Source organism: Bacillus sp. B1-WWTP-T-0.5-Post-4 (assembly GCF_009183795.1).
GTDB classification, from domain to species: Bacteria; Bacillota; Bacilli; order Bacillales; family Bacillaceae_G; genus Bacillus_A; species Bacillus_A cereus.
In genome coordinates this window covers 288358-344920 of sequence record NZ_WEIJ01000002.1, presented here as the reverse complement: position 1 = coordinate 344920, position 56563 = coordinate 288358, and the positions used below count along the sequence as shown (strand labels likewise).

Sequence of the window (56563 nt, the reverse complement as noted above, 5' to 3'; positions counted from 1 at the left end):
AAGAGAAGGAGAATACGAAAGAATATTGGTTACTACAATTAGTAGAATGGAAATATGATTTCTCCCTGCAGTTTGGTGAATTTGTTCTGGAAGAAGAGAAAGAGTTCTTTGAATTTAAATTTGCACCTATATTTGCGAAACTTCGTCAGAAATGGGAAGAAGAGAAGTTATTTGAGGAGCAAAATGTATGAGCCGCCTGTTAATGAATGAGAACGAAAAATGGAATAAGTTCATTGAAACACCGCTGTATACGAAAGTAGGCAAAGTTCATAGTGTACAAGAACAGTTTTTCGTAGCAAAAGGGCCGAAAGCGAAGATCGGAGATGTTTGCTTCGTTGGAGAACATAACGTCTTATGTGAAGTGATTGCCATTGAAAAAGAAAATAATATGCTACTTCCATTTGAACAGACAGAAAAAGTATGTTATGGAGATTCAGTGACACTAGTTTCAGAAGATGTTGTTGTACCACGTGGTAATCACTTGCTCGGAAAAGTGTTAAGTGCAAATGGTGAAGTGTTAAATGAGGAAGCTGAAAACATTCCATTACAGAAAATAAAACTAGATGCACCGCCTATACATGCATTTGAACGTGAAGAGATTACCGATGTATTTGAAACAGGAATAAAATCAATTGATTCTATGCTAACAATTGGTATCGGTCAAAAGATTGGTATTTTTGCTGGTTCAGGTGTTGGTAAATCAACTTTACTTGGAATGATAGCAAAAAATGCAAAAGCTGATATAAACGTTATTAGTTTAGTAGGAGAACGTGGCCGGGAAGTAAAAGACTTTATTCGAAAAGAGTTAGGCGAGGAAGGGATGCGAAAAAGCGTCGTTGTTGTAGCGACGTCAGATGAAAGTCACCTTATGCAACTTCGTGCAGCGAAACTCGCAACGTCTATTGCTGAATACTTCCGTGATCAAGGCAATAACGTATTACTTATGATGGACTCTGTTACTCGTTTTGCCGATGCACGAAGAAGTGTTGATATTGCTGTTAAAGAGTTACCGATTGGTGGTAAAACACTGTTAATGGAAAGTTATATGAAGAAGTTGTTAGAGCGGTCTGGAAAAACACAAAAGGGATCTATAACAGGTATTTATACGGTACTTGTTGATGGGGATGATTTAAATGGTCCTGTACCAGATTTAGCACGTGGTATTTTAGATGGACATATCGTATTAAAGCGTGAGCTTGCAACGCTTAGTCATTATCCTGCAATTTCAGTATTAGATTCAGTAAGTAGGATTATGGAAGAAATCGTTTCACCACATCATTGGCAACTTGCAAATGAAATGAGAAAGATTTTATCAATTTATAAAGAAAATGAATTGTATTTTAAGTTAGGAACGATTCAAGAAAATGAAGAAAATGCTTATATTTTTGAATGTAAAAATAAAGTAGAAGGCATAAATAGATTTTTAAAGCAAGGCCGATCGGATAGTTTCCCATTTGATGATATCGTTGAAGCGATACACCATATAGTATAAGGCCTCTGCCCAAGAGGTCTTATTTTTTGTTTTTTAATATTTCACAGATTTTTTTGGAAAAAAACTATATAATAGAAAAAGAGAACGTTATAATAGGAAGGGGCTATGAAAACAGGTGGATAAACAGCAGTACGACACAATAAAATTGCAAATAAATCAAGAAAAAGAGCATATTTTAAAAGAAGTGTATGAATTAACAGCTGAAAAAAGAAAAATAGAACAAAAAAAAGAATATGATTTATATGTTGTGAAATCGCGTAGTAAAGTCGTACAAACTGGGCAACGTATTATGGCTGGCATGCTTTCTTCACATACGTTTTCACCTGAAAGAATAGAAGAATGGAATCGAAAAATTAAAAAAACAGAAGGTTTTATTCAAAAAAATGAAAGCCTTTTAGAGCAAGTAAAAGAAAAAGAACGTGTCATTGATGAGATGTATCAAGAAGATTGCAGAAAGCTTGCGAAAGCACAAGAAAAGCTGGAAGAAAAAATGCTTCTGGATTTGAAAATGTGTATGAATGGATGAGGTGAATGTAGTGATACAGTCTGTATTACCGGTGCAACAAAGTTTACCTCCGCAAAAAGAAAAAGGGCTAGAAGTACAATCGAAAAATGAAGATTCTTCATTCGATCGTACGATGAGAATCGAAAATAAAAAGCAGCCGAAAACGGAGAAAACGAAACGAGAAGAAGCACCAAAAGAAGAGAAAAAAGAATATAACCTTTCTAAACCATCGGTAACGAAAGAAGAACCAATTGTAAAGAAAGAAGAAAAAAAAGAGACAGAACAGTTGTTATTAGCTGTATCTGAGCAAATGGTTGCAATTGAGCAATTACATGTGCAGCCGGAATTGTTATATCAATACATACAAAAAATACAAGAGCTATATAAAGAATATGGCAATATTAAACTTAATGAATTACCTGCAGCTGAATTACAACAATTACAAGAACTTCTTTCAAATATGAATATCAAAAATGCTATATGTTTAGAAGATACAATACAAATGGTATTAGACAAAATGAAGATGCCAGAGCAAACGATGCAAGCATTGAAGGTTGTAGAAACAGAAACTTGTAATATTGCAAAGGAACAAGAAGAGTCTAAAGAGGTAGATCTTCCGAAACTTGAGAGCGATGATGCAAAGGTAGAGTTGCCAGAAGTTGATGCATTAAACGATTCGAGCTCTGCAGGTGCAGAATTATTAAATAAAACGACGAGTACCGAACAAGTAGGGAAATCAAATAGTGGTGCTGAGAAAGTTTCATTACCTGACTTAGGAAAGAAAATGGAAGCGCAAGTAGAAGCGCTGCAAAAATTTGTAGTGAAACAAGAACGTGTTTTATTCCAGTTAAATCCAGAAAAACTTGGTACATTAACAGTGTTTATGAAAAAACACGGAGATCAAATTGACGTTCACGTAGAAATGGAAAAACACGATGCGAAAAAACGTGTTGAAATCATTTTTGATGAATTGAGATTAAAGTTAAAAGAAAAAGAAATCAATATTCAAATTAGCTATTCAGATAAAGATGAAAATCGTAAAGAACAGCGAGAACAAGAGCAAAGGCAAAAACAAAAATTAGCAAATACAAATCATGAAAAACAACAATCAACAGAATTTGCGGGATTATTGGAGGAATAAAGCGTGCCAACAGTTGGATTAAATACAACGAGTACAAATCATATTCCGTTACAAGCAGGAGCGCAAAAAAGTAATGTACCTGTTAATGGTGTACAATCGCCAGTGCAACAAAGTAATGGAGTTTCGGCAGGAGCGCAAAAGACTCCTGGGGTAATGGGGAAAGATGATTTCCTAAAATTATTTTTATCAAGTTTCCAACATCAAGATCCATTTAATGCGATGGATATGAATCAAATGATGAATCAGACAGCGCAGTTATCTCTTATGGAACAAGTACAGAATATGACGAAAGCAGTAGATAAGCTGCAATCAACGATGTATTCAACAGCACTTGATGGTGGAATGAAGTTTTTAGGGAAATACGTAAGAGGTGTTGACGGCGAAGGAAACAAAGTAACTGGTCAAGTAGAGACAGTTCGCCTTGCAGAAAATAACGATGTGCAGCTCGTTATTAACAATAAAGTTGTATCTCTTCGTTTCGTTGAGAGAGTGTCTGATAAACCGATTGGAGAAACGAATCCAGAAGACGCAAAGAAAGACGATCAAAAAGTAACTGAAGAAGTAAAAACTACAAATTCATAAGGAGTGTCCATACGTTATGATTAAAGCGTTATATACAAGTATTACAGGAATGAATGCAACACAAAATGCATTAAGTGTAACTTCAAATAATATTGCCAATGCACAAACAGTAGGTTATAAAAAACAAAAAGCAATGTTTGATGATTTACTATATAACAATTCGATTGGTGCAAAAGGTGACGGTAAATACGCCGGAACAAATCCGAAAAGTATTGGTAACGGTGTGAAAATGAGTGGTACGGTTACGGATTATAGTGATGGTACAATTACGTTAACAGGTGGTAAAACACAAGCGGCAATGGAAGGTAATGGTTTCTTCGTTGTGGGTGATTCAAAAGGCGGAAATATGGAATTTACTCGTAAAGGTACGTTTGGGATATCTTCAGATTACTATATTACGAATACTGAAGGTCAATACGTATTTGCATACCCTGCAAATGAGGCAACTGGTGAAGTTGATTTATCTGGAATTCCAGGACCGTTGCAAATTCCAATGGGAACAGCAATTGGTGGTATTCGAACATCGAAAGGGACAATTAAAGGGAATATTCCAACTGGTGAAAAACAAATTACACAAGATTTACCTGTATATGATAATGCGGGGAATACATGGACAATGCGTGTAGAGTTTAAACAAACGAGTGAACATAACTATACATATAAAGTACAAATGCGTAATGACTCGAAAAAAGAAACAGAGTTTAAGGATGTTCCAGGTGCAGGTGGTAATATGACATTTGATGCTGTCGGAAATCCAAATCCGAAAGAGCAAGGAGCCAATATTCCATTTGACGGTGGCTCTATAAGATTAGACTTAAGTCATTTAACAAATCATCCAACAGATAAAACATTATCAGTAACAGACGTAGATGGTAGAGCAGCAGCGACGGTTAAAGATTGCTTCATTGCTGACGGTGGATATGTAATGGTAAAATATTCTGATGGAAGTATGAAATCTGCAGGTCAATTAGCTGTTGCGATGTTCCCGAACGAAGGCGGACTAATGAAAACAGGTAATGGTAACTATACAGCGACGAATACAACAGGTATTTTAGCTCTTGGTGCATCTGGTCAAAATGGTGCAGGTAAAGTACGCGGTGGTGCACAAGAAGGTGCAAACGTAGATTTATCTGTAGAATTCGTTGACTTAATGTTATATCAACGCGGATTCCAAGGAAATGCGAAAGTTATTAAAGTTTCAGATGAAGTATTAAATGAAGTTGTAAACTTAATTCGATAATATATCGCATGGAAAAAATGTAATGGAGTAGAAAGGGTTTTTTATTCGTATGACAAGACAAGAGCGAATTTTACAATTGCCTTTTTTCGAAAATAAACGTGAGCTTGCTGAGCAAGTATTAAAAATAGAACGAGAAGAGCATGTATATTTACCAGATCAATTTGAAATTAAGCAAGTGCCTCCGTATTCATTTGGTGAAAAACAAGCAATCATTGGCCGTATCCATGAGTTTTATTTCATAAGTGTTGGTAGCGACACTGTTTGGAAGTATCAACTGTTTAAGGATGAGATGAAGTGTCGTGAGTTTTTTGTTATGTTGCCAAATATTACGGATCAGCAAATAGCGTTTTGGTTTAATAACATAGAGTTATTGAAAGGTTCTTAAAAGCACTTTTTAGGTTTTGAGAGAGGACCTGGCGATGTTTTGGAGCGGTTAGTGCCTAATAGAGTCCCGACCGATGTGTAAGACCAGAGATATGTAGAGTTACTAGAGTAGTATGGTAGTGTAAGAAGTGGTAATATAAAAGAGTTTTAAGTTAATTTAAGGTAGTTGTAGTATACAATTAGACTGAATTTCTATAAAAGGAGAGGTGAGGAGGATGGCGCAAAATAAGTATCGCGTTACATTCATTTCGCCGAGTGAGGTTGAGCAGCGGACTGTAATGGCGGCGAATAGTTTGCCAGATTTAATTCGTAAAGTAGAAAGTATTATCGCAGATCCAAACGGTTATTTTGTGAATGATAAAAAAAATAATTGTTATTTTAAAGTGATTAAAGAAAATGTTACGTTTATTCAATATGAGTTACTATTTTCGGATAAGGAAATTCATATTGAAAAATTAAAACATATAGCACCGGTAGTATTAAAACGATTATTCGAAGAAATAAATGACCCGGAATTATATGCACTTGCGCTACTTGATGTTGATATAGCAACGAAAGAATATGTGCTAGCAGAAATGAATTCTGAGCTGAGAATAAGAGTAGAGACGGAGCTTTCGAAAAAATGGGAAGCAATGCCGACCGAAATTGTAGGAGCACAAGAAGTGTTATTAGAGGCACTTGCTTCGTTTATACAAGATTAATTGTTTTTTAATAAAATGAATCGTTCGACTATCTATATTTTTTATATAGGTAGTTGACTTTTTCGCTTTTATAAAGCTTAATAATTAGATATACGGAATTAATGGAAGGGGAGCGACACCTTTATGTCACAAGCACAAAGTATTTTATTAGAAAGCGGAACAAATGAATTAGAGATTGTTACGTACACTGTTGGTGAAAACCTATTTAGTATTAATGTAATGAAAGTACGTGAAATCATTAATCCATTCCCTGTTACAACTGTGCCAGAATCTCATCATGCAGTTGAAGGTGTTGTTCAAGTACGTGGTGAAATTTTACCTGTTATTAACTTGGCAATGGCTCTTAATTTAAAGTCAACAAAGCCACTTGATCAAACGAAATTTATCATCTCAGAATTAAACCAAATGAAAGTTATTTTCCGTGTTGATGAAGTGCATCGTATTCAACGTATTTCGTGGGAACAAATTGATGAACCTGCTTCATTATCTATGGGACTAGAAGAAACGACATCTGGTATTGTAAAACTAGATGGAAAAATCATCTTACTATTAGATTATGAAAAAATTGTATGTGAAATTAGCGGCACTGGTTATGACAATAAATCAATTGCAGGATTAGAACAAAAAACAGATCGAGCTGAAAAAGTAATTTACATTGCAGAAGATTCAGCGATGCTTCGCCAAATATTAGAAGAAACATTATCATCAGCTGGATATACGAAAATGAACTTCTTCAGCAATGGTGCAGAAGCGTTAGCACAAATTGAAAAATTAGCGAAAGAGCAAGGCGAAAAAATGTTTGAACATATTCACTTGCTAATTACGGATATTGAAATGCCAAAAATGGATGGACATCATTTAACGAAAGTGGTTAAGGATAGTGAAGTAATGAATCGTTTACCAGTCATTATTTTCTCTTCATTAATTACAAATGAATTATTCCATAAAGGTGAAGCTGTAGGAGCAAATGCTCAAGTAAGTAAGCCAGATATTCAAGAGCTAATTGGTTTAGTTGATAAGTTAGTACTTTAAAAGTTTCTATTTAGCCGGAATAGAAGCTCTAGCCAAGTGTTGAGCGGTCAGTGCTTAATAGAGCCCTATGCGATGTTGAGATATAGGTAACTAGAAGAGCTGGTGTATAACATTTTTCTATTTAGTAGGAATAGAGGAACTACTTATGTAAGGAATTTTTCAGTGCTTAATAGAGTCTCATGCGATGTGAGTTCAGAGGTATGAAGTAGTTTTAGGTAAGAAGAAGTGAGACTTCGATTGAGGATTTGAAGACTGGGTTTATAACTCTATTCTGTTAGAGAGAGGAAGGAATTAGCCAATGCTACATATGGCTAATTCCTTTTTAGTATTCTATACTTTAAGCTGGTAGAAAAATGAAAGGTTTCTGGGATGTTTGGTGCTGTATGTATGAAAATTCTTCATTTGAAGATTTTTGATTTAAAAATATAAGCAAACGCATTTTCAATGGTTATTTTATTAATATTTCGTGGTAGCGCAAATTTTTTCGGTGAAAAAATATTCAAAATACCATATAATATAATTAAATGTAATTAATATGCAATTTTGCATATTAATAAAAAACATTTTCCAAATTTTTATACTTTCTATACATTTTTGTATGTTTATTATTTGACAGATAATTTCGAACTGTTATAATATGGATATGTAAAAATTGCTATTTTCTTAAAAGACATGGGAGTCAGATGAGAATTGTGAAAGGATGAGGGGGAGTGGCACAGATTATGTATCACCACACAGCAATTAATGTATTAGGTCTTTTACAAAACATGTCAAATAATAAAATGAACGATATGCAACTAGAGGTGGAATTTAAAAAAATAGAAAAAGAATTCCAAGTAAAGTATGAAGAATTAGTTGATTTACATAATAGAATGGTATTATTTCAAATAGATATAGAAAAAAATGGCGGGATGCGAGCATATGAAAAATCAGCAATTACATGGCTGAAATCTGAACTAGAGCTACTGTATGAAGTGTATCAATTTTGTCAGCGTCACGGTTTAAACATTTTAAATATTTCAAAATACGTAAGTAAAAATGAACTAAATCTTTTTCCAAAAACAGAAAGTCAATTGCAAAATACGTATTATAAATTGAAAAAACGTGAAATACCGTTTGAAAATATTGAAAAACAAAAACCAGGACGAAAGAGAAAATATATACCAGTAAAAGAAACAATCGTTGCAAGAAAACAAAAAAATGAGTACGAATTAAAAGAAGAAATCCAGCATAAAGAGGATGAAAAAAATCTTGTAACAGTTATATCTGGTATCGTTGATAACTTTGAAACAATTAATCAATGTAGTGAAAGGAAAGAAGACGAACTACATCAGTTTATGGAAGGTATTTATAAGCTTTCTAGCATGGCAGCAGGGCGTTCTAGAGAAGCAAAGAATACACGTAGCTTAGAAGGTGAATTGCAGTCGTTACAACTAGAAAATGAAAGGCTAAAACGAGAGAAAGAAGAGCTTGTACAAGACATTAAAGGCATGACGCAGCTTTTAATTCATTTCATTACAAGTTCTGATATCGATCAAATTCGTAAATTACCAACTTTCGTACAAGATTGTAAAATGGAATTACATAAACTAGGGCTATATAATGCACAAGACGGTAAAATGAAAATAATGGTTGATCGTAGTGGACAAGTTATGACCGTAACACAGTAATAAAATTTGGGTACAAAATAAAAGGGAAATACATAGTTTATATGTATTTCCCTTTTATTTTGTATGGAATCGTTCCAAAGATGGAAAATGAACTTTTACGATTGTAGTAGTTTAGAAACCATTTGCGGAATTTGATTTGCTTGTGAAACCATACTAAGCGCAACTTCAGTTAATAATTTGAACTTTAAAAAATCACTCATTTCCTGCGCCATATCCGCATCTTCAATTCGAGATGCAGCATCTGTTAGGGCCATACTTTGGCTATTTAAATTTTCAATATTAAACTGTAAACGATTCATCATAGCACCGAGATCAGCACGATGAAGTGATACATTTTGTAAAGCCTCTTCAATTTTACGAATTGCAGCTCTTGCTTCTTGTTCTGTTGAAATCTTGATGTCGTGTTGTGCAGGGGAAGGGGGAATATGTTTCGTCATATTTATTGTATGACCGATATCGTCTAATGTAACAGGGCGGTTTTGACCACCAAATACGGATAAATCATTAAACTCAGTCGTCTCGCCAATATAGCCAATTTGTTCTGTTAAAGACTGAAACTCTTTATTCAGCGAATCACGATTTGCATTTGAATTTGTACCGTTTGAGGATTGAACGGCTAAATCACGCATACGCTGTAAAATATTCGTCACAGTTTGAAGGGCAGCTTCCGCCGTGCGAAGCATCGATATCGCATCCTCATTATTACGAATCGCCACACGCATACCACTCGCTCTCGCATGCATACGAGTCACAATTGCAATATTAGAGGGATTATCAGAAGCAGTATTCAACTTCTTACCAGTCGCCAAATGCTCCATCGCAACATTCATACGCTTCTCATTCTCATACAACGACTGCCTAGCATTCATACTCAAAACATTTGTACCAATACGCATAATAGACACTCCTTATAGATTGATATAATCAATATTCAAAAGCTAATAAACGGCTATGAAGAGAAAAAGAGACTTATGCTCACTTTATCTTTTTGTTTTCATACACGGAACGAGAATAAAATAGGCCCTGACCGCTACTAAATATGGCTAGAACTTCTCTTTAAGCTAAAAAAATCTTTCAATCTATCTATATAGAAAAAATAAACCTCTCCGCAAGCAGAGAGGTTTATTCTGGAAACTAGCTCAAATGGCTTATTGTAATAATTTAGAAACCATTTGTGGAGTTTGGTTTGCTTGAGAAAGCATGCTGATACCAGCTTCGTTCAAGATTTTGAACTTAGTCATTTCAGACATTTCTTTCGCCATGTCAGCGTCTTCGATTTGAGAAGCAGCTGAAGCCATAGAAGAAGATTGGCTCTTTAGGTTGTTTACGTTAAAGTCAAGACGGTTTAATGTAGCACCTAGAGTTGCACGGTTTGAAGCGATTGTATCTAATGCAGAATCAATTGATTTGATTGCAGCAGAAGCGTTTGGCCCAGATTTTGTAATATCACCTTCTTTAATCATTGTATCAGGTGTAAAAGTAGTACCGATTGCTTTGGCCTTTGCAAGATCCGGCGCTTCTTCATATGCTTTAATTTTCTCTTCAACAGCTTTAACATTTGTGTCAGACATGAAACCTTTAACTTTTTCGAATTTTGTTTTAAAGTCATCAACTGCAGTTTTAATTTCTTCAGCAGTTGATCCTCCTGTGGCAGGAGATCCTGTAGGTGCTGTCAATGCACCTAATCCAGTTGTTCCGCCAGCAGCTTTAGCTGCATCAATGTCTGTTTTAGCTGCAGCAATTTGTTCAGCTGTAATTGTAATTGTTTGATTACCCTTACCTTCAATTGATAATTTGTCAATATTTAATGCTTTAGTAGATGAATCAGCTAGATTGATATTGATTTGTTTAGTTGTATCAGCGTTATCTAGAGTTTGAATAGCAATAGATTTGTTATCGCCATTTAATAATTTTTTGTCATTAAACTCTGTGTTTTTAGAAATGTAATCGATTTGTTCTTTTAATGCAGAAAATTCTTTATCTAATGCTTTTTGGTTATCGCCAGTGTTCGTACCGTTCGCAGATTGGTTAGCGATGTCACGCATACGAAGTAAGATGTTAGATACAGAGTTTAAAGCTGAGTCAGCTGTACGGATTAATGACATACCGTCTTGTGTGTTGTTAGCAGCTACTCCTAATCCGTTTTCACGTGCACGCATACGAGTTGCGATTGCAAGACCTGCTGCATCGTCAGAAGCGTTGTTGATACGTTTACCGCTTGATAAACGGTCCATAGCGTTGCTCATTTTAGCTTGGTTTTGGCGCATGTACTCTTGCGTACGCATGCTGTTAATGTTTGTATTAATTCTCATGTTAAGAAACCCCCATTTTTTTATATTGACTTTTCTGCAAATTGAAAAACGGTAATATGCGAAAAAATCAATTTCGAGATTTATTGTAATCCTTGCCACAACGGGTGTCAACTAAAAATTCGAATTAATAAATATAAAAAAATAACAGTTTAACAATATATTCATTTTTTTATTACATAATTATTAAAAGGATTATTGCAAACTTTAAAAAAAAACTCTAATATTAGATTATCTTTGTTTACCGAAAAGGTGATATTATGATAGTTGGAAATATAGTAAAAGAAGTGCTTGCATATAAGAAAGGACAAATTCAGCAAAGGCTAAGTAGTCCACAAGCATTCGTTAGTAGTCGTTTTCAAGAGAAGTTGCAGAGTGAACCTGCGAAGGAGACGAAGGCTACTACGCAACCGGCAAACATAGAAGATATGAGTCAGCCGGTACAATCTACGAAAATAGAAGCGGTTGTTAATAAACCGGTAGAAACTATTAATAAAGTAGAGGAAGCGAGTAAGTCTGAAGAAAAGGCTGAAACGAAGAAAGCAGATGAAGTGCAAGTTGCGCAAAAAGAGTTTGAACGACGTTTCCCAGAAACGAAAAATGAGGCTGCTGATACGTGGGAATTAACGAAGAAGTATAATATTCAAAAAATACGTTCTTCAAATGAAGGGAAGTATGAGGATATTATTGATCGTGTAAGTCGTACATATGGAATTCCAAAAACGTTAATTCAAAAAATGATTGAAGTAGAGTCTAATTTTAATCCGAAAACGGTATCACATGCAGGTGCGATGGGTCTTATGCAGCTTATGCCAGCGAATGTGAAGGAGATGGGTGTGAAGAATCCATTTTCACCAGCTGAAAGTATTGAAGGTGGCGTGAAAGAGTTAAGCGGTTATTTAAAGAAAAATAACGGCGACTTAGTATTGGCGCTTGCTTCTTATAATGCTGGTCCTGGTAATGTGAGAAAGTACGGAGGCGTACCGCCATTTAAAGAAACGCAAGGATATATTAAAAAAATATTAAATATCGACGTTTCAAAATAAGAAGTTTCATATATAGAGAGAACATGAAATTTTCGTGAACATGATATGGGAGTTGGCTAGATTTGAAATTACAAGATGATATTCCGTTAACAATTTATTTTGAAATCGGAAATACGAAAAAGAAAATTGAAGATCTGCTTCATATTACGAAAGGTACATTGTATCGTCTTGAAAATTCAACGAAAAATACGGTGCGTCTTATGCTTGAGAATGAAGAGATTGGAACCGGAAAGATTTTGACGAAGAATGGAAAGATGTACGTTGAAATCGTTGAATTGAAAAGGTAGGGAAGGGGATTGTCATGAGTGGCGAAAAATTAAGCCAAGAGCAAATTGATGCCCTGCTGAAGGCGGTAAATGAAGGCGAGGAAATGCCAGCTTTCGCACAAGAAGCAGGAAAGCAAGAGAAATTTCAAGAGTATGATTTTAATAGACCAGAGAAGTTCGGTGTTGAGCATTTACGTAGTTTGCAAGCGATTGCTTCTACGTTTGGGAAACAGACGTCACAGACGTTATCAGCGCGTATGCGTATTCCAATTGAACTAGAGCCTTCAACGGTTGAGCAAGTTCCATTTACGAGTGAGTATGTGGAGAAAATGCCGAAAGATTATTATTTATATTGTGTAATTGATCTTGGTTTGCCAGAGCTTGGAGAAATTGTTATTGAGATTGATTTAGCATTCGTTATTTATATTCATGAATGTTGGCTTGGCGGAGATAGTAAGCGTAACTTTACGATGCGCAGACCGTTAACAGCATTTGAGTTTTTAACGCTTGATAATATATTCTTGCTTCTTTGTAAAAATTTAGAGCAATCATTTGAAAGTGTTGTTGCGATTGAACCGAAATTTGTAACGACAGAAACAGATCCGAATGCATTAAAGATTACGACAGCGAGTGATATCATTTCATTACTTAACGTAAATATGAAAACAGAGTTTTGGAATACGACGGTGCGTATCGGAATTCCATTCTTATCTGTTGAAGAAATTATGGATAAGTTAACGTCTGAAAATATTGTCGAACATTCTTCAGACAAGCGTAAAAAGTATACGTCTGAAGTGGAAATGAAAGTAAATCAAGTGTACAAACCTGTTCACGTTGCAATTGGTGAGCAGAAAATGACAATGAGTGAGATTGAACAAATTGAAGAAGGCGATATTATTCCGCTTCATACGAAAGTTTCGGATGAATTACTTGGTTATGTAGATGGAAAGCATAAATTTAATTGTTTTATTGGAAAAGATGGAACGCGTAAGGCGCTCCTATTTAAAAGTTTTGTAGAGTAGGAGGATCCATATGAAGCATGAAGTATCTCCCGTGTCATTAATGGGATTAGAAGATTTTGCAGGAAAGCGAAATGAAGCAGGCAAAGCACATATCGATACTGTTTCAGATATTTCGATTGAACTTGGTGTAAAGCTTGGAAAGTCATCTATTACGCTTGGTGATGTAAAGCAGTTAAAAGTTGGCGATGTTCTGGAAGTAGAGAAAAACTTAGGACATAAAGTAGATGTGTATTTAAGTAATATGAAAGTCGGCATCGGTGAAGCAATCGTAATGGACGAGAAATTCGGTATTATCATTTCTGAAATTGAAGCTGATAAAAAACAAGCGGCGCTTATGAAAGCGCAAAGTCAAATGCAAGATAAAGAGTAGAGGAGGAGTCATATGTCGTATATGACGACCTTATTTCAAGTCGTTTTACTGTTTGGTGCGCTCGGTTACGGTGCATATTATATGACGAAAAAGACGCGCAAACAGCAGTTTTTTAAGCAGGGTGAAAATGGACATATTCAAGTAAAAGACGGCGTGTATTTAAATCATCAAACGAGTGCCTTTTTATTTGAAGTGGACGGAAAGCAAGTGTTCACTGTTATTAGTAATAACGGTGTGCAGTCTGTGCAATTAACCGGAACAGGAAATCAGTTTCAACAAGCACTAGAAGACGCGGTAAAGACTGAAACGAAAAAAGTAGAGGATCCATCATGAGAATAAAGAAACAGTTATCATTATTAGCCGTTATTTTCGTATTTTCTATCGTTTTTTCAATTATTTTTGTAAATCCAGCGTATGCGGCCCCGAACGGTTTTATTAATTTCGAAAATGGAAAAGAGTTTACGAGTAATTCAAGTGTACAACTATTTGCGCTCGTTACCCTTTTATCATTATCTTCTTCTATCGTTCTATTATTTACACATTTTACTTATTTTATGATCGTTCTTGGGATTACACGTCAAGGACTTGGGGTAATGAATTTACCACCAAACCAAGTGCTTGTTGGACTTGCATTATTTTTATCACTCTTTACGATGCAGCCTGTACTCGGGCAATTGAAGAGCGATGTGTGGGATCCGATGACGAAAGAGAAAATAACAGTAAGTCAAGCTGCGGAAACGACAGCTCCTATTATGAAAGAATATATGTCAAAGCATACGTATAAGCATGATTTAAAAATGATGCTGAAAGTACGCGGAGAAGAGTTGCCGAAAGATTTGAAAGATCTTTCACTATTTACGCTCGTACCATCCTTTACGTTAACGCAAATTCAAAAAGGTTTACTAACAGGGATGTTCATTTATTTAGCGTTTGTATTTATAGATTTGATTATTAGTACACTTTTAATGTACCTCGGGATGATGATGGTACCGCCGATGATTTTAAGTTTACCGTTTAAAATACTCGTTTTCGTATATTTAGGTGGATATACAAAAATCGTCGACATTATGTTTAAAACGGTCGCCTGAAGCGTTTGATGCTATGTGATAGGAGTCATATAAATGAATACGTCACCAATTATAGATATTTTTCAAACCTTTTTTTATAAAGGGGTTATGATTTTAATGCCGGTTGCCGGCGTAAGTATGATTGTCGTTATTATCATCGCTGTCATTATGGCGATGATGCAAATTCAAGAGCAAACGCTGACGTTTTTACCGAAAATGGCGAGTATTGTCCTCGTTATTATCATTTTAGGTCCGTGGATGTTCCAAGAGTTAACGACGCTTATTTTAGATTTATTTGATAAAATCCCATCGCTATTGCGTTCGTACTAAGATAGGTGAACTGAAATGAATATGGAATTATGGGCGGCGACGTTTTTTGCGTTTTGCCGCATTACTTCATTTTTATATTTTTTACCGTTTTTCTCAGGACGATCTATTCCAGCTATGGCGAAGGTTACATTTGGGCTCGGTCTGTCGATTACAGTTGCCGATCAAGTTGATGTTTCTCATATAAAGACGGTTTGGGATGTAGCTGCTTATGCAGCGACGCAAATTGTCATTGGATTATCTCTTTCAAAAATTGTAGAAATGCTGTGGAACATTCCGAAAATGGCTGGACATATTTTAGACTTTGATATCGGTTTATCACAGGCGAGTTTGTTTGATGTGAATGCAGGATCACAGTCTACTTTACTTTCAACACTTTTTGATATGTTCTTCCTCATTATTTTTATTTCACTTGGCGGCATTAATTATTTCGTTGCCACGATTTTAAAGTCGTTTCAATATACAGAGGCGATTTCAAAATTGCTGACGACTAGTTTTTTAGATAGTCTACTCGCAACGCTATTATTTGCGATCACATCAGCGGTTGAAATTGCTCTTCCGCTTATGGGAAGTTTATTCATCATTAACTTTGTTCTAATTTTAATTGCAAAAAACGCTCCGCAATTAAACGTTTTTATGAATGCATATGTAATTAAAATTACATGTGGGATTTTGTTTATTGCGATGAGTGTACCGATGCTCGGTTATGTGTTTAAAAATATGACGGATGTATTACTTGAAGAGTATACGAAACTATTTAACTTTTTCTTAACGAAGTAGGGGGACGCGCATGGCAAAGGATAATAAAACAGAAAAGGCCACCCCGCAGAAGCGTAAAAAATCGCGTGAAGAAGGGAATATTGCCCGGAGTAAAGATTTAAATAATTTATTTTCCATTCTCGTATTAGCAGTTGTCGTTTATTTCTTCGGAGATTGGCTAGGGTATGAGATTGCAAATTCCGTAGCGGTGCTGTTTGATCAAATTGGAAAAAATACAGATTCAACCGAGTATTTTTATTTAATGGGGATTTTATTACTGAAAGTATCGGCTCCGATATTAATACTCGTATACGCTTTTCATTTATTCAATTATATGATTCAAGTCGGCTTCCTATTTTCTTCTAAAGTCATTAAACCGAAAGCGTCACGTATTAATCCGAAAAACTATTTTACGAGACTGTTTAGTCGTAAAAGTTTAGTAGATATTTTGAAATCACTATTTTATATGGGATTAATCGGTTACGTCGCTTACGTTCTCTTTAAAAAGAATTTAGAGAAAATTGTCAGTATGATTGGATTTAACTGGACTGCATCACTTACTGAAATTATTAGGGAAATTAAATTTATTTTCTTAGCAATTTTAATTATTTTAATCGTTCTTTCTATTATTGATTTTATTTATCAAAAATGGGAGTACGAACAAGATATTAAGATGAAAAAAGAAGAAGTGAAACAAGAGCATAAAGATAATGAAGGGGACCCGCAAGTAAAAGGGAAACGAAAAAACTTTATGCATGCAATCTTGCAAGGAACAATTGCGAAGAAGATGGATGGCGCAACGTTTATTGTAAACAACCCGACTCATATTTCGGTCGTACTTCGTTACAATAAACACGTTGATGCAGCACCAATTGTCGTTGCAAAAGGGGAAGATGAGCTCGCGTTATATATACGAACGCTTGCCCGTGAACAAGAAATACCAATGGTGGAAAACCGTCCGCTTGCTCGTTCTTTATATTATCAAGTCGAGGAAGATGAGACGATTCCAGAAGATTTATATGTAGCTGTAATTGAAGTTATGCGCTATTTAATTCAGACGAATGAACTTGAAGTATAATAGCGCGTTTGGAGGAGATCTCTTTGTTTAAGATAGATTCTGCAAGAACCTATTTTTCTATCTTTTTAGCAGCGTCATTCGTAGTGGCGCTCTTAATTCCACTTCCACCATTTATACTTGATATCATTATCGTTTTTCTACTAAGTATGTCAGTACTTATTTATATGCGAGCGACAAGTATTAACGAGTGGGATGAATTAAAGTCATTTCCGACGATGTTGTTATTAATCGGGATTTTCCGCGTATCGATTAACGTTTCGACGACGCGAGCGATTTTGACAGACGGAAATGCCGGTCATGTTATTGAAGAGTTCGGCCAGTTCGTAATTGGCGGAAACTTATTAATTGGTATCGTTATTTTTACAGTATTAATCATATTCCAGTTTATCGTTGCAAACGGTGCATCGCGTACAGCTGAAGTAGCAGCTCGTTTTACACTTGATTCTTTACCAGGGAAACAAATGTCTATCGATGCTGATTTAAACCAGCGTATTATTTCAGAAAAAGATGCACAAGCAAAACGGAAAAAATTAAATATGGAAACAGAGTTTTACGGAGCGATGGATGGTGCCGGGAAGTTCATTAAAGGGGACGTTATTTTCGGGATTGTCATTTTATTCGTAAACATTATTTTCGGTTTAATTGTCGGAATGATGCAGCAAGGAATGAGCTTTGCAGATGCGGCTCTTCATTATACACAGTTAACTGTCGGTGACGGAATCGTAAACCAAATTGGATCGCTTATGCTTGCGATTTCAACTGGTATTATCGTAACGCGTGTATTTGATGGTTCACCGGATACGGTAACGGAAGGAATCTTTAAAGAGTTATTAGCACATGAAGTTGTTGTATATGCGCTCGGTGGTTTGTTTATCGCAATGGGTATTTTTACTCCGCTACCGTTTCTACCATTCGCACTCGTTGGCGGAACGATTATCTTCTTGGGCATTCGTAATAAAAATCGAATAAAGAAAGAAAAAGAAGACGAGCTTCAAAAAGAAATAGAAATGATTCAAGGCGAAGATGAGCAACTGCAACAAGTGGAAGATTCATTTGGAGTATTTACGGATAAATATCCAATTATAGTAGAACTCGGTTTAGATTTAGCAGCACTTGTAAAGCAGAAAATTAACGGGGAAACAGCTCGTGATAAAGTTGTTCTTATGAGGAAGTCGATTATTACTGACCTCGGTATTAATGTTCCTGGAATTAACTTTAAAGATAATACGAGTTTTAGACCACGCGGACGTTACATTATTCGTATTAAAGGTGCGAAGGCGGCTGAGGGTGTTTTAAAATCAGGTTATTTATTAGCATTGAAAACGCCAAACGTAATGGCTGATTTAGATGCAGAGCCAGCGAAAGATCCAATTTTCGGTGAAGATGGATATTGGATTTTAGAGCATATGGTGCAAGATGCACAAATGAAAGGCTATCAAGTGTTAGAGCCACTTAGCATATTAATTACACATTTAGATGTTGTCGTTAGACGTAATCTTCACGAATTAATTCAGCGCCAACATGTAAAAGATTTAATTAATTCGCTTGAAAATGATAATGGCGTTCTATTAGAAGAGATTAAGAAGAAAGAAATTGATTTATCACTCGTTCAAAATGTTATTAAACAACTTCTAAAAGAAGGTATTTCTATTCGTGATTTACCAACAATTATTGAAGGTATTATTGACGGCAAAGAAATTTATCAAAACCACGTTGACGGTGTGACATCATTTGTTCGTGAATGTATTTCAAAAGTTATTTGTGAAAATGCGAAAAATCCAGACGGAAAAATATATGCAGCGCTCTTCTCTGATTCAATCGAGTTAGATGCGGATGTTGTGAATAATTCATATCAAGGTTACTTATTAAACTGGGATTTAGATTTAGAAACACGTGTCGTTGAGCAAGTGCAGCGCGTCTTTAAACAAGCACGTTTAATGGGAAGAGAACCAGTGTTATTAACACGTAGAAAAGATTTTAGATTTGCGATTGTAAGACTGCTAGAACGTTATCAAGTGGAAGCACAAGTACTTTGTATTAGCGAATTAGCACCAGAAATTGTTGTGGATCAAATTGCCTATATTGAATAGTAGGGGGTGAAGTAATGGAAAGTACAGAAAAGAAAGAAGCGTTAATGCGAATAAAAGCAGCTTCGAAAAATGAATTGTATCGAAAGTTATTTGACCAATATGGTACAGATTATTATTACGTTGTCGATGAAAGTGTAAAACGAAATATACCGTTTTTTTGGAAAAAGGATTATGAAATGTTAGTTGCTTTTCCAGAAGAAAAACAGGAAGAAGTGAATGAAGGTACAGCTCAATTTCATGAACAGTTAATGGATGTTGTGAATGATCCTTCAGAACAAATTGTGAAGGCGAATGGAATTCAATCAGTACTGCACAATTTAGAAAATGTAACGACTCCTATGTCATACGCGGCGATGCAAACAGGAAATAGTGAAGAATGGGCAAGAAAAAAAGAGAAACTATTAAAGCTGTTTGAAAAAGGAATTGTCGTGGTGAAACAGACGAAAGAAACGGAAGTAACGAAAAAGAAAAAAGTTGTGAAACAAGTCGTTCCACTAAAGAAAGAAGAAGTGGTTACAAAGAAAGAAAACCAAGAATCTGTACCGTTTATTATTCAAAAAGTAATTCGGATGCTAGAACAAAACGATGTGGAACAATATTTCATTCATGCATATGCTGAAAAGTTAAAAATAAAGTTTGAAAATGCAACGATGATTACGGAAGAAGAAGTTATCAGGTACATATTGGAAGATATGAAATCTCATTTTAATACGGAAAACGTCTTTGAAAAAGAAGTACAAACAATTGCATTAATCGGTCCAACTGGCGTTGGTAAAACGACGACACTGGCGAAAATGGCATGGCAATTTCATGGTAAGAACAAAACAGTTGGTTTTATAACGACCGATCATTCGCGCATAGGGACAGTGCAGCAATTGCAAGATAACGTAAAGACAATTGGATCGGAAGTAATTGCTGTACGTGATGAAGCTGCAATGACAAGAGCGCTTACGTATTTTAAAGAAGAAGCACGCGTCGATTATATTTTAATTGATACAGCAGGGAAAAATTATCGTACGTCAGAAACAGTGGAAGAAATGATTGAAACGATGGGACAAGTAGAACCAGATTATATTTGTTTAACGTTATCAGCTTCAATGAAAAGTAAAGATATGATTGAAATTATTACAAACTTTAAAGATATTCATATAGATGGTATTGTGTTTACGAAATTTGATGAAACAGCAAGTAGTGGCGAATTGTTGAAAATTCCAGCAGTATCATCAGCTCCTATTGTATTAATGACAGATGGCCAAGACATAAAGAAAAATATACATATCGCTACAGCTGAACATTTAGCAAAACAAATGTTACAAACATCGTAGAAAAGAGGTGAAGAATAAGGCGCTTGCCTTATTCAAACGAATATGAACGGTCTTTATATAGGTTCTATGGGCATGATGAATTACATGCAGCGCATTAATGTTCATTCGAATAACGTTGCAAATGCTCAAACGACAGGATTTAAAGTAGAAAATATGACGTCTAAAGTATTTGATGTACAAGACACATATCGCCGCGGAGATGGGGCGGTAACAAATATCGGTTCGGTCGATTACGCTGTAGTACCAGCTGCAACGCATGTGAATTTAGTACAAGGAAATATACAAATGACAAATAGCGCTACAGATTTCTTTTTAGATGACGGCGCGGCCGGTACAACATCATTTTTTGTTACTTCTAAAAATGATGAAACGTTTTTAACGAGAGATGGTAGTTTCACATTAAATAGTGATCGATATTTACAAACATCTTCAGGTGCTTATGTTATGGATGTCAATAATGAGCGTATTCGTATTCCTGAAAATGTTGAGTTCTTCGTATCTAATAATGGAGAAATTTATAGAGAAGTTAACGATGGAACTTTGCAAAAACCAGATATTAAGAGAATAGTAATTGCACAGTTACAAACAAAAACAGTAGATGCAGAAACGAATGCTCGTCTCGTGCAACGTGAAAACAAAAGCTTTACACTAGCAGAAGGAAACATTGCTAATTTACCGAACGGAACAGGAATAGTAAAAAATCATATGCTAGAAAATTCAAATGTAGATATGACGAAAGAGATGGCCGATCTTATGACAGATCAAAAGATGATTCAAGCATCACAGCGCGTTATGACGTCATTTGATAAAATTTATGAAAAAGAAGCAAATGAAATATTGAGATAGTGGACTCCTAATAAAGGAGTCTTTTATTAATTTTAAATTTCAGAATTATCAATTGACTTTGTGGAGCTTCTTTTTTATATTAGTAGGTATAACTATAACTACTAAAGAGGTGAGAGTATGACAACGGCATTATATTTAGAAGATGCATACAAAACGAGTTGCGAAACAGAAGTGATAAAAGTAGAAGGGAATAAAGTATTTGTAAAGGAAACAGTTTTTTATCCAACTGGTGGAGGGCAAGAATGTGATACGGGTGTCATTGTACAAGATGGGTCTGTATTTGAAGTTGAAAAAGTAAAGAAGGAGCAAGGAGAAATAGTTCACTATATAAAAGATGAAGCTCAAGTAAAATTAGGTCCAGTTAAATTAGAGATAAATTGGGAAAGACGTCATAATTTAATGCGTCATCACTCTTTACTGCATCTTATCGGAGCTGTTGTTTATGAAAAGTATGGAGCTCTATGCACCGGAAATCAAATTTATCCTGATAAAGCACGTATCGATTTTAATGAGTTACAAGAGTTATCGAGCGTGGAAGTAGAAGAAATTGTTGAGGAAGTGAATAAACTTATTAAGCAAAATAAAGAAATTTCCACTCGTTATATGAGCCGCGAAGAAGCAGAAAATGCTGTAGGAATGATTAAAACAGCAATAAATCTCCTGCCAACTACTATCCAAGAAATCCGCATTGTTACAATTGAAAATTTAGACGAACAAGCTTGTGGAGGCACACATGTGAAAAATACGAGTGAAATAGGAACACTTGTTATTGATAAAGTAAAAAGTAAAGGGAAGCAAAATCGTCGTTTTGAAGTAAGGGCGATTTAGATTGTGAGGGGTTACCGATGGATGAAATTATAAAGGAGTTACAAAAGTTGGGATTTTCCCAGTATGAATGTAAAGCGTATATTGGATTGTTAAAACATTCCCCAGTAACAGGCTATGAAGTGAGTAAACAAACAGGAGTACCTCGTTCTATGATTTACGAGGTACTCGGTAAGTTAATGGATAAAGGAGCGGTGCATATTGTACCTTCTGAACCAGTTAAATATGTACCAGTACCAGCTACCGAATTAATGAATCGAATGCGAAAAGACTTTGAAAAATCCTTTGAATTTTTAGATGAGAAACTAAATTGTTTAGAACAAGAGCGACAAATAGATGTAATTTCGCATATTCGCTCAAATGATCGTGTTTTAAAAGAAATATGCAATATAATTAATAGGGCAAAGGAAGAATTATGGATTTCTGTATGGGAAGATCAAGTGCATGAAATTGAGCCATACATTCATCAAAAGAAAGAGGAAGGCGTACATATATTTTCAATCTTATTTGGAGCTCCAGAAACAAAAATAGGAGCGACGTTTCATCATAATTATATGACGCCCCACGTTGTTGAAAAGAGAATGGGTGGTCATTTAACTGTTATTGCTCGTGATGGAGAGGAAGTATTAATTGCGAACTTCTCAAATGATAGCACTTCATGGGCCGTTACAACGTATGACCCAGCGCTAGTTCTCGTTGCTACAGAGTATGTGCGGCACGATATTATGGTTGAAGAAATCACAAAGGAATTTGGAGCTGATAAGTTAGATACGTTATGGCGTGAAAATATAGATTTAGTTCATGTCGTAACAGGAAAACGAACTTTAGAAGGAATGGAGGATGATAGAGATGAGTAAAGCTCAGGCACATGTAGCTTTGCAGAGCGATGATACATTTCAGCAAGGAGTAAAAGATTGTTTACCAACTGTATTTGGTTATTTGAGCATCGGTATAGCAGCTGGTGTAATTGCAAAAACAGCAGGTTTTTCTATCATTGAAATTGCATTTATGTCGACTTTAATTTATGCAGGTTCTGCCCAATTTATATTAGCTGGTATGTATGCAGCCGGTGCTCCTGCTTCCGCAATTATTTTTACTGTGTTTTTTGTTAATTTACGCCATTTATTAATGAGTGCTGCCCTCGCACCGTACTTTACGAAACTACCTCTATTAAAAAACGTCATTATTGGTTCGCAAATTACAGATGAAACGTTCGGCGTCGCAGTGCAGCATGCAGCGCAAAAAGGATATTTAGGCGAAAGATGGATGATTGGGCTAAATGTAACGGCTTATTTAAACTGGATTCTTGCTACCATTATTGGTGGTCTGTTTGGTGAGTGGATACCAGATCCACATACATACGGGATGGATTATGCATTACCAGCGATGTTTATCGGATTATTTGTACTTCAGCTCATAAGTAGTAAACCAAAGCTAGCAATTCATTTAAGTGTTGCAATTGTAGCGATTATACTTGCATACGTTTCACACCTATTTATGCCAGATAGTATAGCGGTTATTATCGCAACCTTACTAGCTGCGACGATTGGAGTGGTGATTGAAAAATGGAAATGAGATTAGATGTATTATTACTTTTACTAGCAGCAGGAGCTGTTACACTCGTGCCACGTATTTTACCTCTACTCGTATTTAGCAAACTACAAATTCCAGACTGGGGTTTAAAATGGTTAAATTACATACCAATTGCAATATTAGCAGCACTTTTAGCACAAGTATTATTTATGCATGAGACGGTGCAATGGGATTACCTGATCGCAGCAATTCCAACATTTCTTGTAGCCATATATACTCGTAGTTTATTAGGTACAGTATTAACAGGAGTGGTTGTGATTATTTTGTTACGTTTCTTTTTCTAAAAAGGATTACGCTCATATAATAGCGAAAGGTGTAATAACATGAAAATATAGGGGTGGTGTTATGATACTTTTAACGATAGGAGCAATTTTGTTAACGTTGTTTATTTTCTTTATTATCGGTTTCGTTACGTTTATGATGTTTGTTGATAAGGCGACACCTCAAATATATTATACACCTTGTGAATCAGTGACAGTGAAAACTAAAGGTAAACATAGAAGGAAGAAAAGTTGAAAGTTGGCTTTTCTTCCTTCTTCTATTACATCCCCAAAAGAACTAACAACAATAACCCAAATAAAAAACTAATAAAGGAAAGAAGAACGATACATATGGAAAATACACGATTATTTCTCCATTCGCGCAAGAAAGTTATAAAACCTAAAATACAAAGGAAAAACCAAATGGGTAGGAATAGGAACTCACTAATTTTCTCGGGAAGTAACGCATAAAAAGTTGATAAATATAAAATCCAATTTGTAAAAAAAAATGCAAACGATAATAGATTGTAAGTAGGGCCGTTTGGAAAACTCCCCCTTTTTTACGGTTACGAAAATAATAGTTAGCACTGAGAAAAAGGCAATGAATATGAAAATAAGTAAGAGTAATGTAAGTGTCATTTACATCTCCTGTATAAGAGTGTTTTTTACAAGAAATGAATCTATTACATTATATGCTTGTTTTGTAGAGTGCCCGTTATATTTTTCAGTGTACGGATTTAGAAATCCATGTTCACCGTGTAGTTGTTTTATTTCTAATAAAGGGTTATTCTGTTGCTGCAATGTTTGAATGAAAGCGGATACTGAAAAACTAGCTTCTTTTTCAGGGAATATAAGTAGTGTAGCGCATGTAGGCTTTATGTGAACATAGTCACGTATACGGGAACCGTAGCATCCGATAATAAAATCTATTTTCGGATTGTTACTACATAGCCATGAGATGGTAGCTCCAACACTAAAGCCGATAAGTCCAATATGTGTGTAACGACTAGAAAGATGAGTAATGAATGTTTCAATTTGCTTTTTTCCATCTTCAAATCCAATATGATTCATAAAAAAATGATATGCTTTTTCTTCATCAATATAATGAAATGCAGGTTGCGATTGTAGCAGATTAGGACAGAATACATCTATATGAGATGAAGTAAAGTGCTGGGTAACGTGATGCATATGGTCGTTCACACCATATATTTCATGAACAATAACGAGAGCTAATTTTTCCTTCATAGTTATAAAGTACCTCTATGAAACTTAATTTCTTTCTCAACAAGACAAATACGCAGGTGGAAGTTTTCATACCATTGCTCACGACCTCTTTTTTTCGCTTCTTTATGTAAGGTGTTCTTTTTCCAATTTTCAATCGCATCAAGTGATTCCCAATAAGAAATTGTTATTCCGAGTCCAGAATTACCTCTTGCACTTTCTACACCTAAAAATCCAGGTTGTTGCTTTGCAAGTTTCTCCATTTCTTCGGCAACGGTATTATAGTCTGTTGTATCATTTGATAAATTAGAAGTGAATATAACTGCATAATAAGGCTTGTTTTTTTCTAAAGTAGATGCCATTATTTTTCCTCCTTAATGTATAGTACGAATAATTAATCCATAGTTTGTATTTTAGCAGGTCACAAAAAGAAAAGAAGTAGAAAATTCTTATTTTTTCAGCTCATGTAAAATAAAGGGTTGAAGAAATTTATAATAAGTAATCTGAAAGAAGAAAAATGCCACTTCAAAAGAGAAGTGGCATTTCTTATATTTCCTCTAAGCTATTAACTGGAACAGTTAATTCGCGTCCTGGGTTTTTTACTTCATATATGCGGGCGGTTTCATTGCTTTCATCGACGTGTTGAATCATAACAGGCATGCCTTGAAAATTGACATTGGCTTGTTCTGCTGACATAGAAAGCTCTTTTGCACGTTGTATATTCATTTATATTCCTCCCATCATTATTATCTTTGCTAAAAAAGAGGAATAATATACCATTTAGAGACATTCTTAAAGTTTTTGTATTATTTGTAATGTTTCTTTAATAAATGAAGAAAAGATGGAATCAGGATAACCATCTATCGTTTGAACTGCTTCTTTTGCTTCTTTCAGAGCAGCTGGTTTATCTTGAAGTTTTATATGACACAGGGCACGATAAGACCCAGCTGTTAATACCCACGATTGATCAAGTGGATGACTCATATAATCTGGTATGGTAGCGTGTTTTAATATTGCCAAAGCTTCCTTATAACGTTTTAAGCCATACAAAGATTTTCCTTTTTCAAGATAATATAATCCATCGTCTTGAAAGATTGGTTCATCTTTTAGTTTTTCTCGGAATTGTTCTAGATGTTCTAATGCGATTGTATATTCATTAGTAATTGTGTTGTAGTAGTAAGCTTTTAAAATATCAATAATCGCAATGGATAGAATATCTTCTGTAAAAATGGCAAATTGCTCCGATTTTTTTATGTAATATAAATACTGTTCTTTATCAGCTGTAATGACTTTTTGGTAAGATAAAATGCGATAAAATTCATCTGTTTTATAATACACTTGATGTTTTTTTGAAAATGCAAGTGCATCTAAAATGACTTTTTCACATTTTTCATAATTGCCGTATGCGAGTAAAATAATGGCTTCTTTTAAGTATAATTGTATATGTGTAATGAGATCCATTTCTAAATTCTTCGCTTTATATTCATCACGAATTGTAGCAATCATCTGTAAACATTCTTTATATTTTTTACGTTTGAAGAGCATATAGTAAAACAGTAGTTTCGTTTCAGTGCTTTCTCGATATAAAGTATATTTTTCAAATATAGAAACAGCAGTTTCAACGTAATATTCAATATGATAATCGTTCATAATAGTTGCTCCTGTTAGGAACTGTTTATATAAGCGAGCTGTATTTAAAGTAGAAGGTAGCTCTGTTTGAACGATAGGTAGTAAAGTCTTGTATACTTCATCGCATTTATTTGCCTTTATTAGTTGCTCCATTTTTTGAATGAGTTCTACAATTTCTCCTTCATCTTCTTCTAATAAAAAGCTCGTTTCACATTCAAGTTTTTCCGCAATATATTGTAATGTTTTCATAGAAGGTGTAGCTTTTCCATTTTCAATTTGACTAAGCATACTTTTTGTCAGTTCCGAACCTGCCAGTGCTGTTTGCGTAAGCTTTTTTTCTTTTCGTAATGCTTTAATTTTTTCGCCGAGAGTTGCCATATTGTTGCTCCTTTATATTTAAAAAGTTTAATTGTATTTAACTTTTTGTTGTGAAAATTGGAAAGTTGATTATATAATAAGTTTAACACAATTTAACTTTTAAGGGGAGAGAGTCAAAAATGGAAGATATAAGTATAGGACAACATGATTCAAGAATGAAGATTGCAACGAGAAATATCATTTTAATGATGATTGGAAAAATGACGTCTTTATTAGGCGCAGGTATTTATACGTTCGCAATGGGGTTATATGTATTAAAGACTACTGGTTCAGGGATGGGGTTTGCAACTACGCTCGTTTGCGGATCACTTCCAAGGATGATCTGTGGCCCAATTGCTGGTGCTGTAGCAGACCGTGTGAATCGAAAATGGCTTGTCATTGGTACTGATTTATTAAGTAGCTTAACGATGCTTAGTATGTTTATTCTTGCTACTATATTTGGACCATCACTTCTTTTTATTTATATTTCAGCAGCATTATTATCAATTTGTGCAAGTTTTTATTCTGTTGCATTAACTTCGTCTATTCCGAGTTTAGTAGATGAAGGACGTATTCAAAAAGCGAGTGCTTTAAATCAAACGGCGGCTTCTTTATCAAATATTTTAGGACCGATTATTGGCGGAGTTGTATATGGTTTCTTTTCAATTAAATCGTTTTTCCTATTAAATAGTATTACGTTCTTTTTAGCGGTTATTTTGCAATTATTTATCGTATTTGATTTATATAAAAAAGAAGTGGCTGAGAGTACAGAGCATTTCTTGACGAGTATAAAAGAAGGTTTTTTATATGTAAAAAGACAACATGAAATATATGGTTTAATGAAAATAGCATTGTGGGTAAACTTTTTTGCGTGTGGTCTAACAGTTGCACTTCCTTACATTATCGTCCATACATTGCATTTATCTTCAAAGCAACTCGGTACTGTAGAAGGAATGTTAGCAGTCGGGATGCTAATGGGAGCGATTGCTTTATCAGTGCGTAAAGAAGTAAATACTCCGTTTCGTTCTATTTATACTGGACTGTTTTTGTTTGCAGGTTTAAGTTTATGTACAGTCTTTCCGTTGTTAGTTATCATTCCAAAAGTAGCAAGTTTTATTTACTATATTGCTTTTATGATGTTAACTGGTATAGCAATTATGATTGTAAACATTCCAATGCAAGTACATATGCAAAAAACGACAGATCCGAGCTACCTAGGGCGTGTGTTTGGCCTACTTGAAACAATTGCGACTGCAATCGCACCACTTGGTATGATTGTATATGGACTACTATTAGATATGTTGCCAACTAGCATTGTTATGATGACAATAGGCGGAGGGTTATTGTTAGTTGTATTAGTTGGAGTAAAGCAACATATGGCGAAAAAACAAGTAGATGTGTCCGCTTAAAAATAAGAAAATAATGAAAATTCGACTTATCATTATAAAAGTGACCGAATTAGTATTTTAGTTTTTGAAACTCTTTTTCATGTATGTTAAAGTAAAGTGAGCTTGCAAAGAAAAGGAGACAACAGCATGAAAAAATTAAGTTTTGTTATGCTTTTTCTATTAGTCGTAATGGCTGGATGTAGCAATTATGACACATATATTGAAACAGGTATGCAATCATTGAAAGATGAAAAGTATAGTGATGCAACAATGTGGTTCGAAAAAGCAGAAAAAGAGAAATCAGGAAACGAAGCGAAATCATATAAAGAAGTTGCTGAGAAAATGGATCACGGAGCAACAGCATTAAAAGACGGTAAGTATTTAGAAGCGAAAGACATTGCAAATGAAGTGTTACAAAAGAAAAAAGATGATGAACTTGAAAAAGCTGTAACATCAAATGCAGAGAATATGCTTCAAAAAGCAAAAGATGTGGAAGAGAAAGTAAATGAAAGAGTGGCAAAGCGTAGAAAGGTAGAAGAAGAAGGAATCGATAAAATTATTAAAGCTGTCGATAGTATAGATGAAGTGAAAGAAAAAGAGAAGAAAGTATCAGAAGCATTAGATAAGGCTGAAGAGGCGCAAGCAAAAATTGAGGCAAAGAAAAATAAATAGATTTATAGTTTAAAAGGCTGTCGTGCATAACGACAGTCTTTTAATTTTTTGTTGCAAATGAAGTGATGCTCTGTAGTAAAAAAGAAATGATTTTAGAATTCCATCTGTCCTCATAATGAATCGTATAAATATTACGCTGAAATTCAAATTCAGGGATTGGTATATAGCATAGCTCATTTCGTTGTATTTCTTGCTCGATAGAAAGTTTAGAAATAAAGGCAATTCCATTACCATATTTTAAAATTTGTTTCATCGTTTCTAATGAGTCTAATTCAATTTCAGATTGGAATGTAATGTTGTGCGCCAACGTCCATTGTGTAAGTAAATCTCTCGTTGTAGATGGATTACGATGCAATAGTATGCGTTCCTTTTCGATATTTTGTAACGATACATTGTCTTTCTTTGAAAAATGATGTTCTTTGGAAAAGGCAAGAACAAGTGTATCGGGCATTATATTCGTTTGTTTTAAAAGAGGTTCATCAAATGGAGCAGCGGAAATTATCCCAAGATCGATTTCGTGATTTTGTAGCATCATTCGAATTTCAGGGGCTGTTTTCACTAGTAGCGTTATTTTTATATTGGGAAATTCGCATTGAAATTGATGAACGACTTCTGGCAAAAGATAAGTCGCTGGTACATAACTAGCGCCGATTGTTATAGCACCTTTATGAAAATCTTTAAACTCTTGCGTGACACGTCTAGCTTCTTTCATAAGCGCATCTATTTTACAAGCATAATGGTGCAAAGCCTCACCAGCCTCTGTTAAGAAATACCTTCCAGAACGTAATTCGAATAAAGACACACCGAGTTCTTCTTCTAAGCTTTTTATATGAAAAGTAATAGTTGGTTGTTTAACGCCAAGTTTTTCTGCAACGATTGTAAGCTTTTTGTATTTCTTAATAAGTACTACAATTTCTAATTTTAAGAGATTCATTATGAATTGCCGCCTTTTTTATTTTAAATATAGAAAAAATCTATAGAAATAAATAGTTTATTAGAAGTTTTTTAATTTAGTCTTTACAGTACATTAACATTCAGTATAAATCTTCCATATAGAATGAAAGCAGGTTAAGAATGAGGGGAGAGAGGTGAAGCAATGGATATTAAAATTAGTGGATTAGAAAAGACATTTGGAAAAACACAGGCGTTAAAGCCGTTGCAGATTGTAATGAAACAAGGGGAATTCACTACACTTTTAGGGCCTTCGGGGTGTGGGAAAACGACTTTACTTAGAATGATAGCAGGGCTTGAAGAACCGGATAAAGGAGAAATATATTTTGGAGACCAGTGCATGTATTCTGCTACCAAAAAGATAAAGACATCTCCTCATGAACGGAATATCGGTATGGTATTTCAAGATTTTGCTTTATGGCCGCACATGACTGTTTTTGAAAATGTTGCATTTGGTTTAAGAGCTACAAAGCAAACGAATCATTTACGAGAAAAAGTAGAAGATGCGATAAAGCGAGTTCGCCTGCAAGGTATGGAGAAACGGTATCCACACGAACTTTCTGGTGGACAGCAACAACGTGTCGCATTCGCTAGAGCAATTGTAACAAAACCTCATTTTATTTTGTTTGATGAACCGCTAAGTGCACTCGATGCAATTTTGCGAGAAGAAATGAGAATAGAGCTTATGGATATCGTTCATTCCATTGGTTTAACTGCACTGTATGTCACTCACGATCAAACAGAAGCAATGTCAATGTCAGACCAAATTATTGTCATGAAACAAGGAGAAGTATTACAAAAAGGAACACCGGAAGATATTTATGTGAAACCGTCTCATGAATTTGTTGCCAAATTTGTTGGTAAGGCGAATTGGCTTGTAGAGGGTAAAAAAATGGTTCGTCCAGAGCATGTGAGCTGGACGAAAAATGAAGTGTGCGAAATGTATACAGGTGAAATTCAGCACGTTACATATGTAGGAGAACGGTATGAAATAAAAGTAAACATGGGGGCACTCGGAATATGGACAGCTTATCACAATAGTAAATTAAGCATCGGTAAACCAGTATCGTTATATGTGCCAAAAAAATGTATTCATCATATAGGGGGAGAATCGTATGAAGAAATTCAGTTCGCTTAAGTCTTTATTTGTATGTACTTTATTATTTTCGGCTGTAGTAACAGGGTGTAGTTCAAAGACAGGCAATGCAGATGCAAAAAGTAAAAATACGACTGAAAAGAAAATTGTTGTATATAGTGCAGGGCCAAAAGGGTTAGCAGAAAAAATTCAAAAAGACTTTGAAAAGAAAACTGGTATAAAGGTGGAAATGTTTCAAGGGACAACTGGTAAAATTTTAGCGAGAATGGAAGCTGAAAAGAAAAATCCAGTCGTTGATGTAGTCGTACTTGCATCATTACCAGCGATGGAAGGATTAAAGAAAGAGGGTCAAACGTTAGCTTATAAAGAAGCGAAACAAGCTGATAAGCTGCCTTCTGAATGGTCAGATGATAAAGGACATTATTTCGGGTATAGTGCTTCAGCATTAGGGATTGTGTACAATACAAAAAATGTGAAGACAGCGCCTGAAGATTGGAGCGATATAACGAAAGGAGAATGGAAAGGGAAAGTGAATCTTCCAGATCCAGCACTTTCAGGTTCAGCTTTAGATTTTGTAACAGGATATGTGAAAAAGAATGGAAAGGATGGATGGAATTTATTTGAGCAGCTTAAGAAAAATGAAGTTACAGTAGCAGGAGCAAATCAGGAAGCGTTAGACCCAGTTGTAACAGGTGCGAAAGATATGGTAATTGCGGGTGTTGATTATATGACGTACAGCGCAAAAGCAAAGGGTGAACCTGTTGATATCGTATATCCAAAAAGCGGAACAGTTATTAGTCCACGCGCAGCGGGGATTATGAAGGATAGTAAAAATGTAGAAGGCGCAAAAGAGTTTATTGATTATTTATTATCCGATGATGTACAAAAACAAGTTTCTAAAGCGTATTTATTGCCTGGTAGAACAGATATAAAAGCTGAAAATAGACCAAATGTAGAAGAGATTCCAGTATTAAATATTGATTGGAAAACAGTTGAGAAAGAGCAAGATGAAATAGGAAAACAATTTAAGAAAGTATTTCAATAAGATGGTGATTCCATGGTAAATCGATTCGTATCAGTAAGACAAGTTGGAATGACGGTAGCGTTATTGCTTGTGGCGATGTTAATCGTCATTCCCCTTTTTCTTATTTTGTTTTCTAGTATATATGAAAATAGTAGTTGGAACTTTTTAAAGCCTTTTGAAGTGATGCAGAGTGGTGGATTAGCTGGGATTTTTCTGAATTCGATGCTTCTAGGTGTACTCGTTGTAATAGGAGCTACAATATTTGCATTTCCATTGGCGTTTATTATGAGCAAAACAGATGTAGGAAAGTATAGTAAGTTAGATATTGTTTTTATGATTCCATTTATGACACCGCCGTATATTGGATCAATGGGCTGGATTTTGTTCATGCAACCTAACGGCTATTTTGAACAATTTTTTCCGATGCTAAAGACAGTTTCATCATCGTTTTTTAGTTTAGGAGGTATGGTCTTAATTATGAGTCTGCATTTATTCCCATTCCTTTATTTCATGCTGAAAAACACGTTACTTCAGATTGGGAGTAGTAAAGAAGAAGCTGCAGCAGTTCATGGCGGAAGTTTTTTCTATCGTTTAAGAAAAATAATATTGCCGTTATTAGTATCAAGTTATGTAATGGGTGCTTTACTCATTTTTGTAAAGACGATTGCTGAATTTGGAACACCGGCTACATTCGGACGTAGAATAGGATTCCACGTGTTAACATCAGAAATCCATAAATTTATTTCGAGTTGGCCAATTGATTTTAGTAGTGCAACAGCATTATCTTCTTTATTACTTAGTGCTTGTATGCTTATTTGGTATATGCAAAATGTATTGAATCGAAAGTATTCATATGCAATGGTTAGTGGAAAAGGTGTGAAATCTAAAAGATATACTTTGTCTATATTTACGCGCGTTGTAGCATGGTTTTATGTAATTGGTTTATTAATTGTATCAATTGGAATCCCGTATTTTTCTATACTGATTGCTTCATTATCGAAATTAAGAGGCGGCGGCTTACATGTAAATAACTTTACAACGAGCCATTATGAAGCATTATTTACAATCGGATCTCCGGGATTAGAGGCTTTATGGAATAGTTTTCTTTTTTCACTCGTAACAGCGATTATCGCGGTAATGATTGGAGTCTTTTTGGCACTTATGATTCGAAAGGGGAAAAAAACCTCTGAAAAATGGCTTGATATGTGCGGTATGTTACCGAATATGGTACCAGGAATCGTTATGGTTGTAGGTCTTATTCTATTTTGGAATTCACCATATATGCCTATGTCAATTTATAATACACCAATCATGGTTATCGTAACGTATGTTGTTCTGTTTTTACCTTATACGGTGCAGTATGTAAAAGCATCGCTCGGACAAATCGATGATTCTCTCGTGCAGGCAGGAAGTATTCTTTCTGGAAATTATATGTATATTTTTAGAAAAATAATATTACCTCTTATTATCCCGGGTATTCTTGCTGGATGGGCGATGACATTTACAATTTCGATAAGAGAGTTAGTAGCATCGCTTCTCGTATTACCTCCATCAGTAGAAACGTCAGCAACGTTTATTTTTGCCCAATTTGAACAGGGTGAAGTATCTATAGGCATGGCGATGGCTGTTGTTTCTGTTGGACTTACAACAATGTGCTTATTATTGCTGCAACATATGGAGCAAAAGCGAAAAGGGGTAGCATGATGAGGGGAGAAGTATGGGGAGGAGCAGGAGAGTACGGTCGCTCCTGCTATTTTGTAAAAAATAAAGAGACGAAAATAGTATTTGATTGTGGTATTAATCGATCTTATGAGGATGGTTATCCAAAAATAGAGAGAGAAGCTGCTCCATTTTTAGATGCGATATTTTTATCACATATTCATGAAGATCATACGATGGGTTTACCTTTATTAGCGAAGTATGGATATAAGAAAAAAATTTGGACGACTCGTTATACGAAGGAGAAACTGCCGTTATATTATGAAAAATGGAGAAACTATAATGTGATGCAAGGGTGGAATTTACCTTATAGCGACCAACACATAAAAGATTTAAATTATGTATGTATTGATGAGATTAGCAATCCAAATGAATGGGTACAAATTACTCCTACATTGCGGTTTCAATGGGGATATAGTGGGCATGTATTAGGAGCTGTTTGGTTTTTAGTTGATATGTGTAATACATACGTATTTTATTCAGGCGACTATTCAGCAGAGTCTAATATACTACGAGCTAATTTACCTGAGAAATTGGGCCACAATATAAAAGTTGCAATTGTAGATGCCGCTTATCACACAGAGGATGTTTCGCAAAATGAAAGATTATACGATCTATGTGCAGAAATTGAACGAGTTATGCAAAATAAAGGAATAGCATTATTACCGCTGCCACAACTTGGTAGGGCACAAGATATAGTATTGTATTTATATGAACGATATAAAGAATTTCCGCTTATAGTAGATAAAGAAATTTTGGCTGGGTTTAAAGAGATGTTCGTATATAAAGATTGGATAAAAAATAATGAAGAACTTAAATGGGTTATGGAGAGTTTAAAAAGAAACATAATAGTGATGGATAATGATATTAGTATGCAAAATAGTTACGGAATAGTTGTAATGAGTGATGCGAATATGCAAACGAAACGAGCGCAGTTATATTATGAACAACTTCGGAATGAAAAACGGAATGCCGTTATTTTTACTGGGCATATTGCGAAAGGGAGTTTTGCAGAAAAAGTTATGAAAGAGCATGTAAGGAATACATGTAGGGTGAATCGAGTTGTGTATAAAGTTCACCAAAGTATAAGAGACGTTAAAGAGATGTTAAATACATTATTACCAGAACATACGGTGCTAGTGCACGCTTTGAAAGAGGATACGGATCGATTACAACAAAAGCTAAGTACAGCAGGATATGAAAATGTATATTCACTTGCAATGGAACGTGTAGAAGTCATTTGAAATGTAAAGGGGATAGGTATATGAAAAAAGTATTTGTATTCGTAAGCATTTTCTTTTGTTGTTTCCTTTATAACGTTAAGGAAGGGTTTGCAGCTAGTCCAATGAAACCTAGTTTTGAAGTGAAGTTATTATTGAAGCCAGAACAAGTATTAGGTGATAACAAAGAGATGAAGCAAGAGGTGCTAGAACATTTCCAGGCTGGTACAAAATATGAAAGAATACAAGTGCAATTTTTAGATACTGCGAATAAAAGTTTAAGCGAGGAAGGTTGGTTTGCTAGAATTCGAAAGAAAGAATTTAGTAAAGATTTTGAACTAACATATAAAAAAAGATATCCTATTCAAAATGGTGTAATTCAAGATGCACTAGAAGTAGCTAAAAAAGAAGGATTCGATAGTAATACGGATAGTTATGAGGCGGAAATAGATTGGGGATTTGAGAAGAAAACATTAAGCATTTCAAATAAGAAAAGCTACAGTGCTAAAGGATATGGGATACTTGATTTACCAAATGAACAAGCTGCTCAAAACATGTTAATAGAAAAATTACCAGGGAAAATGAACAAATGGTTGTATACAAATTGGGGAGAAGAGATGTTAAAGAATTCCCGTATTTACGGTCCTGTATTAATGAAGCGATATACAGGAGATTTTGAAAACATAAAAGCAAATATTGAAATTTGGCCATTAAGTAATACTGGGAAATTAGAAGATGACTTCGTAATAGAAGTGTCATTTAAAACAAATGAAGAAAGTATTGCGACAAAACAAAGGGAATTATTAATAGCGAGTTTAGAGAAAAAAGGCTGGTTGTTACCGAAAGATAGTTTAAAGACAGAGCTTATTTTTCAGTAAATAGTAAAAAGGAATCCATATGCCATGGATTCCTTTTTATACATGAGTATTAAGCTAAATCAGCTGACACGAACATATCACTATTTTGAAGGTTTTTAGAGCGTAAACTATAAGCAACTACCTTCTTTTTATATTGTTTTACAACATCAACATGCTCTTCATGACTATAAATATAAAATGTAAAATCTTTTTTACCACGTTTTGCATTGATAATTAAAGGTGTGCCTTCATTATGGGGTGGTGCATAATAGCGATCTAAAAATAAACCTTCGTTAAAATCATGAATAATTTTTGATTTCTGTTCGCCTACTAAGTTATTTCCGTTCATTGTAACAGTCACATTCTCTTCTTCGAGTTGTGGATGTGTTTCAAAGCGACTAATAATGGATTCAATAACAGAGTTAGGAAGGCTAGAAACGATAATTTTAAATGCTCCAAATACAACTAACATTACAATAAACCAAGTCGTCATAGTATATCATCCCCTTTATTCTATTTAATAATATAACTCATATGGTAATAGTACATATGGTGAAGTTTTGTATAATTTGTGAAAAATATGCCATTTTCACGAACGAAATGTTAGAAAAATCAATTTTGTTACAAAAAGTTGAAATCGAAGTATTTTAAAAGAAAAAGGTTTATAATAAAAATATAACTAATAACCACATTACTAATTATAAGGAAGTGTAACTATGAGTACTGTAGCAATCGTATATGGTATTATTCTTTCCACAATTATTGTTTTGTTTTTTGTTGGGGTTTCACGTTATATTCATAAATGGAAAGAAGGCGTTGCGAAATTAAATCACATTGAAGAAGAACTTAGTGATTTAATGTTACATCATGGTAAGTAAACATTTATTTTTTAACTAAACAATGTGAAGGATATCACAAAACATGCTTTCCTAATGAAGGCATGTTTTTTTGTTGTTTAAGAAAAGAAGTGTTTTTGTATAAATAATCTAATTATTACTTAAAAAGGGAAATTTATTTAGTATAATATATAATATGTTTATTCTAGGGGGAGTATCATGAGGGGATTAAAAGTTGTTGGAATTATAGCTGGAATTACTATAGTAGGCTGTATAGCTTTCTTTTCAGTGAAGGAATATGTCAATTCCAAAGAAGACTCTAATTATGTGCTAAATTATATAAAAGAACATAAGGATGATAAAACAACTTCTTTAATTGTTAAAAGAAATGGTGAAACATTGACATCAATAAATGAAAAAGAAAAACTACCGCTAGCAAGTATGTCGAAAATCGTTATAGCAATTGAATATGCTAAGCAAGTAGCTGAAGGGAAAATAAGAAAAGACGAGCAAATTTCATTGAAAGAATTAGAAAAATACTATGTGAAAAATACTGATGGTGGTGCACACCCTGCATGGCTAGATGATGTAAAAGTTAAAGAGTTAGTGAAGGGTGGTCAAACTTCTTTAGAAGAAGTAGTGAAAGGAATGATCCATTATAGTTCGAATGCGAATGCATCATATTTATTGGACAAGCTTGGAGCAGCGCGGATAAATGAAAGTTTGAAAGAGTTAGGCTTAAATAGTCACGATGAATTTTATCCAACGTATACAGGGGCATTATATATGAGGGGCTATGTTGAAAAAGAACTGCATATTCCTCAAAATAAAGCATTGGACAAGCTACGTAATATGTCTAATGATGAATATGTTAAGCATGTATGGCAAATACATGAATGGATGAAAGACGAGAAAGAATGGACAAAACGCGAGATATCTTTAAAAGCCGATATGGACTTTCAGCGTATTTGGTCAGATCGGTTTATAAGTGCAAATGCGAAGGATTACATGAGTTTACTGGAAAAGATAAATAGCAGAAATTATTTTACACCACAAATGCAAGGTGAGATTGAGAATATATTTAAAGGAACCGTAGGAGAGGGTATGTTCGAATTTGCTGGACAGAAAGGTGGTTCTACGGCATTTGTATTAACAAATAGTTTCTATGGTACTGATAAAAAAGGGAATAAGATTGAGATTGTCTTTATGATGAACAATTTGAGTGAAAAAGCATTTGAAAAACTTCTAAGTAATATGGATTACTTTATTCGAGATATTGTCATAAGTGAGGAATTCAGAAATAAATTATAATGAAATAATTTTATTATGTAAACAAAAGAGCGCTTATGCAAAGTGCTCTTTTGTAATACAGGATTTTCTAATCTTATTATTGAATATAAATTGAAAATAAGAAAGGAGGTTGAAAAATGACAACAATATATTTCGTTCGCCATGCCCATTCTACATATACAAAAGAAGAACGGGAACGACCTTTATCTGAAAAAGGGCACTGTGATGCAGAGAATGTAACACATTTATTAAAAGATAAACATATTGATGTTGTTATTTCTAGTCCGTACAAAAGAGCAATCCAAACTGTACAAGGAATTGCGAATACATATAAATTATCAATACAAACAGAAGAAGATTTGCGTGAAAGATTATTGAGCACAGAGCCAGTATCAAATTTTAATGATGCTATGCAGAATGTGTGGGAAGATTGGAGTTTTGCATACGAAGGCGGAGAATCGAATGATATCGCACAAAGGCGCGCTGTAATATGTATGCAAAATATATTAAAACAATATGAAGGTAAGAATATTGTAATAGGTACGCATGGAAATATTATGGTATTACTCATGAATTATTTTAATTCGAAATATGATTTTGAGTTTTGGAAAACACTTCATATGCCTGATGTGTATAAATTAAATTTTGATAAAAATCGTTTCATTTCTGCTGAAAGAATAGAGAAAACAGGTCATCGGTTAAATATTTTGTAAAAGTTTATCAAAAAAAGAGGAAAGAGAGAAGTTATTGTAGAAGTATGACTTTGTAACATAAAAAATATATGTTAAAGGAGGCTGTTTACATGTTTGAGAAAGAGAAAGAAGGGCTTATTGAAGTTCAAAACGTATATGAAATTGCACCAGAAGATGGAACAATCATTGGTATGGCAACGGAAGAAGAAATGGAAATTGCTGCTGAACTAGAGTTACAGTACTATGCCCATTCTCGTTTGTTAGAAGCAAATATTCAGTTAGACGGTTCCTCCTACAAAGAGTTACTTCAGGAGTTCCAGGAGTACGAAAGAAAATCAATGAGCTTTTGGCGAGCGATACATAAACGTTTAGCTGTGCCATGGGCGTGGGTACTACGTATTGATGTTGCGAATGGCCCTATATATGTAAGTAATGGAAGTTCATATTACGAAGAAATCGATGATGAAGAAGATTATGAATAGATAAGTAAGGAAGCAGCTTTAGTTGCTTCCTTTTTTGATATGTAAGAAATGAATCGCCTCAATAATAATATCTGGTCGATCATTTTCTATGCCGTGACTAGCATGTTCGGCAAGAATATATTGGCTGTTAGTTGAGAGGTGTAATTGTTCGTGAATTAGTTCTTGCCACATTGCTTCAAGTCGTGTTGCTTCCTCTTTTGGCATGCCACCATTAGTCAATTGAGTAATAGAATATTGAGGATCTCTACCGATAACGATTAATGGTATTTCTAATGTTTTACATAGCTCTTTTAGTGAGAGAGCACAGTTTTTCCACGCCGATAGTTCAGAAGCTGTCGCTTTATATAATGAAGGCGAGGTAGAGAATTCAATTTGCTGTTTTGATTGATCGGTGAGAATAGGTTTTAGTTCATTATAAAGTGTGTCTACATCCATTTTGGAATATATATTATATTTTTGAAACCAAACATCATCAGAATCAGTTTGATCAGAAATTGGTAAATGAAGTTCATCTAAACGGTGTAAGTTCATCGAAGTAGAATCAACTAAAATAAGTGCTTGCAGCTTATCTTCATGTAACATCGCAAAATGTTGTGCACATAATCCTCCATAGGAATGACCGATTAGAATAAATGGTTCTTGAATAGCTAGTTTGTTTAGTAACATATGTAGCTCTTTTGTAACTTGCCTTATTGTACGCGGCTGATTGCCTAAATCACTTTTTCCGTAACCTGGGCGATGGTATGAAACAACTGTAAAGTGCTCTGAAAGCTTTTCTATAATAGGAAACCAATCATAAAATGAGCAAGTCATTCCGGTTTGAATGACTACAGTTTGTTTACCATCTCCTTTTATATGTACTTCTATATTTTGCCCCATTATTTCTACAAATTTATGAATGTTAATTCCTCCTAAGCTTGAAATAATTTTTGACAAGCAAAAACGATACACCAAACACCTATACCAAGTAGGACAGATGTACTAAGTGTAAATGAATTTTTTAAACCAATATAGACAATAAATAATAGTAGTGCTGATGCGGGGAATCCATATAATACCCCTAAAGCAAATTGACTCAATTCTTGTTTATTTCCGCCTTCGAATGAAATCCAAAATAGACTAAGTAAACTCACGAGAGGAAGGGCAGCAATAAAGCCACCTATCGTACTGTAGTGTTTAGCGACTTCAGTGATAACGCCGATAATAAGTGCCGAAACGATTACTTTAACGAGGAAATGCATATTTTGCCTCCTTCGCTAATAAGGAAAATGCTTTTTCAATTAATTGTTGTTCTTCTTTTGATAACTGTGATTCTAATATTTTTATCTTTTCTTTATCTAGTAAAGTATGTTTTTCTAATACTTCAATTCCTTCAATTGTTAATGTAAGGTTTACCACTCTTTCATCTTTTTTATTTCTCTCTTTAACGATGAAACCCTTTTGAATAAGGCGTTTTATATGTTCAGATGCTGTGTTATGAGAAAGACTAAGCTCAGTAGCGACTTTTCCAATTGTTATATCTTTCTCACGAGAAACGATTTGTAAAATACGAATTGCTTGGTGGGAAAGATTGTCCTCGTATTCGTATCGTAAGTGATAATAAATGCTCTCCCAATGTTGATTAATGTTGTTCATAATAATAAATCCCCTTTTTATATCGTATAGTAAGATATATTCGTCATTTTAGAAATAAAACCCTTTTATTTGGATAAAAAATGTTGAAAAAGTTTATTTTTATTGAAATATAAGGTAATCTATGTGTAAAGGTATACATTTAGCAAGAGAGAGGATGATAGCTGTGAATACATTCAAATGGATTAGTCATGAACAGATGTATGTAGATGAAATACATGTTGAAAAATGTGGTCCTCTTTCAGTCGGCGTATATGGGGGAAATCAAGAGAGTGATGCATATGAACGAGGAGATGCGGTGCTGGCTTGGTGGGATCCTGAATTACACTTTGAATTTGTTATGATTTTTGATACACATCACAAAACAAAAAATATAGATTATATAATAGAAGCGATTTCGGAAAGAAAAGAAAAACTAAAAGAGTTATTCTCATATCCAATACATTTAGCTTTTCATCATACACATATGTACTTATTAGCGTTATTTACAGATGAGTTATTTATTAAAAAGTGTGATCAAGATGATGAGGAACTCGCTTGCTTAATTTGTTTACGAAAAGGCGAATTTTTATATTGGTTATCAGTTGGTGATTGTTTCGCGTATTTATTCCATTCTGAGAAAACGAAAAATGGAAAAGGACGATTAAATAAACGGAAGAATTACGAATATATTGGCAGGAAAAATATTTTTGCAGCAAATACACCTTGCTTTACGTCGGGTGTAAGAGGATTAGAAAAAGGAATGAATCACATTGTAATGGCAACGGACGGTATTTTAGAGTGTGATAAACGAAGGTTTGATGATGATCAATCTTTAGTAGAAATATTACATGACGGGAATAGCTTGCAGATTGAGCCAGTATTAACAAATGTACTGCAGTGGAAAGGTAGAGATTGTGCCACGATTATTGGGTGGTCTATTGATACTGATAATAAACAATGTGCTAATTAATATAAAAGGAGTTCAAGGCTTTTATCCTTGAACTCCTTTTTGTTAAACAATATGAATATGATATGTTTTTAACCATTCATTTACTTGTAGCATATACTCCATGGCACTTCTTGCCTCAAAATTGTTAATCTCTTTATTACTTTGATCAGCAATTGAAAGTAAGATGGAATGGTTAATAAGTGAGAAAATAGGATTGTTTTTATTACTACACATATCAAGTGTTAAATTACGGATTGTTTGTAAGTAGTGTGGATCTTGTGAAGTTGGATAAGCGCTTTTTCTTCTATTACGTACATCGTCAGGTAAAGCTGGTTGTAGTGCTCTACGTAAAATGCCTTTTTCAATATTATCAATACTTTTTATGTTGAAAGGAACATTCCATAAATATTCAACTAATCTATAATCGCAAAACGGTACACGAACTTCAAATCCAACAGCCATACTCATACGATCTTTACGGTCAAGTAAGAAAGGAAGGAATCTTGTTAAAAATAAATAAAACATTTGGCGTTGTTTCGCGGATTTTTTACTTTCCCCTTCAAGAGTAGGTACTTCAAGTATCGCTTCTTGGAATCGTGTATCAATATAGTTTTCTAGATTACATTGGTTACTTACTTCATTTAGTAGAAGAGGAGATGTATTTTTCCAATTTGTTAGCCAAGGAAACTTATCTACATATAGTAATTCTTCTTGATGAAACCAAGGGTATCCACCGAATACTTCATCAGCCGATTCACCGGATAAAGCTACGGTCGCATCTTTTTTCATTTCGCAAAATAGTAAATATAGTGAAGTTTCCATTTCACCAGCACTCGGTAAATCTTTCGCATGAAGGGGAACGAATAAGTGATTTGCTAATTCTTCAGCATTCACAATAATATCATGATGCGCTGTCCCGACATGTTCAGAAACGCGTTTTACCCAAGGAGCGTCTAAACCAGTGCGAGCAAATGTCAGCTCGAAATCTTTTGCACTATTTACAAAGTCAACGGAATACGTATGAAGTGTTTTATTTTCCGCAGCAAATTCTTTCCCCGCAAGTGCAGTAATCCCGCTAGAGTCTAATCCACCTGATAACATACAGACGAGAGGGACATCGGCAATTAATTGTCTTTTTACTGTATCTTGTAAAATAGATAAAATATGCGAAGATGTATCTTCTATAGAGTCTGTATGGAACTTACTTTCTAAATTCCAATACTTCGTAACTACTTTTTTATGACGTGTAAACGTTATACAATGTCCAGCACGCACTTCTTGAATATGTTTAAAGACGCCACATCCAGGAGTTCGAAATAAGCCTAATCCAAATATTTCATTTATGCCATCCGCATCAATTTCAGCAGGAACAGATGGATGCGCTAATAATGCTTTTATTTCAGATCCGAAAATAATGCTGTCATTTCTTTCTGTGTAAAAGAGTGGTTTTACACCTAAATGATCACGCGCTAAAAATAATTGTTGCTTCTGATCATCCCATAAGGCGAAAGCGAAAATTCCGTTTAAATGTCGTACGCAGTCTTCTTTCCATTCTAGATAAGCATGTAGTAACACTTCTGTATCTGAATGGGTTTCAAATGCATGCCCACATTTTTGAAGCTGCTCTTTAAGTTCACGGAAATTATAAATTTCTCCATTATAAGTAAGAGCATACGTATAATCACCAGCACGGAATGTCTTCGGCTGTGTACCGCCTTCTGGATCAATTACAATTAAACGCCGGTGTGCAAAGGCCGCATGAGGTGAAAACCAAAATCCTTCAGCATCTGGACCACGATGCTGAATACTATTTGCCATCTTTTTTAAAATAACATGTTGATTTGAAAGGTCTTTCTTCCAATCTACCCAACCTGTAATTCCACACATACACATCTCATCTCCTAAATTAAAATAGTAGATTAACGAAATAAAATGTACACCAAGTTAAAAAATGACTATATAAATAGTGTACTACATGAATTAAATTACAGACTTGAGAAAATTTTCTTTGAACGCATAGTTATATGAGACAATGGCTAAGGGAAAGTATTCCATTACATACAAAAAATAAAAAAGATGAGAGAAAAAATTTTCTCAGACGTTATATAGGATGTAAAAGCTTTTACAAAACAATAAGGGGAATCGCTACATGAAATCAAATGAGAAAAATTTTATAAAAAGATTACAGCGGCAAAAAGAAGACGCGTTAGAATTTGTTGTCGATACATACTTACCACTCATAAAGGGGATCACGCATAAAGTTCTACTCCCAATTCAAAATGATGGACTCATAGAGGAATGTATAAACGATATATTTCTTTCCATTTGGAATAACGCAAATAAATTTCATGGAGAGCCGAGTGATTTTAAAAAGTGGATTGCAGCGATTGCGAAGTTTAAAGCAATTGATTATTACCGGAAATCGACTAAAACAGTAGAAATCATTTCAGATGAGTTTTATATTAGTACAGAAAAATCAGCAGAAGACGAATTAATCGTTATGGAAGATAGGGAAGAATTATTGAAGCTCATTAATCAATTAGAACCGCTAGATCAAAAGGTGTTCATTATGAAATATTTACTTGGTATGAAGACAGAGGAAATAGGTGACAAGTTAGGATTAACCCGGGCAGCAATCGATAATCGAGTGTACCGGGGAAAAAAGAAACTACAACAAAATGCTACGAATATTAGTTTTGGAGGTAGTGCAATATGAAAGACATTTATGAACTATTAAATGATATTGATATAGACGAAAAAGAACTAGAAGAAATTGAGGCTTCTGAAATTGAAAAGGAAAAAGTAAAACGAAATGTAAAACAATCGATACGTACGAAGAAAAAGATGAAAAGTTGGAAAAAAGGTGTCGCTGCTGCATCTATTTTAGTAGGATTATCAGTTGCAACTCTTGGTATCGGTTTTCCTACATATGCTGGAGGGTTGCCAATTGTAGGTGACATATTCCGATTTTTAGATAATGGTAGAACGGGGTTATATGAAAACTCTAAAACTGACGCAGGGAAGATAATGGAGTCTCATTATAATTATAAACAATACACTACAATACTAAATATGACAAAAGAAAGCAAGGGAATAAAGATAACGATTAATGATGCCATTTTTGATGGGAAGACAGTATCAATAAACTATTCTATAGAAAGTAACAGAGATCTTGGCGAAAATCCAAGTACGTTGGATTTTTTAACTATTAAAGGAGCAGGTACCCAATCAGGTAGCAATAAAATTACTAAAGTCGCAGATAGAAAATATACAGGTTTAATAAAAACAAGTAGCGATCTAGTTGGTAGTAAAGAAACTATAGTGAATGTTGAATGGAATGTACAAAGTATAGCCATTTTAGAAACTGAAGAAGAGATAAAAGGGGATTGGAATTTTAATATTAATCTAAAAGGAATAGAAAATAAAGAGACATTGATTGGAGGTAGTACAGAAAAAGATGGTGTCAAAGTAAATATGGAGAGAATGGAAATAACACCAATTTCGTTTATTCTATATTACAACCAAGAAGTATCTCAAAAGATAAGGGGTGTATGGGATGGAGTGGATGTCGATTTAGAAGTGAGAGATGATTTAGGTAATCAGTATTATGGAGAAGGAAATGGAGGTTCAGGTGAAGATTCTTATAATTTTAATTGGAGTAAAACATTCCAACAACTTAATGAGAACGCTACTAAGTTAATAATAACACCTCACGTTAATTTAAGAATCCACAATCCTGAAAATTATGGATCGGTAACAATAGTTGAAGGACAAGTAAAGGAGCGTTTTGTACCTCGAAGATTGGGAGGCAATAAGGGTATTGTATTAGATGATATTGTCATTGATTTAAAGAAATAAAAGAGAGACTGCCTAAAATCATTTAGGCAGTCTTTTTTCGTTAAGAACTAGTGACGAGTAGTGCATGCGGATGCTGCGTTTTATATTCATCTTTCCACGGAATGTTTAGTTGTTCCCACGATTCGCCGCTATCATTGGATTGAAACAACCCATTGTTATTTAAAGTGTAAAATGTATGTGGTTCTGCTTCGTTTGTAGCAAACATCGAAATGACTGTACCGATTGCAGATGGTAGTCCTTGTTGTACTTGCTGGAAAGGAGTATCTTTCGTTTTTCGATAAATATAAGATTCATAAGGGATACGATGATGAGCGAGATCAGCACTTGGTGCGGCAGAAACGAGAATCGTATCACAATCAGCTGGATCAATTGCCATGCTGTATAAATAATGATGTTCAAGTCCTTCACTACATGAGATCCAGCTGTTTCCATTGTTATAACTTTCAAGATATGCACGATCAGGTCCGCCCATAAATCCGTCACCACATGATGCATAAAGGCGATTTGGTGCTTCAGGGTGCATAAGCAATTGATGTGCATCGATAGGGGCACCGAATTTTTTATCAATCCATGTATGCCCTTTATCGTTACTTTGAATAACAGCACCAGCTTCGATTGAAACGTGTATTGTATTAGGGTTGTTTGGGTCAACTGTAATCCAGCGTACGTGATGGGTAAAAGGTCTAGGCGGGAAAGCCCACGTATAAGAAGATAATAATGATTTCATATTTTTAAGTTCAGTCCACGTTTCACCACCATTTTCAGAGTGAAATAAAGCGCTCGGTTCTGTGCCGACATAAACGACACCATATCCGTTAACTTGTTCATTTGAGCTTATTGTTATGGAAGTGATAGAGGAGTGCAAAATACCATCTTCTTTAGGGAAATCAAAGTAACGATAAGAATCTCCAATGGGTCTCCATGAATCCCCGCTATCGTCGCTTAACCATAGACCTCGTCCAAATGTTCCGCAATATACACGGTTTGGGCGGAACGGATCAACAGCGATACAGGTAGGTTGCATATTTTGTAAGTGGTAAGTCGTTTCATAGTTATCATATTGTTCTTTCACTACAACAAGTTCACGTTCCATACAGAGAAATAAACGTTTCATTTTAGTAACCTCCTTAAAAATTCTTTCATTAGTAAACAATATGAAAATAAAAAAGAAGTAGTCTTGTTTTTATTTGAGAAAAAGGGATTATCTAAAAAGTAGCGAAGTGTGTATACAGAGGAAGCGGGCGTTTACAATCAGTCGATTCGGGATAAAGATGGGGAGTTTGTTTCATACTAACATACAGATATTGTACTTAAAGGAGTATAAGTATGGGACATTCGCATGATCATGGTCATTCAAAAAATAAAAAGGCATTACTAATTGCCTTCCTACTAACAACAAGTTTTATGATTGCAGAAGTTGTTGGTGGATTTGTAACAAATAGCTTAGCACTACTATCTGACGCGGGGCATATGCTAAGTGATGCAGTATCTTTAGCTTTAAGTTTACTTGCGTTTAAGCTCGGAGAAAAAACAGCAACAACTGCGAAAACATACGGGTATAAGCGGGTCGAAATGTTAGCAGCATTATGTAACGGTGTCGTTCTTATTGTCATTTCGGTATACATTTTTATTGAAGCAATCCGTCGTTTTAAAGAACCAGTTGAGATTGCTAGTAATGGGATGCTCATTATTGCAGTCCTTGGTCTGCTTATTAATATTTTATCAGCTTGGATATTAATGAGAGGCGGAGATGTGAAAGGTAATTTGAATTTAAGAAGTGCTTTCCTGCACGTACTAGGCGATCTATTGGGTTCCGTCGGAGCAATCATTGCTGCGTTACTTATTAAATTTTTCGGATGGACTGCTGCAGATGCGATTGCTAGTATTCTTGTGTCTATTTTAGTCATTATTAGTGGATGGCGTGTAACACGTGATACGGTTCATATATTAATGGAAGGTGCACCACAGCACATAAATGTTGAAGAGGTAAAAAGTACGTTATTAAATATTCCGATTGTCAAAGAAGTTCATGATTTGCACATATGGTCTGTCACATCAGATTTTCAAGTATTAACATGTCATCTTATTATTAAAGGGAATGAAACGCAAAGTGTATTAAAAGAGGCTACGTATGTATTAAAGGAGAAATTTCATGTAGAACATGTCACCATTCAAGTAGAAATAGATGGTGAATTTCATCACGATGAGACAACTTGCAAAGTATGAAAGAAAAAGGATAAGAAAAAGTGTCATAACATTTTTCGCACGGCATACATATATATAATGTGGCCACAAATACTTTGCAAGGTAAATATTTCATGAAATTACTTTACTTATAAAGAGTCATCTTTTATAATCAAAAGTGGTAATTGATAAAGATTATCATTTTCAATGATTGTAGAAAGGAGTTTTTTAAAAGATGAGTAGTCAACTCCGTTTTGCTGTTGAAAATCGTAAGAGGCATTTAATTGATGAGTTAATTGGGGCAGGTGTGTTTAAGATTCGCGACCGACAATTATACGAGCTGTCTTTAGAGGAATTGGAAAAAGAGTACGAAGATATGGAAGATTATGCAAATGTTCAGGCATAGCTATATAGATTAGTAAAAGGAGAGCTGGTTACGATTTTGTGTAACCAGCTCTCCTTTTATTTCGTAGAAATTATTTTTTGTATTTCTTTCATGGGACGGAGCCAGTTTTGGGTCATTATTTGTTCCATTTGTTTTTCGTCCTGCTTCTGTAATGCTTGAATGATAGAGTGATGTTCTTCAATAGATTGACTTGCTGGAACAAAGTTTTGGAAAAACAAATATTCAAGACGTAAAACGTGAAGTTGCATATTTTCTAAAAAGGGTTCAATATATTGGTTTTTAGCAATAGAAGAAATTGTATTGTGGAATTGTATATCTAATTCTAAAGCTTGTTTTGCGTTTTTTTTCTCTATAGAGTGCTGAAAATGATCATTTATTTCAGAAAGTAGTTGAATATCAGCGTCTGTAATGTTTTGAAGAGCTTGCTTTCCTATAATAGAGTGAAGACCAGCCATCGTTTCATAAATGATAGATACGTCGTCTAACTTAATAGGAGCAATTTTTGTTTTTTGCCCTGGTACCATTTCCACTAATCCAGAAAGCTCTAATATTTGAAGTGCTTCTCTTACAGGTGTTCTGCTTACTCCTAGTGCCTCAGCCAATTCCCCATCATTAATTTTTTCATTGGGCTTCAGTACACCTTCAATAATCCAATTTTGTAGTTGATTTAAAACGAGTGATTTTGCTGAAATTCTTCCTGGTTTTTTATAATTTTGAGGGACAGGCATAGTGAATTCAATCCTTTCATTGTATATTTTCCTTTTTTGCATGAACAAGCTTTAATTTTTGTTTCCCTTCATCCGGCTTTTGGCTTAAGATGAGCACCATTACAATGACACAAAAAGCGCCTAATAACTGAAAAGATTGAAATGGCACGTGCAATATAAGTACAGAAGAAATAATAGCTGCGAGTGGTTCTGTGCAACCAAATAATGTTGTTTCTTTCGGAGTCAGGTATCGTATGCTGTCTAAGTATAAATAAAAGGCAATAAGTGTCCCGAAAATGACGACAAATGTGATGAGCGGTAGGGTACTTAGTTTTACATATTTCATAGTTGATAATAAAATGAATTCGTTTGTAGAAATAAAGTGTACAATCGTTACACCAATACCCCCAATAATCATGCCCCATCCAACGATAACGGAGGAAGACCATTTTTCTAACAATTCCTTTGAATATAAACTATAAAAAGCGAGAGATAATCCAGATAAAATACCCCAAATAATAGCTGGTGTAGAAACAGCCAAGTTATGAACAGACCCGTTTGTTAGTAAGAGAAAAGTGCCTACTAATGAAAGGGTAATTGAAATGAAATCAATTTTTGATGGACGAACGTTCCATTTGAAAAGTAAGTATACAGTGATGAATATAGGAGCTAAATATTGTAATAATGTTGCCACGGCAGCATTTCCTTCTTTAATTGAAGCGAAATACGTATACTGTACAGCAAGCATACCGAATAGACCAAACAAAATCATTTTAATAGCATCAGATTTTTGTTTCCAAATGCCAAATATCTCTTTTTTTCTCGTTCCGAATGAGGAAATAATGAGCAAAATAATTCCAGATATAAGTAAACGGATCGTAACTAACCATTCGGTTGAAACATTGTCATATTGAAAAAGTTGTTGTGCAGCTGTACCAGACAAGCCCCATAAACAAGCACCGATTATGACCATTATAATTCCTTTTAATCGATTTGAATCCATATGATCTAAAATTCTCCTTTCTAAAAATACAAATTGAATACAATATGCAATATATCACAGAATGACTCATTAATAAACTGAAATTTCTGATTTTATTTTTTTATGTATAGTAAAATATTGTAGAGGAGGGGGAGGATATGTTAGCTGGATTTTTAGTTTGTTTATTTGTTGGGTTACTTATCATTTTTTTAGGGTATCAAATACATGTGAAAAAGAGGTTGTTTTTGTTAGCAGGATATCAAGAAGAAACGTTTGTTGGAGATAAAAATAAATTAGCGAAGCTTTCAGGAGCATTTTCTTATATAGTTGGAGTTGCTACTATAATATTACCGCTTGGCTTAGAAAAAATAGGGGGGGTAGTTGGTATCGTATATGCTATATTAATTGTTTTAGGTACAATTGTATTTATAATTAAAGCAAACCTATTAAATAAGAGTGCTATAAAGTAAAAAGGCTTCATTCTACTGAAGCCTTTTATTAATTATTATGAAGTATAAGTAAAAGCCGGGATAGGATCAATAAATGTATTCCAGTTTTGTTTCATTTCTTTCTCTGTTAATAGACAACTATCTAATGATTGTTCAATTAAAGAACGGTTCATATCAATTCCGATAAATACGAGTTCGGTTATTCGATCTCCATATTGTTTATCCCAGTTTTTCAATACTTCTGGTTCTTCTGTAATCATTTGATTTCTTTCAGTTTCAGGTAATGCCGCTATCCACTCACCGGCTCCTTGAATTGTAATAGAGGAACCTGCTTGAGATAGAAGCCCTATCATATTATTACGAGATGCCAGCCAGAAGAATCCTTTCGCTCTTACAACATCTAAAGGCCATTTTTCTAGCCAATTCATAAGGCGCTTGGGATGGAAAGGATATTTGCGGCGGTAAACAAAGGAATTGATACCGTATTCTTCCGTTTCCGGTGTATGATGGTCACTATTTAATTCTTGTATCCAGCCGGCCGATTGACTGGCTTCTTCATAATTAAATAGATTTGTGTTTAAAATTTCTTGTAATGGTACTTTGCTAAACGAAGATTCAAGAACTTTTGCATTAGGATTTAATTTTTTTAGTAAATGATGAAGCTCTATCACATCTTCTTTTTCTAGCAAATCTATCTTATTAAGAATAATTACGTTTGCAAACTCAATTTGATCTATTAATAAATCAATAACTTCCCGGGTATCATTCTCATCGATTGCTTGTTTTCGGTCTAATAAACTTTCTCCATCTGCAAAATCATCCCAAAATCTATTTGCATCTACAACTGTAACCATCGTATCGAGGCGACAATTTTTCGTTAAATCAATGTTAAGAACTTCGTCTGTATAAGTAAACGTTTGAGCAACTGGAATAGGCTCACTTATACCAGAAGATTCAATAATAATATAGTCAATATCACCATTTTCCACAAGACGATTCACTTCTATCATTAAATCTTCTCGTAGTGTACAACAAATACAGCCATTTTGAATTTCTACTAGTTTTTCCTCCGTACGTGAAAAACCACCCTTTTTTATAAGAGATGCATCAATGTTTACTTCGCTCATATCATTAACGATAACAGCTACTTTTAAGTTATTCTTATTAGTCAAAATGTGATGTAGTAAGGTAGTTTTTCCAGATCCTAAAAAACCACTTAATACAGTGATAGGTACTTTTTTCATGAAATGATCTCTCCTTTAAATCGTAATGATTACGTTTTATAATAAACGATGGGAAAAGAAAAATCAATAATAAATCATAATGATTACGATTTAAGAATAGAAATAGACTATAAAATTTGTGCTGTAGTATGAAGCATTTGGACAAGCACATGTTTACATATAAATAAAATGGAGGCGAGAAGCTTGGTCTTTAATAGAGTTTCAAAAGAAGTAGTAGGCATAGCTCTTATCGCTATGTTTCTCTTTTTATTATTTTTTGTAGATTTTACAAGTCTAGTAAATTTGCATAAAAATATGCCGCAGGAATGGTTGAATGTGAATACGGTATTTTTAAGTATCATTTTTGAAGCAATACCTTTTATTTTATTAGGGGTCATTGTTTCTTCATGTATTCAAGTGTTTGTGACGGAAGATATGATTCAAAAAGTAATGCCGAAATCTCCAATTGTTGCAATGATTCCAGCAGTATTTGTGGGAGTTCTTTTTCCAATGTGTGAATGTGTCATTATACCAATTGTAAGAAGGCTCATTCAAAAGGGGTTACCACTTCATGTAGGCATTGTTATTTTAATGAGTGCACCCATTATGAATCCAGTCGTTCTTTTATCTACTGTATATGCGTTTCCAAAAAATGATTACGTTGTATATGCACGCTTTGGGATAACAATTCTAGTTGCTCTATTCATAGGTCTAATTGTGTATTATTGCTATCGCGAAAGAAATGTTTTAAAAGACGTAGAGGTTTCAGTTCAAACAAGCAAAAAAAAGAGTTGGAAAGATGTTATGAATCACACTGTAGATGAGTTTTTTGATACTGGTAAGTATTTATTGATAGGTGCTTTTTTAGCAAGTGTATTTCAAACGTTTTTTGATCGGAATGTACTGGATGTAGTAGCACATAACGAAGTAATTGCTCCCGTTATTATGATGGGATTTGGTTATGTTTTATCAATTTGTTCTGCAGCCGATGCTTTTATAGCCGCATCTTTTGGACATGTTTTCTCGGTAAAGGCACTTCTCGCATTTCTTGTGTTTGGGCCTATGCTTGATATGAAAAATACGTTAATGCTATTTGCGTATTTTCAAAAGAGATTTGTATTCTTTTTGATAGGAATTGTCATTGTATCTGTGTATACCATTCTGCAAATCATAATGTTATAGGAGGTGAGAAAGAATGGAGAAAGAGGAGCAGAAGGCGTATCATCGCTATATACGTGGCATTATTTTAATTGGTTTAGCAATGCTCTTATTTAAACTACTTGTAACAGGGAATATTTATAATTTTATCGCTCCAAAAATGATTAAATTTACGTATATAGCTTTTGTAGTAATTTTAATTTTTGGTATTGTACAAGTTTGGGGAGATGGAAGAGAAAAACAGCATGATTGTAATTGTTGTAAACATCATACAACATCAAAATCAGGGATAAAAAGTTTCTTTGTATATGTTTTATTTGTTGTTCCGATAGTTAGTGCTTTTCTCTTTGGAAGTGTAACAATTGATGGAAGTTTAGCAGGAAAAAGGGGTATGAATCAAAGTGTACAGTCGAGAAGTCTGGAAAGGAATGAAAAAGAGGGGGAACAGGTTAATTTTGATGGGCGAGAAGTATCCGTTGATCCAGAAGAAACATCAAATTTATCAACGACTTATAAAACGGAAGAGCAAGTAGTAAAAAGTATGTTAGGACAGCGTAAACTACAAGTAAAGGATAAGGACTATGTTCAAACAATGAATGTAATTGGTCAAAATGTTAATTGGTTTAAAGGGAAAGAAATTACATTCTTAGGGTTTATATATAAGGATAAAGATGTGACGGGTAATAAAGTAGTAGTGGCTCGATATGGCATAACTTGTTGTATTGCGGATGCATCAGTCTGGGGGATGATTGTTACCGGGAAAAATATTGAAAAAATTCCAGAAGAAACATGGGTGAAAATAACAGGATTATTAGATGAAACGACATATAAAGGAACAGTCTTTCCACTTGTAAAAGTAAACAAAATCGAGAAAATTAATAAGCCAACTGATCCATATGTATATGATGCTTTACCTCAATAGAAAAGAATAAATTCTTCATATTTTCATGAAATAGAATCATAATCATGGCAATAAAAAAATAAAGATAAGAGTAATTTGGTTTGTTAAAAATATGTGCAGAAGGAGTTATGCGATGAACTGGGTTACTCATAAACCATCATTTGAATTTGAAACATTTAGTCCTATTATTCGGTCACAATCTGCTTGGAGTGGACATTTAGATTTTGCATATGACTTAGTACGATTTGAAAAACCAGAAACTTTAGTTGAGTTAGGTACACATTTAGGAGCCTCCTTTTTTAGTTTTTGCCAGGGAGTAAAAGATGGAGGGTTATCGACTAAATGCTTTGCAGTAGATACTTGGGCTGGAGATGGGCATACAGGTCCATATGGAGAAGGGGTTTTTCAAATAGTAGAGAAAGTAGTGAGCGATAACTACCTTAATATAGGAAATTTAATTCGATCTACTTTTGATGATGCTGTAGACCGGTTTCAAGATGAAACGATAAATCTTTTGCATATTGATGGCTATCATACGTATGAAGCTGTTTCTCACGATTATAATACATGGATACCGAAAGTCGCGAAAAACGGTATTGTATTATTTCATGATATTGAAGTTAGAAGTAGTGATTTCGGCGTGTATAAGTTTTGGGATGAGGTAAAAGCGAAGTACCCTCATTTTCAATTTGCGCATTCATATGGACTGGGAGTGTTATTTCCGAAGGGTTGTAGTGATAAGTTTGAGGAAATACTTAAAAATAAAGAAGAAATACAAAATATGTATAAATAAAGGTAGGGCATGCATCATTTTAATGATGTGTGCCCTATTTTTGTGTGGGAAATTATGGTGTTAATTAAAAAGTTAAGATAGTTGTAAAAAGTTTTGTTGCAGCAAATATTAAAAAAGTTAGTATGGGATTGTTCTTTGTAAATAAAGTGAAGCTTTAATACGTTCATGTCAATCCGGGATTTTACAGTAGTTAATTTCTTAACTAATTGCTTTGCACTTACTGAATTTTAAGGCGGAGGTCTTATTGGCCGGAAATATCGGGATAAATAAAAATACAACATTTTTTATATTTTTCATTGCGAAAAACGTAATCTACTTTTACAATAGAAAGGGTTGTGAATATATTATACTGGAAAAATAAATCGAAATAATATGAAAATTTTGTTTTGTCTTCGCTAATTGTATATTACATACATGTAAGACGACATACGTCATGTTATCGACTTGTAAGGAGAGAAAAAAATGAAAAGTGTAAGATTACCATCGATGCTAGAAATCATAGTTCTTTTATTACTATTTCTTGCTGTTGTCTTTTCCTTCCAAACGATTTTTGATCTCCCAATTCAATTAGCGCTATTTATTTCATGGTTTTTAGTAATTGCGCTTGGATTAAGATTAGGATTTCGTTATCAAGAATTGCAAGATGCAATTACGAAAGGGATTTCTAACGGATTAGAAGCAATACTGATTTTAGTTGCAGTAGGTGCTTTAATTGGAACATGGATTGCTGGTGGGGTAGTACCAACATTAATCTATTATGGATTAGAATTTATTCACCCTAGCATATTCCTATTAGCAACATTAATTATTTGTTCTATAACTTCTATCGCAACAGGAACGTCTTGGGGAACAGTGGGAACAGCAGGTATTGCTATGATGGCGATTGGTGAAGGACTTGGTTTACCACTTCCGCTTGTTGCTGGTGCAGTTCTTTCAGGAGCTTATTTCGGCGACAAATTATCACCACTTTCTGATAGCACAGTTCTTGCAGCTTCTATGGCGAAAGTAGATGTTATTGCTCACGTTCGAGCTATGCTCGTATTAGATGTTCCGGCTTATATTATTACTAGTATTATGTTTACTGTAGCTGGTTGGATGTATGGCGGCGATAATGTAGATTTGAATCGAGTAGAATTTTTAAAAGAAGCTTTATTAAAGCAATTTGATATTAAAATATGGATGCTTGTTCCGGCGGTCATTGTTATCGTTCTATTAGCGATGAAGAAACCGTCTATGCCAACAATTGCAATGGGAGCTTTAATTGGTGCAATTTGGGCAACTCTTTTCCAAGGGATGAACTTTGGAGAGGCGATTGGAACAGCTTATAACGGATTCTCAATTCAATCTGGTGTTGAGTTTGTTGACAAGTTATTAAACCGTGGTGGAATTAACGGCATGCTTGGCTCAGTAGCCGTTATTATTTTCGGTTTAGGATTTGGTGGATTACTTGAAAAACTAGGTGTTTTAAAAGTAATCGTATCAAAATTTGAGAAGAAATTAAATTCTGCAGGTAATGTAACATTGTCTACATTAATCGTGGCATTCTTAGCTAATATATTTGGTTGTGCGATGTATGTATCACTAATTTTAACACCAAAAATTATGGAAGATAGCTATGATAAATTAAAAATAGACCGTCGTGTATTAGCGCGTAACTCAGAAGTAGGTGGAACGTTAACTTCAGGTATGGTTCCATGGTCTGATAATGGTATTTTTATGGCTGGTATTTTAGGTGTAGCAACGTTCTCATACGTTCCGTTTATGTGGTTAAGCTTCGTATCGTTAATTTTAGCAGTTATTTACGGATATACAGGCAAATTCATCTGGTATGTAGATGATGCAGATAAAGGAAAGCAAGCATCATAAAATAAAAATCACCTTCTACAATATGTAGAAGGTGATTTTTTTATTTTTTAATAGCATTTGCTAAAGTAATTTCATTCTCATATTTAGCAATTTTTTGTTGTATCTTTTT

At 34.5% G+C, this 56563-nt stretch carries 66 protein-coding genes and 1 pseudogene (2 of these 67 running past the window's edge); 49 read left to right on the top strand and 18 right to left on the bottom strand.

Annotated elements, in window-relative coordinates; all coding sequences use genetic code 11:
* From GBN91_RS07375 to GBN91_RS07330, 10 genes are all read left to right on the top strand, one after another.
* Positions 1 to 191 carry the final stretch of a FliH/SctL family protein gene (locus tag GBN91_RS07375; RefSeq protein ID WP_000051695.1) on the top strand. It extends 499 nt beyond the left edge of the window, so the window shows 191 of its 690 coding nt (coding positions 500-690); its start codon lies off the left edge, out of view; its stop codon occupies positions 189 to 191.
* Entirely contained in the window at positions 188 to 1492 is a 1305-nt protein-coding gene (locus tag GBN91_RS07370; protein WP_152121367.1) for a flagellar protein export ATPase FliI, read from the top strand. Before GBN91_RS07375 ends, GBN91_RS07370 begins: the two co-directional genes overlap by 4 nt.
* A 115-nt stretch (positions 1493 to 1607) precedes the next feature.
* On the top strand, positions 1608 to 2018 hold the full coding sequence (locus GBN91_RS07365; RefSeq protein ID WP_000360859.1) for a hypothetical protein: 411 nt from the start codon (positions 1608 to 1610) through the stop codon (positions 2016 to 2018).
* Positions 2019 to 2028: 10 nt separating this feature from the next.
* A complete protein-coding gene (locus GBN91_RS07360) occupies positions 2029 to 3138 on the top strand; it encodes a flagellar hook-length control protein FliK (protein WP_152121366.1) in 1110 nt (369 codons plus the stop codon).
* 3 nt (positions 3139 to 3141) lie between these two features.
* Positions 3142 to 3720, top strand: a complete 579-nt coding sequence (locus GBN91_RS07355) for a flagellar hook assembly protein FlgD (RefSeq protein ID WP_001143463.1) — start codon at positions 3142 to 3144, stop codon at positions 3718 to 3720.
* A 16-nt stretch (positions 3721 to 3736) separates the two neighbouring features.
* Positions 3737 to 4960, top strand: coding sequence for a flagellar hook protein FlgE (locus GBN91_RS07350; protein ID WP_086384958.1), 1224 nt, complete (start codon positions 3737 to 3739; stop codon positions 4958 to 4960).
* 49 nt (positions 4961 to 5009) lie between these two features.
* Positions 5010 to 5345 (top strand): DUF3964 family protein, encoded by a 336-nt coding sequence (locus GBN91_RS07345; protein WP_000198169.1) that lies wholly within the window; start codon positions 5010 to 5012, stop codon positions 5343 to 5345.
* Between the two features lie 214 nt (positions 5346 to 5559).
* Positions 5560 to 6045: a hypothetical protein gene (locus GBN91_RS07340; RefSeq protein WP_000068298.1), complete on the top strand. Its 486-nt coding sequence runs from the start codon at positions 5560 to 5562 to the stop codon at positions 6043 to 6045.
* Positions 6046 to 6168: 123 nt separating this feature from the next.
* Positions 6169 to 7077 carry a chemotaxis protein gene (locus GBN91_RS07335; RefSeq protein WP_000075943.1) on the top strand — a complete coding sequence of 303 codons (909 nt, stop codon included), beginning with the start codon at positions 6169 to 6171 and terminating at the stop codon, positions 7075 to 7077.
* Positions 7078 to 7799: 722 nt separating this feature from the next.
* Entirely contained in the window at positions 7800 to 8747 is a 948-nt protein-coding gene (locus tag GBN91_RS07330; protein WP_049108342.1) for a DNA-binding domain-containing protein, read from the top strand.
* Positions 8748 to 8842: 95 nt separating this feature from the next.
* Here the strand turns inward: GBN91_RS07330 and GBN91_RS07325 are convergent, their stop codons facing one another.
* A complete protein-coding gene (locus tag GBN91_RS07325; protein WP_152121365.1) occupies positions 8843 to 9643 on the bottom strand; it encodes a flagellin N-terminal helical domain-containing protein in 801 nt (266 codons plus the stop codon).
* 252 nt (positions 9644 to 9895) lie between these two features.
* Positions 9896 to 11059: a flagellin N-terminal helical domain-containing protein gene (locus tag GBN91_RS07320; protein WP_152121364.1), complete on the bottom strand. Its 1164-nt coding sequence runs from the start codon at positions 11057 to 11059 to the stop codon at positions 9896 to 9898.
* A 257-nt stretch (positions 11060 to 11316) separates the two neighbouring features.
* Between GBN91_RS07320 and GBN91_RS07315 the strand changes: the two genes are divergently transcribed.
* The 17 genes from GBN91_RS07315 to GBN91_RS07235 all read left to right on the top strand — a co-directional run bounded on the left by GBN91_RS07315 (position 11317) and on the right by GBN91_RS07235 (position 24186).
* Positions 11317 to 12102: a lytic transglycosylase domain-containing protein gene (locus GBN91_RS07315; protein ID WP_063246147.1), complete on the top strand. Its 786-nt coding sequence runs from the start codon at positions 11317 to 11319 to the stop codon at positions 12100 to 12102.
* A 62-nt stretch (positions 12103 to 12164) separates the two neighbouring features.
* A complete protein-coding gene (locus GBN91_RS07310) occupies positions 12165 to 12389 on the top strand; it encodes a flagellar motor switch protein FliN (RefSeq protein WP_000775712.1) in 225 nt (74 codons plus the stop codon).
* Positions 12390 to 12403: 14 nt separating this feature from the next.
* A complete protein-coding gene (gene fliM, locus GBN91_RS07305; RefSeq protein ID WP_016117526.1) occupies positions 12404 to 13390 on the top strand; it encodes a flagellar motor switch protein FliM in 987 nt (328 codons plus the stop codon).
* A 10-nt stretch (positions 13391 to 13400) separates the two neighbouring features.
* Positions 13401 to 13760, top strand: a complete 360-nt coding sequence (gene fliN, locus GBN91_RS07300; protein WP_000680010.1) for a flagellar motor switch protein FliN — start codon at positions 13401 to 13403, stop codon at positions 13758 to 13760.
* Between the two features lie 12 nt (positions 13761 to 13772).
* Positions 13773 to 14093 (top strand): hypothetical protein, encoded by a 321-nt coding sequence (locus tag GBN91_RS07295; RefSeq protein ID WP_000121178.1) that lies wholly within the window; start codon positions 13773 to 13775, stop codon positions 14091 to 14093.
* Positions 14090 to 14848 carry a flagellar type III secretion system pore protein FliP gene (locus tag GBN91_RS07290; RefSeq protein ID WP_001220582.1) on the top strand — a complete coding sequence of 253 codons (759 nt, stop codon included), beginning with the start codon at positions 14090 to 14092 and terminating at the stop codon, positions 14846 to 14848. Before GBN91_RS07295 ends, GBN91_RS07290 begins: the two co-directional genes overlap by 4 nt.
* A 33-nt stretch (positions 14849 to 14881) precedes the next feature.
* Complete coding sequence (locus GBN91_RS07285; RefSeq protein ID WP_001098085.1) at positions 14882 to 15157, top strand: flagellar biosynthetic protein FliQ; 276 nt, start codon at positions 14882 to 14884, stop codon at positions 15155 to 15157.
* 15 nt (positions 15158 to 15172) lie between these two features.
* Positions 15173 to 15934, top strand: a complete 762-nt coding sequence (locus tag GBN91_RS07280; protein ID WP_001055706.1) for a flagellar biosynthetic protein FliR — start codon at positions 15173 to 15175, stop codon at positions 15932 to 15934.
* A 10-nt stretch (positions 15935 to 15944) separates the two neighbouring features.
* A complete protein-coding gene (flhB, locus tag GBN91_RS07275; RefSeq protein ID WP_001030111.1) occupies positions 15945 to 16991 on the top strand; it encodes a flagellar type III secretion system protein FlhB in 1047 nt (348 codons plus the stop codon).
* 23 nt (positions 16992 to 17014) lie between these two features.
* Positions 17015 to 19081 carry a flagellar biosynthesis protein FlhA gene (gene flhA / locus GBN91_RS07270; protein WP_000472534.1) on the top strand — a complete coding sequence of 689 codons (2067 nt, stop codon included), beginning with the start codon at positions 17015 to 17017 and terminating at the stop codon, positions 19079 to 19081.
* A 14-nt stretch (positions 19082 to 19095) separates the two neighbouring features.
* Positions 19096 to 20406 carry a flagellar biosynthesis GTPase FlhF gene (flhF, locus tag GBN91_RS07265; RefSeq protein WP_000446167.1) on the top strand — a complete coding sequence of 437 codons (1311 nt, stop codon included), beginning with the start codon at positions 19096 to 19098 and terminating at the stop codon, positions 20404 to 20406.
* Positions 20407 to 20448: 42 nt separating this feature from the next.
* Entirely contained in the window at positions 20449 to 21252 is an 804-nt protein-coding gene (locus tag GBN91_RS07260) for a flagellar basal-body rod protein FlgG (protein ID WP_152121363.1), read from the top strand.
* Positions 21253 to 21369: 117 nt separating this feature from the next.
* Positions 21370 to 22080 (top strand): alanyl-tRNA editing protein, encoded by a 711-nt coding sequence (locus GBN91_RS07255; protein WP_000205380.1) that lies wholly within the window; start codon positions 21370 to 21372, stop codon positions 22078 to 22080.
* Positions 22081 to 22097: 17 nt separating this feature from the next.
* Positions 22098 to 22934, top strand: coding sequence for a TrmB family transcriptional regulator (locus GBN91_RS07250; RefSeq protein WP_048656976.1), 837 nt, complete (start codon positions 22098 to 22100; stop codon positions 22932 to 22934).
* Positions 22927 to 23652: an AzlC family ABC transporter permease gene (locus GBN91_RS07245; protein ID WP_048558355.1), complete on the top strand. Its 726-nt coding sequence runs from the start codon at positions 22927 to 22929 to the stop codon at positions 23650 to 23652. Before GBN91_RS07250 ends, GBN91_RS07245 begins: the two co-directional genes overlap by 8 nt.
* Complete coding sequence (locus tag GBN91_RS07240; RefSeq protein WP_000425946.1) at positions 23643 to 23954, top strand: AzlD domain-containing protein; 312 nt, start codon at positions 23643 to 23645, stop codon at positions 23952 to 23954. Before GBN91_RS07245 ends, GBN91_RS07240 begins: the two co-directional genes overlap by 10 nt.
* A gap of 61 nt (positions 23955 to 24015) precedes the next feature.
* A complete protein-coding gene (locus GBN91_RS07235) occupies positions 24016 to 24186 on the top strand; it encodes a DUF3951 domain-containing protein (RefSeq protein ID WP_000602244.1) in 171 nt (56 codons plus the stop codon).
* A gap of 25 nt (positions 24187 to 24211) precedes the next feature.
* Here GBN91_RS07235 and GBN91_RS07230 read toward each other — a convergent pair.
* The 5 genes and pseudogenes from GBN91_RS07230 to GBN91_RS07210 form a co-directional block, all read right to left on the bottom strand.
* Positions 24212 to 24569, bottom strand: a pseudogene (locus tag GBN91_RS07230) (hypothetical protein).
* The gene (locus GBN91_RS07225) at positions 24570 to 25175 is read right to left on the bottom strand and encodes a dienelactone hydrolase family protein (protein WP_000660128.1); all 606 of its coding nucleotides are present in this window, start codon (positions 25173 to 25175) and stop codon (positions 24570 to 24572) included. It lies immediately after the preceding pseudogene.
* A gap of 2 nt (positions 25176 to 25177) precedes the next feature.
* Positions 25178 to 25513: an antibiotic biosynthesis monooxygenase family protein gene (locus GBN91_RS07220; RefSeq protein WP_000168853.1), complete on the bottom strand. Its 336-nt coding sequence runs from the start codon at positions 25511 to 25513 to the stop codon at positions 25178 to 25180.
* Between the two features lie 184 nt (positions 25514 to 25697).
* A complete protein-coding gene (locus tag GBN91_RS07215) occupies positions 25698 to 25877 on the bottom strand; it encodes an H-type small acid-soluble spore protein (protein ID WP_001025737.1) in 180 nt (59 codons plus the stop codon).
* 66 nt (positions 25878 to 25943) lie between these two features.
* Positions 25944 to 27158: a helix-turn-helix domain-containing protein gene (locus tag GBN91_RS07210; protein WP_000212351.1), complete on the bottom strand. Its 1215-nt coding sequence runs from the start codon at positions 27156 to 27158 to the stop codon at positions 25944 to 25946.
* Positions 27159 to 27277: 119 nt separating this feature from the next.
* Between GBN91_RS07210 and GBN91_RS07205 the strand changes: the two genes are divergently transcribed.
* The gene (locus GBN91_RS07205; RefSeq protein ID WP_000389503.1) at positions 27278 to 28546 is read left to right on the top strand and encodes an MFS transporter; all 1269 of its coding nucleotides are present in this window, start codon (positions 27278 to 27280) and stop codon (positions 28544 to 28546) included.
* Between the two features lie 126 nt (positions 28547 to 28672).
* Positions 28673 to 29197 carry a COG3014 family protein gene (locus tag GBN91_RS07200; protein WP_000736437.1) on the top strand — a complete coding sequence of 175 codons (525 nt, stop codon included), beginning with the start codon at positions 28673 to 28675 and terminating at the stop codon, positions 29195 to 29197.
* A gap of 40 nt (positions 29198 to 29237) precedes the next feature.
* On the opposite strand, the gene GBN91_RS07195 is transcribed toward GBN91_RS07200, so the two are convergent.
* Positions 29238 to 30131: a LysR family transcriptional regulator gene (locus tag GBN91_RS07195; RefSeq protein WP_152121362.1), complete on the bottom strand. Its 894-nt coding sequence runs from the start codon at positions 30129 to 30131 to the stop codon at positions 29238 to 29240.
* A gap of 162 nt (positions 30132 to 30293) precedes the next feature.
* Here GBN91_RS07195 and GBN91_RS07190 point away from each other — a divergent pair, with 162 nt between their 5' ends.
* Genes GBN91_RS07190 through GBN91_RS07170 form a run of 5 tightly spaced genes read left to right on the top strand, consistent with a single transcriptional unit; the run spans position 30294 to position 36085 of the window.
* Entirely contained in the window at positions 30294 to 31286 is a 993-nt protein-coding gene (locus GBN91_RS07190; RefSeq protein WP_119683175.1) for an ABC transporter ATP-binding protein, read from the top strand.
* The gene (locus GBN91_RS07185; RefSeq protein WP_152121361.1) at positions 31264 to 32289 is read left to right on the top strand and encodes an ABC transporter substrate-binding protein; all 1026 of its coding nucleotides are present in this window, start codon (positions 31264 to 31266) and stop codon (positions 32287 to 32289) included. Before GBN91_RS07190 ends, GBN91_RS07185 begins: the two co-directional genes overlap by 23 nt.
* 12 nt (positions 32290 to 32301) lie before the next feature.
* On the top strand, positions 32302 to 33972 hold the full coding sequence (locus GBN91_RS07180; RefSeq protein WP_152121360.1) for an ABC transporter permease: 1671 nt from the start codon (positions 32302 to 32304) through the stop codon (positions 33970 to 33972).
* Complete coding sequence (locus tag GBN91_RS07175; RefSeq protein WP_152121359.1) at positions 33969 to 35231, top strand: MBL fold metallo-hydrolase; 1263 nt, start codon at positions 33969 to 33971, stop codon at positions 35229 to 35231. Before GBN91_RS07180 ends, GBN91_RS07175 begins: the two co-directional genes overlap by 4 nt.
* A gap of 20 nt (positions 35232 to 35251) precedes the next feature.
* Entirely contained in the window at positions 35252 to 36085 is an 834-nt protein-coding gene (locus GBN91_RS07170) for a hypothetical protein (RefSeq protein ID WP_071739715.1), read from the top strand.
* A 49-nt stretch (positions 36086 to 36134) separates the two neighbouring features.
* Here GBN91_RS07170 and GBN91_RS07165 read toward each other — a convergent pair whose 3' ends face one another.
* Positions 36135 to 36557: a YfmQ family protein gene (locus GBN91_RS07165; RefSeq protein ID WP_000214581.1), complete on the bottom strand. Its 423-nt coding sequence runs from the start codon at positions 36555 to 36557 to the stop codon at positions 36135 to 36137.
* A 41-nt stretch (positions 36558 to 36598) separates the two neighbouring features.
* Between GBN91_RS07165 and GBN91_RS07160 the strand changes: the two genes are divergently transcribed.
* From GBN91_RS07160 to GBN91_RS07140, 5 genes are all read left to right on the top strand, one after another.
* Positions 36599 to 36715, top strand: coding sequence for a hypothetical protein (locus GBN91_RS07160; protein ID WP_001987133.1), 117 nt, complete (start codon positions 36599 to 36601; stop codon positions 36713 to 36715).
* Positions 36716 to 36780: 65 nt separating this feature from the next.
* Positions 36781 to 36942 carry a hypothetical protein gene (locus GBN91_RS07155; protein ID WP_000108701.1) on the top strand — a complete coding sequence of 54 codons (162 nt, stop codon included), beginning with the start codon at positions 36781 to 36783 and terminating at the stop codon, positions 36940 to 36942.
* Between the two features lie 177 nt (positions 36943 to 37119).
* On the top strand, positions 37120 to 38211 hold the full coding sequence (locus tag GBN91_RS07150; protein ID WP_044306861.1) for a serine hydrolase: 1092 nt from the start codon (positions 37120 to 37122) through the stop codon (positions 38209 to 38211).
* 116 nt (positions 38212 to 38327) lie between these two features.
* Positions 38328 to 38903, top strand: coding sequence for a histidine phosphatase family protein (locus GBN91_RS07145; RefSeq protein WP_000208265.1), 576 nt, complete (start codon positions 38328 to 38330; stop codon positions 38901 to 38903).
* Positions 38904 to 38992: 89 nt separating this feature from the next.
* Positions 38993 to 39364, top strand: a complete 372-nt coding sequence (locus GBN91_RS07140; RefSeq protein WP_000461779.1) for a hypothetical protein — start codon at positions 38993 to 38995, stop codon at positions 39362 to 39364.
* A gap of 18 nt (positions 39365 to 39382) precedes the next feature.
* Here the strand turns inward: GBN91_RS07140 and GBN91_RS07135 are convergent, their stop codons facing one another.
* From GBN91_RS07135 to GBN91_RS07125, 3 genes are read right to left on the bottom strand one after another with little or no spacing between them, the layout of a single operon-like run.
* Positions 39383 to 40315, bottom strand: coding sequence for an alpha/beta fold hydrolase (locus GBN91_RS07135; RefSeq protein WP_016122241.1), 933 nt, complete (start codon positions 40313 to 40315; stop codon positions 39383 to 39385).
* A complete protein-coding gene (locus GBN91_RS07130; protein ID WP_000545640.1) occupies positions 40276 to 40605 on the bottom strand; it encodes a DUF3147 family protein in 330 nt (109 codons plus the stop codon). The genes GBN91_RS07135 and GBN91_RS07130 overlap by 40 nt, the downstream gene beginning before the upstream one ends.
* The gene (locus GBN91_RS07125; RefSeq protein WP_001059785.1) at positions 40589 to 40999 is read right to left on the bottom strand and encodes a MarR family winged helix-turn-helix transcriptional regulator; all 411 of its coding nucleotides are present in this window, start codon (positions 40997 to 40999) and stop codon (positions 40589 to 40591) included. The genes GBN91_RS07130 and GBN91_RS07125 overlap by 17 nt, the downstream gene beginning before the upstream one ends.
* Positions 41000 to 41120: 121 nt before the next feature.
* Here GBN91_RS07125 and GBN91_RS07120 point away from each other — a divergent pair, with 121 nt between their 5' ends.
* A complete protein-coding gene (locus tag GBN91_RS07120) occupies positions 41121 to 41948 on the top strand; it encodes a PP2C family serine/threonine-protein phosphatase (RefSeq protein ID WP_002023784.1) in 828 nt (275 codons plus the stop codon).
* A gap of 42 nt (positions 41949 to 41990) precedes the next feature.
* Here the strand turns inward: GBN91_RS07120 and asnB are convergent, their stop codons facing one another.
* Positions 41991 to 43814, bottom strand: a complete 1824-nt coding sequence (gene asnB, locus GBN91_RS07115) for an asparagine synthase (glutamine-hydrolyzing) (protein ID WP_152121358.1) — start codon at positions 43812 to 43814, stop codon at positions 41991 to 41993.
* A gap of 262 nt (positions 43815 to 44076) precedes the next feature.
* Here asnB and GBN91_RS07110 point away from each other — a divergent pair, with 262 nt between their 5' ends.
* Both GBN91_RS07110 and GBN91_RS07105 read left to right on the top strand, forming a co-directional pair.
* The gene (locus GBN91_RS07110; RefSeq protein WP_016122244.1) at positions 44077 to 44643 is read left to right on the top strand and encodes a sigma-70 family RNA polymerase sigma factor; all 567 of its coding nucleotides are present in this window, start codon (positions 44077 to 44079) and stop codon (positions 44641 to 44643) included.
* Positions 44640 to 45785, top strand: coding sequence for a DUF4179 domain-containing protein (locus tag GBN91_RS07105; RefSeq protein WP_152121357.1), 1146 nt, complete (start codon positions 44640 to 44642; stop codon positions 45783 to 45785). The genes GBN91_RS07110 and GBN91_RS07105 overlap by 4 nt, the downstream gene beginning before the upstream one ends.
* Before the next feature lie 40 nt (positions 45786 to 45825).
* Here GBN91_RS07105 and GBN91_RS07100 read toward each other — a convergent pair whose 3' ends face one another.
* Positions 45826 to 46899, bottom strand: coding sequence for a WD40/YVTN/BNR-like repeat-containing protein (locus GBN91_RS07100; RefSeq protein ID WP_152121356.1), 1074 nt, complete (start codon positions 46897 to 46899; stop codon positions 45826 to 45828).
* A gap of 212 nt (positions 46900 to 47111) precedes the next feature.
* Here GBN91_RS07100 and GBN91_RS07095 point away from each other — a divergent pair, with 212 nt between their 5' ends.
* Both GBN91_RS07095 and fbpA read left to right on the top strand, forming a co-directional pair.
* Entirely contained in the window at positions 47112 to 48011 is a 900-nt protein-coding gene (locus GBN91_RS07095) for a cation diffusion facilitator family transporter (protein ID WP_000510034.1), read from the top strand.
* Positions 48012 to 48204: 193 nt separating this feature from the next.
* A complete protein-coding gene (gene fbpA, locus GBN91_RS07090; RefSeq protein WP_000098303.1) occupies positions 48205 to 48375 on the top strand; it encodes a Fur-regulated basic protein FbpA in 171 nt (56 codons plus the stop codon).
* Positions 48376 to 48431: 56 nt separating this feature from the next.
* On the opposite strand, the gene GBN91_RS07085 is transcribed toward fbpA, so the two are convergent.
* Together GBN91_RS07085 and GBN91_RS07080 are read right to left on the bottom strand one after the other, a co-directional pair.
* The gene (locus GBN91_RS07085; protein ID WP_002023787.1) at positions 48432 to 49103 is read right to left on the bottom strand and encodes a GntR family transcriptional regulator; all 672 of its coding nucleotides are present in this window, start codon (positions 49101 to 49103) and stop codon (positions 48432 to 48434) included.
* A 16-nt stretch (positions 49104 to 49119) separates the two neighbouring features.
* Entirely contained in the window at positions 49120 to 50085 is a 966-nt protein-coding gene (locus tag GBN91_RS07080; RefSeq protein ID WP_000378080.1) for a DMT family transporter, read from the bottom strand.
* A gap of 137 nt (positions 50086 to 50222) precedes the next feature.
* On the opposite strand from GBN91_RS07080, the gene GBN91_RS07075 reads away from it, so the two are divergent.
* Positions 50223 to 50534: a DUF3784 domain-containing protein gene (locus GBN91_RS07075; RefSeq protein WP_006923259.1), complete on the top strand. Its 312-nt coding sequence runs from the start codon at positions 50223 to 50225 to the stop codon at positions 50532 to 50534.
* A gap of 35 nt (positions 50535 to 50569) precedes the next feature.
* On the opposite strand, the gene GBN91_RS07070 is transcribed toward GBN91_RS07075, so the two are convergent.
* Positions 50570 to 51757, bottom strand: a complete 1188-nt coding sequence (locus GBN91_RS07070; RefSeq protein WP_006923257.1) for a GTP-binding protein — start codon at positions 51755 to 51757, stop codon at positions 50570 to 50572.
* Positions 51758 to 51925: 168 nt separating this feature from the next.
* Between GBN91_RS07070 and GBN91_RS07060 the strand changes: the two genes are divergently transcribed.
* The 4 genes from GBN91_RS07060 to nhaC all read left to right on the top strand — a co-directional run bounded on the left by GBN91_RS07060 (position 51926) and on the right by nhaC (position 56454).
* Positions 51926 to 52918: a permease gene (locus tag GBN91_RS07060; RefSeq protein ID WP_002023790.1), complete on the top strand. Its 993-nt coding sequence runs from the start codon at positions 51926 to 51928 to the stop codon at positions 52916 to 52918.
* A gap of 13 nt (positions 52919 to 52931) precedes the next feature.
* A complete protein-coding gene (locus GBN91_RS07055; RefSeq protein ID WP_078385194.1) occupies positions 52932 to 53816 on the top strand; it encodes a TIGR03943 family putative permease subunit in 885 nt (294 codons plus the stop codon).
* Between the two features lie 112 nt (positions 53817 to 53928).
* Entirely contained in the window at positions 53929 to 54588 is a 660-nt protein-coding gene (locus GBN91_RS07050; RefSeq protein ID WP_001104667.1) for a class I SAM-dependent methyltransferase, read from the top strand.
* Between the two features lie 462 nt (positions 54589 to 55050).
* On the top strand, positions 55051 to 56454 hold the full coding sequence (nhaC, locus tag GBN91_RS07045) for a Na+/H+ antiporter NhaC (protein WP_000843992.1): 1404 nt from the start codon (positions 55051 to 55053) through the stop codon (positions 56452 to 56454).
* A gap of 40 nt (positions 56455 to 56494) precedes the next feature.
* Here the strand turns inward: nhaC and GBN91_RS07040 are convergent, their stop codons facing one another.
* Positions 56495 to 56563, bottom strand: the 3' end of a protein-coding gene (locus GBN91_RS07040) for a MerR family transcriptional regulator (protein WP_016122254.1). It continues 312 nt past the right edge of the window; the window shows 69 of its 381 coding nt (coding positions 313-381); the start codon falls outside the window, past its right edge; its stop codon occupies positions 56495 to 56497.

Coding starts and splice junctions, on each gene's coding strand:
- GBN91_RS07330 (WP_049108342.1), top strand. CDS start 7,800: ATGTATCACCACACAGCAATTAATGTATTAGGTCTTTTACAAAACATG.
- GBN91_RS07340 (WP_000068298.1), top strand. CDS start 5,560: ATGGCGCAAAATAAGTATCGCGTTACATTCATTTCGCCGAGTGAGGTT.
- GBN91_RS07210 (WP_000212351.1), bottom strand. CDS start 27,158: ATGGCAACTCTCGGCGAAAAAATTAAAGCATTACGAAAAGAAAAAAAG.
- GBN91_RS07085 (WP_002023787.1), bottom strand. CDS start 49,103: ATGCCTGTCCCTCAAAATTATAAAAAACCAGGAAGAATTTCAGCAAAA.
- GBN91_RS07055 (WP_078385194.1), top strand. CDS start 52,932: ATGGAGAAAGAGGAGCAGAAGGCGTATCATCGCTATATACGTGGCATT.
- GBN91_RS07110 (WP_016122244.1), top strand. CDS start 44,077: ATGAAATCAAATGAGAAAAATTTTATAAAAAGATTACAGCGGCAAAAA.
- GBN91_RS07165 (WP_000214581.1), bottom strand. CDS start 36,557: ATGACGACTTGGTTTATTGTAATGTTAGTTGTATTTGGAGCATTTAAA.
- GBN91_RS07105 (WP_152121357.1), top strand. CDS start 44,640: ATGAAAGACATTTATGAACTATTAAATGATATTGATATAGACGAAAAA.
- GBN91_RS07130 (WP_000545640.1), bottom strand. CDS start 40,605: ATGCATTTCCTCGTTAAAGTAATCGTTTCGGCACTTATTATCGGCGTT.
- GBN91_RS07315 (WP_063246147.1), top strand. CDS start 11,317: ATGATAGTTGGAAATATAGTAAAAGAAGTGCTTGCATATAAGAAAGGA.
- GBN91_RS07240 (WP_000425946.1), top strand. CDS start 23,643: ATGGAAATGAGATTAGATGTATTATTACTTTTACTAGCAGCAGGAGCT.
- GBN91_RS07255 (WP_000205380.1), top strand. CDS start 21,370: ATGACAACGGCATTATATTTAGAAGATGCATACAAAACGAGTTGCGAA.
- GBN91_RS07160 (WP_001987133.1), top strand. CDS start 36,599: ATGGTAATAGTACATATGGTGAAGTTTTGTATAATTTGTGAAAAATAT.
- fliN (WP_000680010.1), top strand. CDS start 13,401: ATGAAGCATGAAGTATCTCCCGTGTCATTAATGGGATTAGAAGATTTT.
- GBN91_RS07170 (WP_071739715.1), top strand. CDS start 35,252: ATGAAAAAAGTATTTGTATTCGTAAGCATTTTCTTTTGTTGTTTCCTT.
- flhB (WP_001030111.1), top strand. CDS start 15,945: ATGGCAAAGGATAATAAAACAGAAAAGGCCACCCCGCAGAAGCGTAAA.
- GBN91_RS07290 (WP_001220582.1), top strand. CDS start 14,090: ATGAGAATAAAGAAACAGTTATCATTATTAGCCGTTATTTTCGTATTT.
- GBN91_RS07150 (WP_044306861.1), top strand. CDS start 37,120: ATGAGGGGATTAAAAGTTGTTGGAATTATAGCTGGAATTACTATAGTA.
- GBN91_RS07180 (WP_152121360.1), top strand. CDS start 32,302: ATGGTAAATCGATTCGTATCAGTAAGACAAGTTGGAATGACGGTAGCG.
- GBN91_RS07195 (WP_152121362.1), bottom strand. CDS start 30,131: ATGAATCTCTTAAAATTAGAAATTGTAGTACTTATTAAGAAATACAAA.
- GBN91_RS07070 (WP_006923257.1), bottom strand. CDS start 51,757: ATGAAAAAAGTACCTATCACTGTATTAAGTGGTTTTTTAGGATCTGGA.
- GBN91_RS07080 (WP_000378080.1), bottom strand. CDS start 50,085: ATGGATTCAAATCGATTAAAAGGAATTATAATGGTCATAATCGGTGCT.
- GBN91_RS07345 (WP_000198169.1), top strand. CDS start 5,010: ATGACAAGACAAGAGCGAATTTTACAATTGCCTTTTTTCGAAAATAAA.
- GBN91_RS07260 (WP_152121363.1), top strand. CDS start 20,449: ATGAACGGTCTTTATATAGGTTCTATGGGCATGATGAATTACATGCAG.
- GBN91_RS07285 (WP_001098085.1), top strand. CDS start 14,882: ATGAATACGTCACCAATTATAGATATTTTTCAAACCTTTTTTTATAAA.
- GBN91_RS07350 (WP_086384958.1), top strand. CDS start 3,737: ATGATTAAAGCGTTATATACAAGTATTACAGGAATGAATGCAACACAA.
- GBN91_RS07075 (WP_006923259.1), top strand. CDS start 50,223: ATGTTAGCTGGATTTTTAGTTTGTTTATTTGTTGGGTTACTTATCATT.
- nhaC (WP_000843992.1), top strand. CDS start 55,051: ATGAAAAGTGTAAGATTACCATCGATGCTAGAAATCATAGTTCTTTTA.
- fliM (WP_016117526.1), top strand. CDS start 12,404: ATGAGTGGCGAAAAATTAAGCCAAGAGCAAATTGATGCCCTGCTGAAG.
- GBN91_RS07335 (WP_000075943.1), top strand. CDS start 6,169: ATGTCACAAGCACAAAGTATTTTATTAGAAAGCGGAACAAATGAATTA.
- GBN91_RS07120 (WP_002023784.1), top strand. CDS start 41,121: ATGTGTAAAGGTATACATTTAGCAAGAGAGAGGATGATAGCTGTGAAT.
- GBN91_RS07140 (WP_000461779.1), top strand. CDS start 38,993: ATGTTTGAGAAAGAGAAAGAAGGGCTTATTGAAGTTCAAAACGTATAT.
- GBN91_RS07295 (WP_000121178.1), top strand. CDS start 13,773: ATGTCGTATATGACGACCTTATTTCAAGTCGTTTTACTGTTTGGTGCG.
- GBN91_RS07325 (WP_152121365.1), bottom strand. CDS start 9,643: ATGCGTATTGGTACAAATGTTTTGAGTATGAATGCTAGGCAGTCGTTG.
- asnB (WP_152121358.1), bottom strand. CDS start 43,814: ATGTGTGGAATTACAGGTTGGGTAGATTGGAAGAAAGACCTTTCAAAT.
- GBN91_RS07205 (WP_000389503.1), top strand. CDS start 27,278: ATGGAAGATATAAGTATAGGACAACATGATTCAAGAATGAAGATTGCA.
- flhF (WP_000446167.1), top strand. CDS start 19,096: ATGGAAAGTACAGAAAAGAAAGAAGCGTTAATGCGAATAAAAGCAGCT.
- GBN91_RS07050 (WP_001104667.1), top strand. CDS start 53,929: ATGAACTGGGTTACTCATAAACCATCATTTGAATTTGAAACATTTAGT.
- GBN91_RS07225 (WP_000660128.1), bottom strand. CDS start 25,175: ATGAAGGAAAAATTAGCTCTCGTTATTGTTCATGAAATATATGGTGTG.
- GBN91_RS07095 (WP_000510034.1), top strand. CDS start 47,112: ATGGGACATTCGCATGATCATGGTCATTCAAAAAATAAAAAGGCATTA.
- GBN91_RS07155 (WP_000108701.1), top strand. CDS start 36,781: ATGAGTACTGTAGCAATCGTATATGGTATTATTCTTTCCACAATTATT.
- GBN91_RS07235 (WP_000602244.1), top strand. CDS start 24,016: ATGATACTTTTAACGATAGGAGCAATTTTGTTAACGTTGTTTATTTTC.
- GBN91_RS07220 (WP_000168853.1), bottom strand. CDS start 25,513: ATGGCATCTACTTTAGAAAAAAACAAGCCTTATTATGCAGTTATATTC.
- GBN91_RS07060 (WP_002023790.1), top strand. CDS start 51,926: ATGGAGGCGAGAAGCTTGGTCTTTAATAGAGTTTCAAAAGAAGTAGTA.
- GBN91_RS07100 (WP_152121356.1), bottom strand. CDS start 46,899: ATGAAACGTTTATTTCTCTGTATGGAACGTGAACTTGTTGTAGTGAAA.
- GBN91_RS07370 (WP_152121367.1), top strand. CDS start 188: ATGAGCCGCCTGTTAATGAATGAGAACGAAAAATGGAATAAGTTCATT.
- GBN91_RS07250 (WP_048656976.1), top strand. CDS start 22,098: ATGGATGAAATTATAAAGGAGTTACAAAAGTTGGGATTTTCCCAGTAT.
- GBN91_RS07185 (WP_152121361.1), top strand. CDS start 31,264: ATGAAGAAATTCAGTTCGCTTAAGTCTTTATTTGTATGTACTTTATTA.
- GBN91_RS07200 (WP_000736437.1), top strand. CDS start 28,673: ATGAAAAAATTAAGTTTTGTTATGCTTTTTCTATTAGTCGTAATGGCT.
- GBN91_RS07175 (WP_152121359.1), top strand. CDS start 33,969: ATGATGAGGGGAGAAGTATGGGGAGGAGCAGGAGAGTACGGTCGCTCC.
- GBN91_RS07145 (WP_000208265.1), top strand. CDS start 38,328: ATGACAACAATATATTTCGTTCGCCATGCCCATTCTACATATACAAAA.
- GBN91_RS07190 (WP_119683175.1), top strand. CDS start 30,294: ATGGATATTAAAATTAGTGGATTAGAAAAGACATTTGGAAAAACACAG.
- GBN91_RS07280 (WP_001055706.1), top strand. CDS start 15,173: ATGAATATGGAATTATGGGCGGCGACGTTTTTTGCGTTTTGCCGCATT.
- fbpA (WP_000098303.1), top strand. CDS start 48,205: ATGAGTAGTCAACTCCGTTTTGCTGTTGAAAATCGTAAGAGGCATTTA.
- GBN91_RS07215 (WP_001025737.1), bottom strand. CDS start 25,877: ATGAATATACAACGTGCAAAAGAGCTTTCTATGTCAGCAGAACAAGCC.
- GBN91_RS07245 (WP_048558355.1), top strand. CDS start 22,927: ATGAGTAAAGCTCAGGCACATGTAGCTTTGCAGAGCGATGATACATTT.
- GBN91_RS07320 (WP_152121364.1), bottom strand. CDS start 11,059: ATGAGAATTAATACAAACATTAACAGCATGCGTACGCAAGAGTACATG.
- GBN91_RS07125 (WP_001059785.1), bottom strand. CDS start 40,999: ATGAACAACATTAATCAACATTGGGAGAGCATTTATTATCACTTACGA.